Source organism: Polynucleobacter sp. AP-Sving-400A-A2 (assembly GCF_018688155.1).
Lineage (GTDB): Bacteria > Pseudomonadota > Gammaproteobacteria > Burkholderiales > Burkholderiaceae > Polynucleobacter.
Genome location: NZ_CP061312.1, coordinates 227,890 through 284,173, shown reverse-complemented (window position 1 = coordinate 284,173; position 56,284 = coordinate 227,890). Strand labels below are relative to the sequence as shown.

Annotated in this window: 65 protein-coding genes (2 of these 65 running past the window's edge); 25 read left to right on the top strand and 40 right to left on the bottom strand. The window is 44.8% G+C overall.

Annotated elements, in window-relative coordinates:
• The 6 genes from C2758_RS01535 to C2758_RS01510 all read right to left on the bottom strand — a co-directional run.
• A protein-coding gene (locus tag C2758_RS01535) for an amino acid adenylation domain-containing protein (RefSeq protein ID WP_215328838.1) crosses the window boundary here: on the bottom strand, positions 1-1,441 show its 5' portion. 80 nt of this gene lie to the left of the window's left edge; the window shows 1,441 of its 1,521 coding nt (coding positions 1-1,441); the start codon lies at positions 1,439-1,441; its stop codon lies off the left edge, out of view.
• A 71-nt stretch (positions 1,442-1,512) separates the two neighbouring features.
• Positions 1,513-2,511: a GDP-L-fucose synthase gene (locus C2758_RS01530; RefSeq protein WP_215328837.1), complete on the bottom strand. Its 999-nt coding sequence runs from the start codon at positions 2,509-2,511 to the stop codon at positions 1,513-1,515.
• An 18-nt stretch (positions 2,512-2,529) separates the two neighbouring features.
• Positions 2,530-3,660, bottom strand: a complete 1,131-nt coding sequence (gene gmd, locus C2758_RS01525; RefSeq protein WP_215328836.1) for a GDP-mannose 4,6-dehydratase — start codon at positions 3,658-3,660, stop codon at positions 2,530-2,532.
• Positions 3,661-3,692: 32 nt separating this feature from the next.
• Positions 3,693-4,667 (bottom strand): GDP-mannose 4,6-dehydratase, encoded by a 975-nt coding sequence (locus C2758_RS01520; RefSeq protein ID WP_215328835.1) that lies wholly within the window; start codon positions 4,665-4,667, stop codon positions 3,693-3,695.
• Positions 4,667-6,205 (bottom strand): mannose-1-phosphate guanylyltransferase/mannose-6-phosphate isomerase, encoded by a 1,539-nt coding sequence (locus C2758_RS01515; protein WP_215328834.1) that lies wholly within the window; start codon positions 6,203-6,205, stop codon positions 4,667-4,669. Before C2758_RS01515 ends, C2758_RS01520 begins: the two co-directional genes overlap by 1 nt.
• A 74-nt stretch (positions 6,206-6,279) precedes the next feature.
• Positions 6,280-6,642 (bottom strand): HPP family protein, encoded by a 363-nt coding sequence (locus C2758_RS01510; protein ID WP_215328833.1) that lies wholly within the window; start codon positions 6,640-6,642, stop codon positions 6,280-6,282.
• A 310-nt stretch (positions 6,643-6,952) separates the two neighbouring features.
• Between C2758_RS01510 and C2758_RS01505 the strand changes: the two genes are divergently transcribed.
• Complete coding sequence (locus tag C2758_RS01505) at positions 6,953-8,863, top strand: acyltransferase family protein (RefSeq protein ID WP_215328832.1); 1,911 nt, start codon at positions 6,953-6,955, stop codon at positions 8,861-8,863.
• A 60-nt stretch (positions 8,864-8,923) separates the two neighbouring features.
• Here the strand turns inward: C2758_RS01505 and C2758_RS01500 are convergent, their stop codons facing one another.
• The 7 genes from C2758_RS01500 to C2758_RS01470 form a co-directional block, all read right to left on the bottom strand.
• On the bottom strand, positions 8,924-9,232 hold the full coding sequence (locus C2758_RS01500; RefSeq protein ID WP_215328831.1) for a high-potential iron-sulfur protein: 309 nt from the start codon (positions 9,230-9,232) through the stop codon (positions 8,924-8,926).
• A 135-nt stretch (positions 9,233-9,367) separates the two neighbouring features.
• Positions 9,368-9,556: a hypothetical protein gene (locus C2758_RS01495; RefSeq protein WP_215328830.1), complete on the bottom strand. Its 189-nt coding sequence runs from the start codon at positions 9,554-9,556 to the stop codon at positions 9,368-9,370.
• Between the two features lie 83 nt (positions 9,557-9,639).
• Positions 9,640-10,329, bottom strand: coding sequence for a GTP cyclohydrolase I (gene folE, locus C2758_RS01490; RefSeq protein WP_251369274.1), 690 nt, complete (start codon positions 10,327-10,329; stop codon positions 9,640-9,642).
• 183 nt (positions 10,330-10,512) lie between these two features.
• The gene (locus C2758_RS01485) at positions 10,513-10,884 is read right to left on the bottom strand and encodes an MAPEG family protein (RefSeq protein WP_215328828.1); all 372 of its coding nucleotides are present in this window, start codon (positions 10,882-10,884) and stop codon (positions 10,513-10,515) included.
• Positions 10,881-11,516 (bottom strand): glycerol-3-phosphate 1-O-acyltransferase PlsY, encoded by a 636-nt coding sequence (gene plsY / locus C2758_RS01480; protein ID WP_215328827.1) that lies wholly within the window; start codon positions 11,514-11,516, stop codon positions 10,881-10,883. The genes C2758_RS01485 and plsY overlap by 4 nt, the downstream gene beginning before the upstream one ends.
• A gap of 79 nt (positions 11,517-11,595) precedes the next feature.
• A complete protein-coding gene (xerD, locus tag C2758_RS01475; protein ID WP_215328826.1) occupies positions 11,596-12,519 on the bottom strand; it encodes a site-specific tyrosine recombinase XerD in 924 nt (307 codons plus the stop codon).
• A complete protein-coding gene (locus C2758_RS01470) occupies positions 12,512-12,997 on the bottom strand; it encodes a YajQ family cyclic di-GMP-binding protein (RefSeq protein WP_215328825.1) in 486 nt (161 codons plus the stop codon). The genes xerD and C2758_RS01470 overlap by 8 nt, the downstream gene beginning before the upstream one ends.
• 117 nt (positions 12,998-13,114) lie before the next feature.
• Here C2758_RS01470 and murB point away from each other — a divergent pair, with 117 nt between their 5' ends.
• On the top strand, positions 13,115-14,155 hold the full coding sequence (gene murB / locus C2758_RS01465) for a UDP-N-acetylmuramate dehydrogenase (RefSeq protein WP_215328824.1): 1,041 nt from the start codon (positions 13,115-13,117) through the stop codon (positions 14,153-14,155).
• A gap of 2 nt (positions 14,156-14,157) precedes the next feature.
• On the opposite strand, the gene xseA is transcribed toward murB, so the two are convergent.
• Positions 14,158-15,372, bottom strand: coding sequence for an exodeoxyribonuclease VII large subunit (gene xseA, locus C2758_RS01460; RefSeq protein ID WP_215328823.1), 1,215 nt, complete (start codon positions 15,370-15,372; stop codon positions 14,158-14,160).
• A 314-nt stretch (positions 15,373-15,686) separates the two neighbouring features.
• Here xseA and C2758_RS01455 point away from each other — a divergent pair, with 314 nt between their 5' ends.
• The 6 genes from C2758_RS01455 to adk all read left to right on the top strand — a co-directional run bounded on the left by C2758_RS01455 (position 15,687) and on the right by adk (position 19,648).
• Positions 15,687-16,313: a MotA/TolQ/ExbB proton channel family protein gene (locus tag C2758_RS01455; protein ID WP_215328822.1), complete on the top strand. Its 627-nt coding sequence runs from the start codon at positions 15,687-15,689 to the stop codon at positions 16,311-16,313.
• On the top strand, positions 16,310-16,756 hold the full coding sequence (locus C2758_RS01450) for a biopolymer transporter ExbD (RefSeq protein ID WP_215328821.1): 447 nt from the start codon (positions 16,310-16,312) through the stop codon (positions 16,754-16,756). The genes C2758_RS01455 and C2758_RS01450 overlap by 4 nt, the downstream gene beginning before the upstream one ends.
• A 41-nt stretch (positions 16,757-16,797) precedes the next feature.
• Positions 16,798-17,889, top strand: coding sequence for a tetraacyldisaccharide 4'-kinase (lpxK, locus tag C2758_RS01445; RefSeq protein WP_215328820.1), 1,092 nt, complete (start codon positions 16,798-16,800; stop codon positions 17,887-17,889).
• Between the two features lie 19 nt (positions 17,890-17,908).
• On the top strand, positions 17,909-18,088 hold the full coding sequence (locus C2758_RS01440) for a Trm112 family protein (RefSeq protein WP_215328819.1): 180 nt from the start codon (positions 17,909-17,911) through the stop codon (positions 18,086-18,088).
• A gap of 25 nt (positions 18,089-18,113) precedes the next feature.
• The gene (gene kdsB / locus C2758_RS01435; RefSeq protein ID WP_215328818.1) at positions 18,114-18,878 is read left to right on the top strand and encodes a 3-deoxy-manno-octulosonate cytidylyltransferase; all 765 of its coding nucleotides are present in this window, start codon (positions 18,114-18,116) and stop codon (positions 18,876-18,878) included.
• Positions 18,879-18,982: 104 nt separating this feature from the next.
• Entirely contained in the window at positions 18,983-19,648 is a 666-nt protein-coding gene (adk, locus tag C2758_RS01430) for an adenylate kinase (RefSeq protein WP_215328817.1), read from the top strand.
• Between the two features lie 79 nt (positions 19,649-19,727).
• Here the strand turns inward: adk and nrdR are convergent, their stop codons facing one another.
• Both nrdR and glyA read right to left on the bottom strand, forming a co-directional pair.
• Entirely contained in the window at positions 19,728-20,174 is a 447-nt protein-coding gene (gene nrdR / locus C2758_RS01425; RefSeq protein ID WP_215328816.1) for a transcriptional regulator NrdR, read from the bottom strand.
• A 41-nt stretch (positions 20,175-20,215) separates the two neighbouring features.
• The gene (glyA, locus tag C2758_RS01420) at positions 20,216-21,460 is read right to left on the bottom strand and encodes a serine hydroxymethyltransferase (protein WP_215328815.1); all 1,245 of its coding nucleotides are present in this window, start codon (positions 21,458-21,460) and stop codon (positions 20,216-20,218) included.
• A 77-nt stretch (positions 21,461-21,537) separates the two neighbouring features.
• On the opposite strand from glyA, the gene tolQ reads away from it, so the two are divergent.
• The 7 genes from tolQ (at position 21,538) to queC (ending at position 26,897) form a co-directional block, all read left to right on the top strand.
• Positions 21,538-22,194: a protein TolQ gene (tolQ, locus tag C2758_RS01415; RefSeq protein ID WP_215328814.1), complete on the top strand. Its 657-nt coding sequence runs from the start codon at positions 21,538-21,540 to the stop codon at positions 22,192-22,194.
• A gap of 2 nt (positions 22,195-22,196) precedes the next feature.
• Positions 22,197-22,616, top strand: coding sequence for a protein TolR (gene tolR / locus C2758_RS01410; protein ID WP_215328813.1), 420 nt, complete (start codon positions 22,197-22,199; stop codon positions 22,614-22,616).
• Between the two features lie 121 nt (positions 22,617-22,737).
• The gene (gene tolA / locus C2758_RS01405; protein WP_251369223.1) at positions 22,738-23,460 is read left to right on the top strand and encodes a cell envelope integrity protein TolA; all 723 of its coding nucleotides are present in this window, start codon (positions 22,738-22,740) and stop codon (positions 23,458-23,460) included.
• Positions 23,461-23,463: 3 nt separating this feature from the next.
• On the top strand, positions 23,464-24,771 hold the full coding sequence (gene tolB / locus C2758_RS01400) for a Tol-Pal system beta propeller repeat protein TolB (protein WP_215328811.1): 1,308 nt from the start codon (positions 23,464-23,466) through the stop codon (positions 24,769-24,771).
• A gap of 124 nt (positions 24,772-24,895) precedes the next feature.
• On the top strand, positions 24,896-25,399 hold the full coding sequence (gene pal / locus C2758_RS01395) for a peptidoglycan-associated lipoprotein Pal (RefSeq protein WP_215328810.1): 504 nt from the start codon (positions 24,896-24,898) through the stop codon (positions 25,397-25,399).
• On the top strand, positions 25,399-26,130 hold the full coding sequence (gene ybgF, locus C2758_RS01390) for a tol-pal system protein YbgF (RefSeq protein ID WP_215328809.1): 732 nt from the start codon (positions 25,399-25,401) through the stop codon (positions 26,128-26,130). Before pal ends, ybgF begins: the two co-directional genes overlap by 1 nt.
• A gap of 26 nt (positions 26,131-26,156) precedes the next feature.
• Positions 26,157-26,897, top strand: a complete 741-nt coding sequence (gene queC / locus C2758_RS01385) for a 7-cyano-7-deazaguanine synthase QueC (RefSeq protein ID WP_215328808.1) — start codon at positions 26,157-26,159, stop codon at positions 26,895-26,897.
• 12 nt (positions 26,898-26,909) lie between these two features.
• Here queC and C2758_RS01380 read toward each other — a convergent pair whose 3' ends face one another.
• Genes C2758_RS01380 through C2758_RS01355 form a run of 6 tightly spaced genes read right to left on the bottom strand, consistent with a single transcriptional unit; the run spans position 26,910 to position 30,417 of the window.
• Positions 26,910-27,527: a riboflavin synthase gene (locus C2758_RS01380; RefSeq protein WP_215328807.1), complete on the bottom strand. Its 618-nt coding sequence runs from the start codon at positions 27,525-27,527 to the stop codon at positions 26,910-26,912.
• Positions 27,528-27,568: 41 nt separating this feature from the next.
• A complete protein-coding gene (gene ribD, locus C2758_RS01375) occupies positions 27,569-28,684 on the bottom strand; it encodes a bifunctional diaminohydroxyphosphoribosylaminopyrimidine deaminase/5-amino-6-(5-phosphoribosylamino)uracil reductase RibD (RefSeq protein WP_215328806.1) in 1,116 nt (371 codons plus the stop codon).
• Positions 28,685-28,731: 47 nt separating this feature from the next.
• On the bottom strand, positions 28,732-29,280 hold the full coding sequence (locus C2758_RS01370; RefSeq protein ID WP_251369222.1) for a GspH/FimT family protein: 549 nt from the start codon (positions 29,278-29,280) through the stop codon (positions 28,732-28,734).
• Positions 29,273-29,602, bottom strand: a complete 330-nt coding sequence (locus C2758_RS01365) for a hypothetical protein (protein WP_215328805.1) — start codon at positions 29,600-29,602, stop codon at positions 29,273-29,275. The genes C2758_RS01370 and C2758_RS01365 overlap by 8 nt, the downstream gene beginning before the upstream one ends.
• A 7-nt stretch (positions 29,603-29,609) precedes the next feature.
• Positions 29,610-30,236: a hypothetical protein gene (locus C2758_RS01360; RefSeq protein WP_215328804.1), complete on the bottom strand. Its 627-nt coding sequence runs from the start codon at positions 30,234-30,236 to the stop codon at positions 29,610-29,612.
• Complete coding sequence (locus tag C2758_RS01355; protein WP_215328803.1) at positions 30,166-30,417, bottom strand: hypothetical protein; 252 nt, start codon at positions 30,415-30,417, stop codon at positions 30,166-30,168. The genes C2758_RS01360 and C2758_RS01355 overlap by 71 nt, the downstream gene beginning before the upstream one ends.
• A 229-nt stretch (positions 30,418-30,646) precedes the next feature.
• On the opposite strand from C2758_RS01355, the gene ribBA reads away from it, so the two are divergent.
• The 3 genes from ribBA to nusB are packed head-to-tail and all read left to right on the top strand — an operon-like array spanning position 30,647 to position 32,838.
• Positions 30,647-31,786: a bifunctional 3,4-dihydroxy-2-butanone-4-phosphate synthase/GTP cyclohydrolase II gene (ribBA, locus tag C2758_RS01350; RefSeq protein WP_215328802.1), complete on the top strand. Its 1,140-nt coding sequence runs from the start codon at positions 30,647-30,649 to the stop codon at positions 31,784-31,786.
• A gap of 18 nt (positions 31,787-31,804) precedes the next feature.
• The gene (gene ribH / locus C2758_RS01345) at positions 31,805-32,320 is read left to right on the top strand and encodes a 6,7-dimethyl-8-ribityllumazine synthase (RefSeq protein WP_215328801.1); all 516 of its coding nucleotides are present in this window, start codon (positions 31,805-31,807) and stop codon (positions 32,318-32,320) included.
• Positions 32,321-32,328: 8 nt separating this feature from the next.
• Positions 32,329-32,838: a transcription antitermination factor NusB gene (gene nusB / locus C2758_RS01340; RefSeq protein WP_215328800.1), complete on the top strand. Its 510-nt coding sequence runs from the start codon at positions 32,329-32,331 to the stop codon at positions 32,836-32,838.
• Positions 32,839-32,873: 35 nt separating this feature from the next.
• Here the strand turns inward: nusB and trmB are convergent, their stop codons facing one another.
• The 3 genes from trmB to C2758_RS01325 are packed head-to-tail and all read right to left on the bottom strand — an operon-like array spanning position 32,874 to position 35,040.
• A complete protein-coding gene (gene trmB / locus C2758_RS01335; RefSeq protein ID WP_251369221.1) occupies positions 32,874-33,671 on the bottom strand; it encodes a tRNA (guanosine(46)-N7)-methyltransferase TrmB in 798 nt (265 codons plus the stop codon).
• Positions 33,672-33,693: 22 nt separating this feature from the next.
• Entirely contained in the window at positions 33,694-34,152 is a 459-nt protein-coding gene (locus tag C2758_RS01330) for a DUF2721 domain-containing protein (protein WP_215328798.1), read from the bottom strand.
• A 42-nt stretch (positions 34,153-34,194) separates the two neighbouring features.
• Positions 34,195-35,040 (bottom strand): undecaprenyl-diphosphate phosphatase, encoded by an 846-nt coding sequence (locus tag C2758_RS01325; RefSeq protein ID WP_215328797.1) that lies wholly within the window; start codon positions 35,038-35,040, stop codon positions 34,195-34,197.
• Positions 35,041-35,159: 119 nt separating this feature from the next.
• Here C2758_RS01325 and C2758_RS01320 point away from each other — a divergent pair, with 119 nt between their 5' ends.
• Positions 35,160-36,779, top strand: a complete 1,620-nt coding sequence (locus C2758_RS01320; protein WP_215328796.1) for a TolC family protein — start codon at positions 35,160-35,162, stop codon at positions 36,777-36,779.
• 21 nt (positions 36,780-36,800) lie between these two features.
• Here C2758_RS01320 and waaC read toward each other — a convergent pair whose 3' ends face one another.
• The 5 genes from waaC to rfbB are packed head-to-tail and all read right to left on the bottom strand — an operon-like array spanning position 36,801 to position 41,429.
• Positions 36,801-37,832, bottom strand: coding sequence for a lipopolysaccharide heptosyltransferase I (gene waaC / locus C2758_RS01315; RefSeq protein WP_215328795.1), 1,032 nt, complete (start codon positions 37,830-37,832; stop codon positions 36,801-36,803).
• Positions 37,833-37,873: 41 nt separating this feature from the next.
• On the bottom strand, positions 37,874-38,440 hold the full coding sequence (gene rfbC, locus C2758_RS01310; RefSeq protein ID WP_215328794.1) for a dTDP-4-dehydrorhamnose 3,5-epimerase: 567 nt from the start codon (positions 38,438-38,440) through the stop codon (positions 37,874-37,876).
• Complete coding sequence (rfbA, locus tag C2758_RS01305; RefSeq protein WP_215330010.1) at positions 38,437-39,360, bottom strand: glucose-1-phosphate thymidylyltransferase RfbA; 924 nt, start codon at positions 39,358-39,360, stop codon at positions 38,437-38,439. The genes rfbC and rfbA overlap by 4 nt, the downstream gene beginning before the upstream one ends.
• Before the next feature lie 25 nt (positions 39,361-39,385).
• Positions 39,386-40,354 carry a dTDP-4-dehydrorhamnose reductase gene (rfbD, locus tag C2758_RS01300; protein ID WP_215328793.1) on the bottom strand — a complete coding sequence of 323 codons (969 nt, stop codon included), beginning with the start codon at positions 40,352-40,354 and terminating at the stop codon, positions 39,386-39,388.
• A gap of 16 nt (positions 40,355-40,370) precedes the next feature.
• Positions 40,371-41,429, bottom strand: coding sequence for a dTDP-glucose 4,6-dehydratase (gene rfbB, locus C2758_RS01295; protein ID WP_215328792.1), 1,059 nt, complete (start codon positions 41,427-41,429; stop codon positions 40,371-40,373).
• Positions 41,430-41,567: 138 nt separating this feature from the next.
• Here rfbB and C2758_RS01290 point away from each other — a divergent pair, with 138 nt between their 5' ends.
• Positions 41,568-42,392, top strand: coding sequence for a glycosyltransferase family 2 protein (locus C2758_RS01290; RefSeq protein ID WP_215328790.1), 825 nt, complete (start codon positions 41,568-41,570; stop codon positions 42,390-42,392).
• Here the strand turns inward: C2758_RS01290 and C2758_RS01285 are convergent, their stop codons facing one another.
• Both C2758_RS01285 and C2758_RS01280 read right to left on the bottom strand, forming a co-directional pair.
• Positions 42,393-43,496 (bottom strand): glycosyltransferase family 4 protein, encoded by a 1,104-nt coding sequence (locus C2758_RS01285; protein ID WP_215328784.1) that lies wholly within the window; start codon positions 43,494-43,496, stop codon positions 42,393-42,395.
• A gap of 14 nt (positions 43,497-43,510) precedes the next feature.
• The gene (locus tag C2758_RS01280; RefSeq protein WP_215328782.1) at positions 43,511-44,815 is read right to left on the bottom strand and encodes an O-antigen ligase; all 1,305 of its coding nucleotides are present in this window, start codon (positions 44,813-44,815) and stop codon (positions 43,511-43,513) included.
• Positions 44,816-44,971: 156 nt separating this feature from the next.
• Here C2758_RS01280 and galE point away from each other — a divergent pair, with 156 nt between their 5' ends.
• Positions 44,972-45,985, top strand: coding sequence for a UDP-glucose 4-epimerase GalE (gene galE, locus C2758_RS01275; RefSeq protein ID WP_215328777.1), 1,014 nt, complete (start codon positions 44,972-44,974; stop codon positions 45,983-45,985).
• 31 nt (positions 45,986-46,016) lie between these two features.
• Complete coding sequence (locus C2758_RS01270) at positions 46,017-46,991, top strand: hypothetical protein (RefSeq protein WP_215328775.1); 975 nt, start codon at positions 46,017-46,019, stop codon at positions 46,989-46,991.
• An 8-nt stretch (positions 46,992-46,999) separates the two neighbouring features.
• On the opposite strand, the gene C2758_RS01265 is transcribed toward C2758_RS01270, so the two are convergent.
• Positions 47,000-47,995, bottom strand: coding sequence for a hypothetical protein (locus tag C2758_RS01265; RefSeq protein WP_215328773.1), 996 nt, complete (start codon positions 47,993-47,995; stop codon positions 47,000-47,002).
• 5 nt (positions 47,996-48,000) lie between these two features.
• Positions 48,001-48,582, bottom strand: coding sequence for a methyltransferase domain-containing protein (locus C2758_RS01260; protein ID WP_215328771.1), 582 nt, complete (start codon positions 48,580-48,582; stop codon positions 48,001-48,003).
• A 132-nt stretch (positions 48,583-48,714) separates the two neighbouring features.
• On the opposite strand from C2758_RS01260, the gene C2758_RS01255 reads away from it, so the two are divergent.
• The gene (locus C2758_RS01255; RefSeq protein ID WP_215328765.1) at positions 48,715-49,779 is read left to right on the top strand and encodes a glycosyltransferase; all 1,065 of its coding nucleotides are present in this window, start codon (positions 48,715-48,717) and stop codon (positions 49,777-49,779) included.
• A 27-nt stretch (positions 49,780-49,806) separates the two neighbouring features.
• Here C2758_RS01255 and C2758_RS01250 read toward each other — a convergent pair whose 3' ends face one another.
• From C2758_RS01250 to C2758_RS01235, 4 genes are read right to left on the bottom strand one after another with little or no spacing between them, the layout of a single operon-like run.
• Positions 49,807-50,799: an aspartate carbamoyltransferase catalytic subunit gene (locus C2758_RS01250; RefSeq protein ID WP_251369220.1), complete on the bottom strand. Its 993-nt coding sequence runs from the start codon at positions 50,797-50,799 to the stop codon at positions 49,807-49,809.
• Positions 50,796-51,302, bottom strand: a complete 507-nt coding sequence (gene pyrR, locus C2758_RS01245; protein WP_215330006.1) for a bifunctional pyr operon transcriptional regulator/uracil phosphoribosyltransferase PyrR — start codon at positions 51,300-51,302, stop codon at positions 50,796-50,798. Before pyrR ends, C2758_RS01250 begins: the two co-directional genes overlap by 4 nt.
• A 1-nt stretch (position 51,303) precedes the next feature.
• The gene (gene ruvX / locus C2758_RS01240; RefSeq protein WP_215328763.1) at positions 51,304-51,729 is read right to left on the bottom strand and encodes a Holliday junction resolvase RuvX; all 426 of its coding nucleotides are present in this window, start codon (positions 51,727-51,729) and stop codon (positions 51,304-51,306) included.
• Positions 51,722-52,306 (bottom strand): YqgE/AlgH family protein, encoded by a 585-nt coding sequence (locus tag C2758_RS01235; protein WP_215330004.1) that lies wholly within the window; start codon positions 52,304-52,306, stop codon positions 51,722-51,724. The genes ruvX and C2758_RS01235 overlap by 8 nt, the downstream gene beginning before the upstream one ends.
• Positions 52,307-52,448: 142 nt before the next feature.
• On the opposite strand from C2758_RS01235, the gene C2758_RS01230 reads away from it, so the two are divergent.
• Complete coding sequence (locus C2758_RS01230; RefSeq protein ID WP_215328761.1) at positions 52,449-53,939, top strand: deoxyribodipyrimidine photo-lyase; 1,491 nt, start codon at positions 52,449-52,451, stop codon at positions 53,937-53,939.
• A 40-nt stretch (positions 53,940-53,979) separates the two neighbouring features.
• Positions 53,980-54,819 (top strand): symmetrical bis(5'-nucleosyl)-tetraphosphatase, encoded by an 840-nt coding sequence (locus C2758_RS01225; RefSeq protein ID WP_215328753.1) that lies wholly within the window; start codon positions 53,980-53,982, stop codon positions 54,817-54,819.
• Positions 54,820-54,835: 16 nt separating this feature from the next.
• Here the strand turns inward: C2758_RS01225 and hemL are convergent, their stop codons facing one another.
• Complete coding sequence (gene hemL / locus C2758_RS01220) at positions 54,836-56,128, bottom strand: glutamate-1-semialdehyde 2,1-aminomutase (RefSeq protein WP_215328751.1); 1,293 nt, start codon at positions 56,126-56,128, stop codon at positions 54,836-54,838.
• 56 nt (positions 56,129-56,184) lie between these two features.
• Positions 56,185-56,284, bottom strand: the 3' portion of a protein-coding gene (locus tag C2758_RS01215; RefSeq protein ID WP_011902084.1) for a rubredoxin. It continues 71 nt past the right edge of the window; only the last 100 of its 171 coding nucleotides appear in the window; the start codon falls outside the window, past its right edge — the gene reads right to left on this strand; it ends in the stop codon at positions 56,185-56,187.

The window sequence follows — 56,284 nt, the reverse complement described above, 5'->3', positions numbered from 1 at the left end:
AAATATGGGGGACCATATATCTAGGAAGCACTCGCGCTAAAGCAGTCCTGAGAACCTTATCTTCAAGCTCAACATCAGACTCATAGATCAACACAATCCTTTTCTCACTCTCCCTGTATAGCGCACAACAGTTAAGCACTATTTTTAGCACATTTACGCAAACATGCTCTATCTCTCCCAATTCAATCCTGTATCCTAAGTGCTTAATTAGGGTATCTTTCCTACCCTTATAGACAATTTCACCAAAGCCGTTTAGCGTAACTAAATCACCGGTTCTGTAAATTAACTCCGGATAGCTTTTGTTTAATGGATTTTGTACGAACGCACTTTTAGTGCCCTCGGGATTGTTGTAATAGCCCATAGCCAGAGAGGTTCCACGAACACATAACTCCCCTTCTTCATTTGCCGATTTCACCTGTCGATTAAATTCATTCAAAATAATTACATCGGTATTTTGACAAGCGATCCCAATTGGAATCGGCTCATCATCCTCGATTTCTCTATTCACAATAAAATAGGTGCAATCCAATGTAATTTCAATCGGGCCATACATATTTACAAAGGTAGTTGTTGGGAGCTTTCCTCGCCAATAATTAAACTGCTTTGTAGGGAAAACCTCTCCCGCAAACCAAACTACATCCAATTTCAAGCGCCTCTCACCCAGCAAGTCAAAATTTGCAATATTCACCATGATTGTTGGCACCCAAAAAATGAAGTTAATACCCTCATCCTCAAGATAGTTGATAATTTTTACCGGGAATGTGGAGTATTCCTCTGGAATCAAATATAAGGTAACCCCTTTAGCGCACATTAAACATATTTCGTAGGTGTATATGTCAAAAATGCATGGGGATAAAGATCCTATTTTGATGCCCTCATCAAATTTAAATTTTTCCACAGACCATTCTATAAAATCTATAAAGCTTTTGTGATTCAACACTACAGATTTCGGAGTGCCGGTTGATCCGGAAGTATTGATGATGCAGTAAGGGTCTTGATCAATTATGAAATCGACTACATTTTTCTCAAGAACCTCAACCCCTTCATTGAAATTCATATCATCAATATTCAACACCAGTTCGTTGGAATACAATTTTTTTGCTCTGTGATAATTTGCATTATCAGTTATCAGGAGTGCTGGTTGTATGTGATGAAGAATTGCACTTAATCGCTCATCAGGAGCTCTTACATCTAAATTCATATAAGCATTGCCACTATAAGTGATGCCTAAATCTCCCAATACAGACGAGACTGATTTTGGCAAAAAGACGGCTATGGGTTTGTTTATTTCACAAGTTCTCTCAAGTATTTTTCTTGCGATAGATTTTGATCTCACCCCTAATTCATAAAAGGTAATTAAGACATCTCCCTGCTGAACCGCAATCTTTTGAGGGTGCCTCTTAATTGAATTTTCAAGATATTGAATAATATTGATGAGCATAATAATCTCTTGAGTTAACTAAATCAGCAATCTGATGAATTTTTTGCAAGTAAATTAAGCTTAAGTACCTGCTATAGAGCTTCAACGAAGCCACAATATGGAGAATTTTTTAAAAAAGCGGCGTAAGTAATTGGCACTCCAATATCTAAAGGTATTTTCGGCTCCCACCCCCAGGCGGCCAACTTCGAACTATCCATCCACTTTCGTGGTGCGCCATCAGGCTTTTCTGGATCAAATTGAATCTCCCCCTTAAAACCTACAGCTTTAGAAATAGCCTCAGCTAACTCCGCAATGGTGATATCAGAACCAGAGCCAACATTAATATGACTTTGCATTGGTTCAGTATGTTGGTCATATACCGACTTATCCAACTCCATCACAAATACAGATGCTGCAGCCATATCATCAACGTATAAAAACTCACGCCTTGGGGACCCAGTTCCCCAAATTACAACTTCCGGAAATTTATTTACTTTAGCTTCATGAAACCGCCTAATAAGAGCAGGAATAACGTGGCTATTTTCAGGGTGATAGTTATCACCGGGGCCATATAAATTTGTTGGCATTACCGATCGGTAGTCAATGTTGTGCGAAATTCCAAACTGACGGTTGTAGCTTTCACACATCTTAATTCCTGCAATCTTTGCAATGGCATAAGGCTCATTCGTAGGCTCCAACTTACCTGTGAGTAAGGCAGCCTCATTCATTGGTTGTGGTGCCAACTTAGGGTAGATGCAGCTCGAACCTAAAAATAATAGCTTTTTGACGCCACTCATAAAAGATTGATGAATCACATTACTCTGAACCATCAAATTCTCATAGATAAATTCGGCTGGGAAGGTATTGTTAGCGTGGATCCCGCCCACCCTTGCGGCAGCTAAGTAAACTTGATCAGGCTTTTCTTGCTTAAAGAAATTTTCTACCATTAGCTGATTTGTTAAATCCAACTCAGCATGTGTTCTTGTCAGGATATTAAGATAGCCCTTAGCTTGTAAATTTCTGACAATGGCTGATCCAACCATGCCTCGATGACCGGCCACGTAAATCTTTTGGTGTAAGTTGGATGTCATATATTTAACTTAGGGCAATCAGTTTTCTTTACCGACAGATACTGAATATCCATGCTTGTTAAGTAAGGCATGTTGTCTAGCCTTATCCAAATCATTTTCGATCATCTCTTGAATCATCTCATCCAGAGTAATCTCAGGAATCCATCCAAGCTTTTCTTTTGCCTTTGATGGATCTCCCAAAAGTGTCTCGACCTCGGTCGGGCGATAGTAGCGAGGATCAATTTGCACAATCACATCCCCAACCTTCAAAGCGGGTGCTTTATTTCCATCGATTTGAACAACCACCGCCTTCTCTTGCTCGGCAACCCCCTCAAACCTTAGGGTAATACCGAGCAACTTTGCACTGCGAACAATAAACTCCCTAACGGTAAACTGAATACCCGTGGCAATGACAAAATCTTCAGGCTTTTCTTGTTGCAACATCAACCATTGCATACGGACATAATCCTTTGCATGCCCCCAATCCCGAAGAGCATCAATATTGCCCATATAAAGACATTTTTCTAACCCTTGAGCAATGTTGGCTAGTCCACGCGTTACCTTTCGCGTTACAAAAGTTTCACCACGTCGCTTCGACTCATGATTAAAGAGGATGCCGTTACACGCATACATGCCGTATGCCTCACGATAATTGACCGTAATCCAGTACGCATAAAGCTTGGCTACTGCATACGGGCTCCTAGGGTAGAAGGGGGTACTCTCCTTTTGGGGGGTTTCTTGTACCAAACCATACAGCTCGGAGGTAGAAGCTTGATAGAACCGAGTTTTCTTTTCCAAACCCAAGATCCGGATAGCCTCCAGCATACGAAGTGGACCCATTGCATCGACATCAGCCGTGTACTCCGGCGATTCAAAAGAAACTGCCACATGGCTCTGAGCGCCTAAGTTATAAATTTCATCAGGCTGAGTTTGCTGAATAATGCTCACTAAATTACTGGTGTCAGTTAAATCACCATAATGCAATATCAAATCTGGGTGGTTAACGTGGGGATCTTGATACAGATGATCAATGCGATCGGTGTTAAAAGATGAAGCGCGACGCTTGATACCATGAACAACGTATCCCTTTTCCAATAAAAACTCAGCCAAATAGGAGCCGTCTTGGCCAGTAATTCCAGTCACAAGGGCGGTCTTTTGTTTGTTTTTCATATCATCATCTTTATATCGAAAATTTTTGTAACTTAAACTAGTGCTTGGAACATTTTTCTAGCGACATCGACACCGCTTATAGATGCACGCCACCCCAGTTTTTGCAAAGCACTTGCGGGATCGGCACGACCTACACCCAAATCTGTTGGGCGAAATAAATTAGGATCCTGGAGAACATGGTCCCTCCAATCCAAACCAGCCTGCTCAAAGGCTACAGCCACAAACTCTTCCAAGGTAATAGTAGAGCCAGTAGCTATGACAAAATCTTGTGGTTTATCTTGCTGCAACATCAACCACATTGCCTCGACATACTCTGGTGCCCAACCCCAGTCTCTTGCAATATCTAGACGTCCTAGTCTTAATTTTTCACGACTGCCTTCTGCAATACGTTTTACTGAACGCACAATCTTTTGAGTAACAAAACGCTCGGGGCGCAAAGGCGACTCGTGATTAAACAAAACTCCAGTGCAAGCGAACAAATTATAGGCATCCCTATAATTATTCACCAACCAATATGCGGAGGACTTGGCAACTGCATATGGACTCATCGGATGGAACGGGGTTGACTCATTAGCAGGAATGCCGCCAGTATCGCCAAAACATTCACCAGATCCAGCATGGTAAAGCCTAATGTCATGATCTAACATTCTGCAACCCTCCAGAATGTTCAACATACCCAAGGTAATGCTTTGAATTGTTTCCGCAGGCTGATCAAAGGAGAGGCCAACTGAAGATTGGCCAGCAAGATAATAAATTTCATCAGGATTGCTTTTCCTCAATGCTACCAAAACACTTCTAAAGTCTTCCGGCACCATGGATAGGCACTCAATATCGGACCTTAATCTAAGCGTATGTAAATTTGAAAAAGACGAGCCTTGAGCATCTCTGGAGGTGCCGAAAACTTTGTATCCCTTTTTTAAGAGTAATTCTGCTAAGTAGCTACCGTCTTGACCACTTACACCGCAAATTAAGGCTGTACGAGAGCCAAAGTTTTCAGTACTAGTCATTATTTCGACCGCCCATATATATCCTCAAATCGCACAATATCATCTTCACCTAAATAAGCGCCCGATTGCACCTCAATAATTTCTAAGGGATCTTTACCTGGATTAGCTAAGCGATGGGTTTGCCCTTTGGGAATGTAAGTACTTTGATTTTCAGTCAATGTCATTACCTGATCGCCATTGGTAATCTCAGCTACACCCTTAACAACCACCCAATGTTCAGCCCGATGCTCATGCATCTGTAAGGAAAGACTTGCTCCAGGCTTTACCTGGATTCGCTTTACTTTGAAGCGATCACCCTGATCAATACTGTCATACCAGCCCCATGGTCTTGAGACTTTTCTGTGTAAATTTTTCTCTTCTCGCTGCTGGGACTGAAGAAGCTCAACAACCGACTTTACAGCCTGACTACTTCTTCTATTAGCAACTAGAACTGCATCTGCAGTCTCCACAATAATCAGATCATCAACTCCAACAGCACTAACCAACCTACTGCTGGAATAAATCAAAGAATTTTTTACATCATCCACAATGACATCACCGGTAATGACATTAGCATTCTCATCCTGATTGCCAACTTGCCATACAGCGTTCCATGCACCCAAGTCATTCCAGCCGGCATCCAACTCCACCATCTTGACGGAAAAATGATTCAGTTCATTTGAGCTCGCACACCTCTCAATTACCGCGTAGTCAATTGACTCACTAGGAACTGTCTTAAAAATTTCAGCACCTGGCCTAATAAAAGCAACGTCACCAGCCTGATCAATCGCCCTCGCACCCCAAGCACTCTCAGTGGCGATATAAATATCAGGCCTGAATTCTTGTAATGCAGCAAGCCAGGTGCTAGCACGCAATACAAACATGCCGCTATTCCAAAGATAGTCACCTTCTTTTAAATAAGCCTCAGCAGTACTGACATCGGGCTTCTCAATAAATCTCTCCACATCAAACTCGCCATGAATACCAGCATCGCCTTGACGTTTGATGTATCCATAGCCTGTTTCGGGGGCGCATGGCGTGACACCTAAGATGGCAATTGTTTTTTTTGATTGGTCAGCCTCAACGGTTGCAATGCAATTCTGTAAGGACTTAATAAAGCTTGGTTGATTGCGAATGGTCTGATCGGCAGGCGTAATCACTAAAATTGGATCACCCTTCTGAGGGCTAGCATTTGCCGCAAAGTCTTGTGCCTGAAAGGCTGCCAATGTAAGCGCCGGCGCCGTGTTGCGCCCCATAGGCTCAAGCAGTAAATTTGCCTGAACCCCCTTTAGTTCTCGTAGTTGATCGAGAGCCAAAAAACGATGTTCTTCGTTGGTAACAATTAGAGTGGGGCCGAGCTCAAAATCATTGGCAGACCCGATTGCATTAATTCTTTCAATTGCTTGCTGAAATAAGCTCTTGCCCGAATCATCGCCAGACAATACTAAAAACTGCTTTGGAAAGCCCGATCTCGATAAGGGCCAGAGGCGAGTACCCGAGCCACCACACAATATGATAGGTAAGACTGAAGTCGAGGTAGATGACTGGGAAGTCGTCATGGGCGCCTAATTTAAACCTTTATGTTTTTTGTAAATAAGCCTTGATTTTATAGGCTTTATATCCACGATCAGGCTTAATTTGGCCTATTTGGGTAAGGCTTTCCAGTTAAATTACTATAGATAGTCCCAGCCAATATTAATAGAATGGAATCCACCATCACTGGGAAAAAAGCATATTGATAATGGTTAATCTGGCTCAAAACACCCATTAGGGCTACTGTGACGGCGAGCGGGTGCAAACAACGCAATGCAAGCATCCCCAGGATGGATAGGCTGGCCGCCAAAGGCATTGCTAACAGAGGCTCATTTACAAAGCGGAATATCGAGATGCCAACCAATGCCGATAGGGTATTCCCAGCAATAACAGCCCACGGCTGAGCCATTGAACTCTGAGGTAAGGCAAATACTAGCAGTGCACTTGCGCCCAGAGACTCCATTAGCCATTCGTCAATACCACCATGCTCATAAAGGGGCTAATCGATAGTGATCACTAACAAAAGTCCTAAAAATTCCCCAAATACAGAGCGTATCCACTCCAACTAAGAGACAAAAGGCTGATCACCGCCAAGATAAAAGGCAAGATTTTTTATGAGTTGCTTACGGGATAGTCGCATCACTAAGTTAATTAATTGCCAGCACTTAAAGAAGATAAGGGATCAAGGGTAATCAATAGGGTTTTCTTTTCAATCATAAGCGCATGCAGATAGATGGCCAATAAAGTGGTTTGGTCTACCTTAAAATCAACAGATGACTAGCCAAGCCACTAATCAACTGGACTTACATCACCGAAAAGAAATTGACGGGCTTAGAGCGCTAGCGGTATCGGCGGTAATCGTATTTCACTTCTTCCCAAGTGCCCTGCCATCTGGATATCTTGGTGTTGACTTGTTTTTTGTCATTTCCGGATACCTCATTACTCTTTTAATTGGTAGGCAAGCAGCAAAGAAAGAATTCCGATTTTCCTCGTTCTATCTAAAGAGGATTAGAAGGATTTTGCCAGCGATGCTAGCCATGCTTATTGCTAGCTCAATTGCCGCCACTTTTATATTGCTTGCCCCAGATCTAGAGAGGTATGCAAAGAGTCAAATTGCAACACTGAGTTTTATTGCCAATATTTATTTTTGGAGAACGGGTGGATATTTCTCAACCAGCGATGAATTAAAGCCTTTGCTTCACATGTGGTCCCTAGGTGTGGAAGAGCAATTTTATCTACTCTTCCCAGCAATATTAATCATCATCATTAGATTTGTTAGACCCCAATCACTAAAAATATTGGCACTGCTATTAATAGCCATATCTTCATATGGCGCTAATATTTATCTCACGCATATTGGTGGCTCAAACCCAGCATTCTTTTTACTCCCAACGCGCATTTGGCAATTTGCAATCGGTGGTTGTTTTGCACTACTACCAACTATTCGACCGGAAAATTCGACACGCCTGAACTTTTTGTTCATGGCGGGACTAGCGCTTATTGCTATTAATTTCATAAACCCGCTATCTCCAATTCCGAGTGCAACTCTATTGACTCTAGGCACGGGCCTCATTCTTTGGAACAAATTAAGTGGTAACTCGCTACTTCTTCGTTATCTAATTACAAAACCAGTGCGACTAGTGGGGCTATGCTCTTTTTCGCTCTACCTATGGCATTGGCCAATTTTAGTCTTTCTAAAGTACATCTATGTAGATAGCGTGCCTTTATATATATTGATGAGCGCATTGCTAGCAACTATCCTCATATCGTATTTGAGCTGGAAATATATTGAAAATCCATTTAGGAGTTCAATCCCCACCAGAACTACATTGCTTGCAATTCTCTCTATCTACTGCCTACTAGTTGCGTATGCGTCAACCATACTGGCATTAAAAGGCCTGCCAAGTAGAGATGCTGATCTTGCAAATTCATTTGCCAATGCCATTGACTCAAACTACCGGTGCCCCCCAAGCAACTACCGACTTTATGGCGCATCTCGTAGCTGCTTAATTGGCGATATAAAAGAGTCTCCCTCATTGGCGCTTCTTGGCAACTCACATGCCCAGATGTATGCACCAGCAATTATTGAGTCTCTCAACACACATCATCAGGCTGGCCTAATTATTCCACTCAATGGCTGCCTGCCAACAATCGATCTGAATATTTCTACAGAATGCCTAAAGATGGCTGAGATAAATATTCAAGCCATAAAAAAGGATAGAAATCTAAAAACTGTCATCATTGCGATGACTTGGTATTCAAATGACTTAGTTGATAAATCAGGGGAATTAATTTCAGACCCCAATTTCACCTATAGAGAAAAATCAATCATGATGCTGATGGATAATTTAGCGAAGACAGGAAAAACCATCTACTTGGTTGGTCCAATCGCTATTCCTAATTTTGACTTTGCATCAGTGGCGAGCAGAAATATTAAGTTCGGGAATGCTATTGAAAACTCTTCCGTCACGAGAGCCTCATTTGATAGTCAATTCAAGGCCCTGATAAGCTCTTTGTCACGCCAACTACAAGACAGACTGATCTTGCCCCACGAGGTACTGTGCGATCAAGAGCATTGCAACTTCGCAGATGAGCAGGGAAGCTACTTTTCAGACAGTAATCATCTATCCATATACGGAACACAGAAAGTTCGAAAAATGTTTAACCCCATTTTTGAGAGGTAATGCCATTAAAAAGGCCGCTTAAACAAGCGGCCTTTTTGAAGTCTTATAAATCAATGGCCATTAAGCCTTCTTAGCGTAAGCAGAGCACCAGCCTTTGCCGGCAACTTGCTTAGCGCCAAACAAAGAGCAGCCACCAGCAGCTGAATCAGCTTTACCTTGGTACAAAGCACAATTACTGCAAACCTGACCAGCGGCGTACTTTGGATACTTGGCTTTATCTACAGTAGTAGCGTTTGCTTTATAACCCAATGCAGCAGCTTGTGGATCCGTTTCAGCAACTATGGCTTGAGCTTGAACTTTACCGTTCAAGGCTAAAGTGCAGGCACCGGCAGCGGACAAAATCATAAATTGGCGACGGCTATTTTTCATATGGACTCCAGAGGGTGAGATAGAACAAAGATTGCATCTAAGTTCATCTTAGAGTAGATCAAATTACTCGACCATAGGCAGTGTAAGCTTATGATTTAATTGATTATTTTGTTGAGAACTGTTCTCAGTGGCGCATCAGCGCCAACCCTTGAGATTCATACAGCCAATTCTCTGTTTGATGTGTGCGCCTGAGTCAACAACGGGATACGCTGTTGCACAATCAATTGCATCCTGCTTGAAAGTAGCCCGATTGTTCTTTGAGGGATCGACATTCGCATCTGGATAGATCATTGATCCACAGCCAAAGATAGAAGTGATAACCAAGCAAATACTCAAAAATCGCATCTTAGGCTGGGACAAGAGATACCTTTTCATTTAGCGGTAGATCGTTGGGCTTAGATTAATCCCTATCTCTTTTCTAAAAGAGATAAAAACTCTCTACGCAAATTAGAGTCTTTTAAGAACGCTCCACGCATCACACTATTGACCATCTTCGAATCGCGATCCTTAACACCGCGCCATTGCATACAAAAGTGATCCGCATCCATCACGATAGCAACGCCGACAGGCTTGATTTTTTTCTCGAGCATATCCGCCAATTCCACAACTGCCTCCTCCTGAATTTGTGGGCGACACATTACCCATTCAGTTAGGCGCGAGTATTTCGACAAGCCAATCAGTGCAGATTCTTTGCTTGGCAAGACACCAATCCAGATGCGACCCATGATCGGGCACAGATGGTGTGAGCACGCACTACGAACCGTTATTGGGCCAATGATCATCAACTCATTTAGTCGGCTGACATTAGGAAATTTCGTGAGTGTTGGTTGCTCAATATAGCGACCATTAAATACTTCTTTAACAAACATCTTGGCAACACGTTGGCTGGTGTTTTTAGTATTGTGATCACTCTCTGTATCGATCACCAAACTTTCTAATACTGCCTGCATTTTTTCTGCAACCTCATCCACCAAGCCCTCTAACTCACCCGGCTTAATAAATGCAGAAATATTGTCATTCGCATGAAAGCGTGCCCTCTGAGCCTCGATGCGACGACGGATCACCACAGACAATGGTGTGCCTGCAGCATCACTCATCTTGGCAGCCACCTTCTTTGCTGGGGTCTTAGTAGCAGTACTCTGCACCACCTTCTTAACTACTTTTGTTGCTGCCTTGCTTGCAGGCTTAGTGTTGGTAGAATTTTTGGTAAGGTTTTTAGTGCTTATCTTTTTAATTGCCATTAATGTTTGTCTCGTGATTTCTAAATTATTTTGCTGCGATTAGATTTGTAAGAAGATCGCTACTATGCAAGCTAAGCCAGCAAGCCAAACGATAGATCTGCTTGTAGGCCAATCAGCAAGATAGCAAACTAAGTAAGTGATTCTGGCAATAACGAAACCCAGTGCCAGTAGATCCACTCTATGTTGAGGCGTATCTGCTATGACTGCAATGATGACTGCGGCAAAAAATAGCGGGAGAGACTCAAAGAGGTTTGCTTGGGCTGCATTAGCGCGCGCCCGATATCCAGTTTGTTTTGCTAACCATTGGCGAGGGGCGGCATTGTCATAGCCCTCAAATCCTTTTTTTGCAATGCCGGCGGCAACGATGGGAAGTAAACCCATAAAGAGAACACACCAATAAGCAATGGTCATGATTGGACTTTCTTCTTTGAGCCAATGCGCGACTCAGTGCCATTCATCAGGTTTTTGATATTGCTGCGGTGACGCCAAATCAAGAGCAAGCAAACTACTAATAGGGCAATACCCATCGGTTGAAAACCAAACAAAAACACAAAATAGATGGGGCCAAATACTGCTGCAGCTAAAGCAGCTAAAGATGAGTAGCGCATGAATGTCGCCACAATAATCCAAGTACCCAATGTAGCTAAGCCAAGAATCCAATTAATACCAAACAAAATGCCACAAGCAGTAGCAACACCCTTGCCACCCTTAAAGCCATGAAACGCCGGGAACAAATGTCCCAAGAAAACCGCCAGCACTACGCCGCATAACAACCAAGAACTTAAGGTAGAGGTCAACGACTCATCACCCAGAAGGATTCTGGCAAGCATCACAGCAAAAAAACCTTTTAGCGCATCTCCAATCAAAGTCAAAACAGCAGCAAGCTTATTACCAGTTCTCAGAACATTGGTGGCGCCTGGATTGCCAGACCCATAAGAATGGGGGTCGGGCAAACGCATGCACTTACTCACCACCACCGCAAACGAAATCGATCCGATGAAATAGGCAATTGGAATAAGTAAAAGATCTAAAGTGAAATTCATACTGATATCTTAAACACTTATCGTAGATATTATTTTTTGAGCACCTGAGCTGATCATCCAAACAACCAAACCAATCTTCTCAAGCACCTCTAGGATGATGTTGCTGATGAATCGATTTGAGGCGCTCTCTGGCTACATGGGTATAGATCTGGGTAGTAGATATGTCAGCATGCCCCAAAAGTAGTTGTACTACCCTTAAATCGGCCCCGTGATTTAGCAAATGGGTAGCAAAAGCATGGCGCAAGGTATGTGGAGATAAGGCTACTGGGATATTGGCAATCGTGGCATAGCGCTTAATCAGAGCCCAAAATGCTTGGCGAGTTAAACCTGTGCCGGTATGACGTCCCACAAATACCGCATCAGTGGTTTTGCCCTCAAGCAATGGTGTTCTGGAATCGGCAAGATAGCGACGTAACCACTGCCCCGCCTCACCACCAAAAGGTACTAAACGCTCCTTACCACCCTTGCCATTAACAACCCGAATGACACCTTCATTTAAACTCAAGGCAACGGTCTTTAAAGAAACAATCTCAGAAACGCGCAGGCCACTGGCATACATCAACTCAAGCATGGTGCGATCACGCAGCCCCAAGGCAGTTTCGACATCGGGGGCCTTGAGTAACGAAGTCACCTGATCCTCACTGAGTGTGTTAGGAAAACGCAATGCTTGCTTAGCTGCCCGCAAACCAATGCAAGGATCACTTTTTACTAAATTCATGCGCAAAGCATGACGATAAAAACGCTTGAATACTGTAAGCCTTCGATTTGCAGTAGTAGCTTTGTCGGCACGGCGATGCGCAATGTAGGCAGTGAGATCTTTCTCGGTTACTACATACAAATCCGCGCCCGAGTCTTTTTGAAGCCACTGCGCCAGGAGTAATAGATCTCGCTGATACGCATACAAGCTATTTTTCGCCAGCCCATCCTCAAGCCAACAAGCATCGCAGAAGCGCTCTATAGCTTCCTGGCTTGCTGGCGCAATCTGAAGCACATCTTTAGTCACGGAAGTTGTTAAAGCCCAATGGCGCTTCAGTTACTTCTTTCTTTAGCATAGCCATGGTTTCTTGCAAATCATCGCGCTTAGTACCCGTTACGCGTACAGCGTCACCCTGAATACTCGCCTGCACTTTGATCTTGCTATCTTTAATGATGCGCACTACTTTTTTAGCTAACTCTGCAGTAATGCCTTTTTGGATCTTCATGGTTTGCTTGCGCTTATCGCTACCAATCGTCTCTTTTTTGTCGTCTTTGAGGTAGCGCACATCCACATTGCGTTTAGCCATCTTGCCGTAAAGCACATCGCGAACTTGACCTAACTTAAAGTCGTCATCACCGAACAAGATCAAAATCTCATCTTTTTGTTCAACTCGGCTATCAGAGCCCTTGAAGTCAAAACGATTGGTAATCTCTTTATTGGATTGCTCGATCGCGTTTTTCAACTCAATCATGTCTGGCTCACACACTACGTCAAATGAGGGCATCTCAAACTCCTTAAATAATCTGGGTAATCAATTCTGCAAATTCAATCATTGCATTGTTACTTTTCAAGTTTTTCCATAAATTACGAACAGAAACTCGAACACGAATAAGATTGTGGCATGAACTCCGCGAAAAATGCGTCCAATCCAGCAAAATTGACCCCCAATCTGGGGCTCAAGCACCGGAATAGCTTTGGTCTAGATTCCACGGCGGAATTGGCCTACGAGATCACATCCGCGGACCAGTTACCAGCCTTAATTCAAGAGCTCGAGGATAAAAAACTAGCCTGGCGTGTATTGGGTGGTGGCAGCAATGTCATTCTTCCAGAGTCCTTGCCTGGAGCAACTCTACTCATCAATATTTCTGGTCAAGAGCTTGTTAAATCGGATGACGCCTACTCATGGCTTGAGGTGGGTGCCGGCGTTAATTGGCATGAATTAGTTTCCTGGACTCTAGAGCGCAATCTCCCAGGATTTGAGAATCTTGCACTGATACCAGGTACCGTTGGCGCCGCGCCCATTCAAAATATTGGAGCCTACGGCGTTGAAGTCGGGGAATATATCGACAGCATCGAAGCATTTGATTCTGCGGCCCATGCCTTTGTCACCCTCCCGCAAGAGGCATGTCAGTTTGCCTATCGCGATAGCTACTTCAAGCAAAATCCCAATCGATTTATCGTGACAAAGGTTGTTTTTAAAATCCCTAAGGCTTGGCAGGCACGATTACAGTACGCCGATCTAGCAAGGCAATTTACTGAGTCAAACTACAACCCAAGTGCAAAGCAAATTTTTGATGCCGTGTGCACTATCCGGTCTAAGAAATTGCCGAACCCTGCACTAATTGGCAATGCCGGCAGCTTCTTTCAGAATCCGATTGTTGGTAACCAACAATATGAGCAATTAATTAAAGAATTCCCGAATCTCGTGTCTTACCCCGATGCCTCCGGAACACGAAAGTTGGCAGCTGGATGGCTAATTGATCAATGCGGCTTTAAAGGCAAGCGGATTGGCCGTGTAGGTGTTTATGAAAAACAAGCACTAGTCTTAGTCAATCATGGCGGCGGGACATCAACAGATATCCTGGGTTTAGCAAAAAATATTCAAGAAGAGGTGTTGGGTAAATTCGGAGTACAGCTAGAGATTGAGCCAAATATTCTGTAGCTTTACTTCTCTGCTTCAACCCTTGCAAACTCAACCTCTACTTGGCCTTGGGCTAAGCGCACCTGAAACGCATTCTCAGTATTGAGCTCACTCGGATTGCGAACTGCATGCATTGCTTGCTCTTCCTTGCTTAATATCACCGCGTAACCACGCTCTAAAGTTCTTTGCGGGTTGAGCATTTCTAATTGAGAATGGAAATGGCCTTGATCACGTTTCCAATTCTCAACCCTGACTAACCAAGCTTGGTTGAGTCGCTTCTGCCAACCACTAATTTGCTCTCGCATGCGGTCTGGGTTGGGTAAGGCATGACTCAGACGTAAGGCCAATTGATCTAGGGTTTGCGCTTCACGCTCTACTCGCTGACTCACTCTTTGCAGCAGTGCTTGCATGATGGCGTCTAACTCTTGTAGCATTTGATCACGTCGTGGCGCTGCCAATTCTGCCGCGCCCGTAGGAGTTGGTGCTCGCAAGTCAGCGACAAAGTCTGCAATCGTGACATCCGTCTCATGCCCAACCCCACTCACGATTGGAATGGGTGACTGCGCAATTGCGTAAGCCAACTTCTCATCATTAAATGCCCAGAGGTCTTCAATGCTGCCACCACCACGCACCAACAAAATCACATCAACAGCATTTTCTTTTTCGGCAGCCTTCAGTGCAGAAATAATTCCGGCAGGTGCATCTGGTCCTTGGACCAAGGTTGGGTAAATCACAACCGGTATATGCGGAGCTCTTCTAGCAAGCGTACTTAAGACATCTTTTAGAGCTGCTGCCTGCGGTGAGGTAACAATGCCAATTGCTCTCGGATGAGTTGGAATAGGACGCTTATTCTCAAGATCAAATAAGCCTTCTTTGGCGAGCTTGGCTTTGAGCTTTAAAAATGCTTCATAAAGACCGCCCATGCCAGCACGGCGCATGCTTTGCACCGTCAGCTGAATGTCCCCACGCGGAACATAAAATCCCAGATTAGCAGCAACTTCCACCAAATCTCCCGATTGAGGCATAAATCCGACCTGCCCATTACGTCCTCGGAACATCACGCAACGAATCTGACCCTCTTCATCTTTTAGGGAAAAGTACCAATGCCCGCTGTCATAGGCCTTAAAATTGGAGATCTCCCCGCTCACCCAAACGGTATCGAAGCGCTCCTCCAGAGAGCTAGCAATGGCGCGGTTAAGATCGCCAACACTCAGAATTTCCCTTGATATTTCAGACATTTTTTCTCTTTTTCTACATGACTACTGGGCTTATGGGTCAATAAATATCCACAGAAGCTAATACGCCCTGAGCCTAATACTTAAAAGTAAGTAATTACTGACCCAAAACGTCTCATAAATCCAACAAAACAAACGCAAGCTATTGATTTATATAAATAATTCTTCAAGCCAATTTTAATAGGTTTCTCTTAATATTTGCTACTTTGACCATTAATCAAGGACTTACAACACATTTGCTAAAAAGTTTTGCACAGAGTTATCCACAGGCTAGCTTTGTGAAAACGGGTTATTGATTCAGCTAAAGTACTGTGCTTATGTACTCAATCTTACTGTCTGCAGGCTGGCCGATCTGGCCTCTTCTAATCATCTCCATTGTCGGTTTGGCTATTGTCATTGAGCGTACTTGGTATTTGCGCCAAATTCACCTTTTTCCTAAGGGCAGCTTAGCAACGGCATTTGGACTGGCAAATGCCATTTTCCAGCAAAAAACAGTCTCAGAATCTGAAATTAGTGCTGTCGGCCAACTTTCCCCCGTTGGTAGCCTCTTTGCCTGCATCCTTCGTGAAAAAGCCTCTGGAAACTCTGCAGACTCCGCCTTGGAAGAATTACAAGCCAGCGCTCAGTCCACTTGGTTAAGGCTAGAGCGCTATCTTGGTGTCTTGGCCACTATCGCAACCATTGCCCCCCTCTTGGGACTCTTTGGAACCGTTGTCGGCATGATTGAAATCTTTGGCAGTCAGGGCGTTGGCAGCCCTCAACAACTAGCGCACGGCATCTCTATTGCTCTGTACAACACCGCTTTTGGATTGTTGATTGCGATTCCTGCTCTAGCTGCATGGCGGGGTCTGCGTGCAATGGCAAATCAACGTCAACATGAATGCGAAGAATTTACCCGTCAATTATTTAAAAAACTCTATCCATATTCTGCGGATACAAAATGAGTTGGTTAGAAAATAAGCTTCAGCATCGAGGTCAATTTTCACTAGGGGTAAGGACAGCTCCGGTAGAGCCTGAGATTAACCTCATTCCTTTTATTGATGTGTTGTTAGTAGTGCTGATCTTTCTGATGATCTCCACTACATTTACCCGCTACCAAGAGTTAGCCATCATCCTACCTACTGCGAATGGCGCAGCAAGTCAGTCGGAGGTGAAACAAATTCATATTGCAGTCAGTCGTGATGGGCGCTTTACAATCAACGGCAAGGTGACTGATCGTAGTCAACTGAGCAATAGCCTCAATGTACTCAACGAAGACAATGCCATCCAAGTCAATATCGATGCCGATGCTAAAGCCCCCCACCAAGCAGTCATGAGCGCCTTAGAAGCAGCGCGTGATGCCAACCTAGCTAATATCGTATTTAGCAGTCAAACTACCAAGAAATAATCAATCACACCCGAAACATTGAACTCAATAAATTGCCTTTAATGTCATCCCCAAAAAAAACTTCTTTCTTTAATAAGGCTCCTCGGTTTTGGGAAAGCCGCGGGCCAATCAGCCTTGTGCTTTGGCCTTTATCTAAGGTTTATGGTTGGGTAAATCAAGCTTTAGATTCAGTGGATGAGCTGAACTTAGGAAGACGCAAAACAGTGCCGGTTCCGATCATTATTGTTGGCAACATCCGAGTTGGCGGCACAGGTAAAACGCCCATCGTGATTGCATTAGCAGAACGAGTCGCACGCATGGGTTGGAAGCCTGGGATTATTAGTAGAGGTTATGGTGCATCTGCATTAAGCGCACCCCGCCAAGTAACAAGTGATTCCAATCCTGCAGATGTTGGCGATGAACCTGTCTTAATTGCTCAGCGCACAAACAATCAGTTTCCGATTTGGGTTCATCCCAAACGAACTCTCAGCATTCAGTCTTTACTAAAGCAGGATCCTTCGGTGAACGTCATTATCAGCGATGATGGCTTGCAGCATCGAAGTCTGCTGCGCTGGCCTGCTCGCGAAGGGGGTCGTGATATTGAATTTGTAGTGCGCGATCAACGTGGTGAAGGTAATGGCTTCTTGCTACCTGCCGGTCCTTTACGTGAGCCTGCATCACGCGAGCGAGATGCCACTTTAATGACTGGAGCTATGACACCATCCAATCATATTGATGAATATTTTTTAGGGCGACGTGCTTTTACATTGAGCAGCCAACTGGGTGCACCCTATCAACTGAATCATCCAAGCAATACACAATCTTTATTCTCAATTGCTGATACCTATATTCCAAATAAGATTACCGCTGTCGCTGCAATTGGCAATCCACAACGCTTTTTTAATGACTTACTGAAACAGGGGATTGCAGGCAAATGTATTGGTTTGCCTGATCATGCCAAATACACCCCAGAATTTTTCTCTGCAATTAATGCTGAGTGCATCCTCATTACTGAAAAGGATGCCGTAAAATGCACCTCAGTACAAGATGAACGCATTTGGGTAGTTCCAATGAGTTTAGAGATTCCAAATACATTAGCAGATTGGTTGCAGTCGATTTTGCAAAGACCCGATCCAAATCAATACACTTTATAAAAGATAGCAAAGATCAAATATGGACAAGCGCTTATTAGAGATTTTGGTCTGCCCCTTGTGCAAAAGTACTTTGCATTTAGATGCAGAAAAACACGAGCTCATCTGCAAAGCGGATCGCTTAGCCTACCCTATTCGTAATGACATCCCTGTCATGCTGGTTGATGAAGCCCGTAGCCTTTCTGCTGATGAAATCAACTAAACACTGACCCAGCACAAGCAATCTAATGAGTAATAACACCTCCAAGCCTCCTGAGTTTTTGGTTGTTATTCCTGCAAGACTTGGGTCTACTCGGCTGCCTAGAAAGCCCCTAGCTGATATTGGTGGCAAGCCCATGGTAATTCGTGTGGCTCAACGTGCGCAACAATCCAATGCCCAAAGCGTCGTAGTAGCAACCGACTCAACAGAAATTCAGGCAGTGTGTGATCAATATCGTATTGAGTGTTTATTGACCAGTGCAGATCACCCTACTGGCACAGACCGCATTGCAGAAGTAGCTCAACTACTAAAACTACCAGCAGATACTTTAATTGTGAACGTGCAAGGCGATGAACCCCTTATTCCGCCAGAGTTGATTAATCAAGTTGCTCAAACTTTGGCCGACAATGTTACGTGTGCGATTTCAACTGTGGCAGTCCCGATTGTTGATACCGCGGAAATTAATAACCCTAACGTAGTCAAAGTAGTCCTCAACCGCTCTAATGAGGCGCTCTACTTCTCTAGATCCACCATTCCTTTTGTGCGGGATCCAAACTCTGAGCAAGCCGTCACCCATTTACGTCATTTAGGTATCTACGCCTACCGGGCCGACTTTCTGCAGGCTTACACCCGCCTTGAACCGGCGCCACCTGAGCAAGCTGAAGCTCTAGAACAGCTCCGCGCCCTCTGGAATGGCTACCGTATCGCCGTTCATACCGCCAGCGAAGCCCCGCCGGCTGGGGTTGATACAGCTGAAGACCTCGAGCGGGTACGCCGTATCTTGGTCAGCTAGCCCGGAATCAGATCATTCAGGGGTTCTCGGGGATAATCCTAGGAATTGACAACAAAAGATCCCGAAAAAATACGGGACAATGAGGGTCTTCTAAGGGGAAAACAATGCGCTTAATTCTGCTCGGTGCACCAGGTGCTGGCAAAGGAACACAAGCTCAGTTCATTTGCGAAAAATTTGCCATTCCACAAATCTCGACTGGAGACATGCTGCGCGCAGCCGTTAAAGCTGGAACTGAACTTGGTATTGCTGCCAAAAAAATTATGGATGCTGGCGGCCTCGTTTCGGATGACATCATCATTGGCTTGGTAAAAGATCGCTTAACTCAACCCGATTGCAGCAAAGGCTACTTGTTTGACGGTTTTCCAAGAACGATTCCCCAAGCACAAGCCATGAAAGATGCTGGCGTACCAATTGATTACGTTTTAGAAATCGATGTGCCATTTGAGGCCATCATTGATCGCATGAGTGGTCGTCGCGTTCATCCAGCCTCAGGACGTACTTATCACGTTACCTTCAACCCACCAAAAGTGGAAGGTAAAGACGATGCGACTGGTGAAGCCTTGATTCAGCGTGATGATGACAAAGAAGAAACCGTCCGCAAGCGCTTGCAGGTTTATAACGACCAGACTCGTCCACTAGTGGAGTACTACTCTACTTGGGCAACACAAAGTAATGCAGCTGACAAAGTAAAGGCTCCAGCCTATCGCAAAGTCAGTGGTACAGGTAACGTTGATGACATTACTGCTTCTATTTTTGCAGAACTGCAATAATTTTTACCTGTAAAAGCAAAAAGGACTGCAATGCAGTCCTTTTTTGTTTAATGAATTCTCTACTTCTTTAAAGCCATTCTTATTTCAGTTCTTTCAGCGCACTCTCAAAAGATTCAATATCTGCAAAACTTCTGTATACAGATGCAAAGCGGATGTAGGCTACCTTATCTAGACGCTTGAGTTCGCGCATCACTAGTTCACCAACACGCTCACTGGGGATTTCTTTTTCGCCGAGGCTGAGTAACTTCTCTTCAATACGAGCAATCGCTTCATCTACAGAATCAGATGAGACGGGTCGTTTGCGTAATGCTAGCTTGACTGAGCTAACCAACTTCTCATGACTGTATTCAACACGACTTCCGTTCTTCTTGACGATTGCTGGTAGTACTAGCTCTACACGCTCGTAAGTCGTAAATCGTTTATCGCACTTTGCACAACGGCGACGACGGCGAATGGTATCGCCTTCGTCCGATACCCGGGTATCTAGTACCTGAGTATCGTCGTTATGGCAGAAAGGGCAGCGCAATGTAGTTCTTCTTTATGTTTTAGTTTGGCTAGTTATTTGTATTAGCCGTAAACAGGGAAACGCTTAGTCAACTCAGCAACTTGCGCACGAACCTTAGCGATATTGTCAGCATCATTTGGATTATCCAAAACGTCTGCAATGAAATTCCCCACTTGACGTGCTTCCGCCTCTTTAAAGCCGCGCGTAGTCATTGCAGGAGAACCTAAACGAATACCACTTGTGACCATTGGCTTTTCTGGGTCATTCGGAATGCCGTTCTTATTGCAAGTTATGTGCGCCTCACCCAATACACGCTCAGCTTCTTTACCAGTCATCTTCTTAGCGCGCAAATCCACTAACATCACATGAGAATCTGTCCCACCAGAAACAATTCGCAGGCCACGTGAAATCAAAGTCTCAGCCAATGCTTTTGCGTTTGCAATCACTTGTTTTTGATACTCAATAAAACTAGGCTCTTGCGCTTCTTTAAAGGCTGTCGCCTTAGCTGCGATCACGTGCATTAATGGACCGCCTTGTAAACCTGGAAATACTGCAGAGTTAATTGCTTTCTCGTGCTCAGCTTTCATCAAGATGATGCCGCCACGAGGGCCGCGCAAACTCTTGTGTGTTGTGGAGGTAACGATGTCCGCATGCGGTACTGGATTTGGATACACACCAGCAGCAATCAAACCAGAGTAATGCGCCATGTCCACCATAAAAATGGCGCCGACTTCTTTAGCCAACTTACCAATGCGCTCCCAATCGATCACGAGAGAGTAAGCAGATGCACCAGCAATAATCAATTTAGGTTTGTGCTCACGAGCTAAACGCTCCATTTGTTCGTAATCGATCGCTTCGTTTTTATCAAGACCATAAGAAATAGGGTTAAACCACTTACCACTCATATTCAAGGCCATACCATGGGTCAAGTGACCGCCTTCAGCCAAACTCATTCCCATGAAGGTATCGCCAGGTTTTAGGAAAGCCAAAAATACCGCTTGGTTTGCGGATGCGCCGCAATGCGGCTGAACGTTCGCCGCCTCAGCACCATACAAAGCCTTCACTCGATCAATCGCCAACTTCTCAGCCACATCTACAAACTCACAACCGCCGTAATAACGCTTACCTGGGTAGCCTTCAGCGTACTTATTAGTGAGCTGAGAGCCCTGCGCCTGCATCACTGCTGGTGAGGCATAGTTCTCAGAAGCAATCAATTCGATATGGTCTTCTTGACGCTTATTTTCATTCTGAATCGATGCCCACAATTCTGGATCGGTTTTGGCTAGGGTATTTTGGCGGTCAAACATGGTCATAATCCTGATGAAGTTGTATTGCTGAGTGAATTAACTAAGTAAAATCAACCTACATCATACAAAAATCCACCATGACACCTACTCAAGACCTCTCATTTCTCTCTCTTGTCCTAAATGCCAGCCTATTAGTCCAGTTGGTAATGATGTTATTACTAAGCATGTCTGTAGCTTCTTGGACCATCATTTTTAAGAAAACTGCCATTTTGCGTGGCGTCAGACAAGATACCGAGCGTTTTGAGCGGGACTTTTGGTCTGGGGGTGACCTGAATACCCTCTTGGAGGCGGCCCAGCGCAATACCCGCAGCGATGCCGTTTTAGAGCATATCTTTGAAGCAGGTATGCAGGAGTTCATGAAAGTTCGTGAAATCGATGCCGCCCGCCGCGCCATGAAAGCCACCTACCAGCGCGAAATGGACATGCTAGAAGCCAATCTACCGTTCTTAGCCTCCGTGGGCTCAGTCTCACCTTATATCGGCCTCTTTGGCACCGTTTGGGGCATCATGCATGCCTTCCGTGGCCTGGCTAACGTACAAAACGCGACCTTGGCGGCAGTTGCCCCAGGCATTGCTGAAGCACTGGTGGCTACTGCTATTGGCCTCTTTGCTGCTATCCCTGCGGTGGTTGCTTATAACCGCGCAGCAACGGATGTGGATCGCTTAGCAATTCGTTTTGAAACTTTCATTGAAGAATTCACCAACATCTTGCAACGTCAAGCTTCGGGCAAATAAACATGGCCGGTTCACTGAGAAGATCCTCCAAACGTCGGGCAATGTCCGACATTAATGTGGTTCCCTATATTGATGTGATGTTGGTATTGCTGGTCATCTTTATGGTGACTGCACCAATGGTCAATCCTGGCGTCGTTAATTTACCAACAGTAGGTGGTGCAAAAGTGCAATCATTGCCACCCGTCTTTTTAACCATCGATGCCAATGAAAATGTCATTGTTCGTAAAGATGGTGATCCAGTTCAAACCTTAAATAAATTTGAACTTGGTGCATTTGCAAGATCACAAGCAGAAAAATCTGCCGAGCAACCTGTTGTTCTTGCTGCAGATAAATCCATTAAGTATGAAGTGGTAATGGAGGTGATGTCCAAGCTTAAAGAGAATGGTGTGAAACGTGTCGGTCTTGCCGTGAAGAGCCAATAAGCTTCTTTGTATTGAATACATGAATAGCGCGCAAACATTTCGTTCAAGCCCATTAAACTTTAAACGAGGCCGCCCCACTAAAAACGAAAGCACTAAACTTGCTTTTAGTTTTTCGCTAGCTGTGCACTTAGGCTTGCTTGCTTTCTTAGTCATCGGTATTAGCTGGAATAACTCAACTCCTTCAGGAGTGGAAGTTGAACTTTGGGATGCAAGCCAGCAGGTAGAAACGCCTGTCGTTCCTGAAATCAAAACCGAGATGAAGGAAGAGGCGGCGGACATCGCCATTAAGAAAAAGAAGGTTGAACCAGAGCCCCCTAAAAAAGAAGTGGTGAAAGAAACGCCCAAACCAGTTACTCCAACTAAGCCTCCTCCACCTAAGGAGAAGGAAAAAGAAAAAGAGAAGACTAAAAAGACTGAAGCACCGAAAGCTGCTGCACCTGCAGAAACCAAAGCCAATGCTGCCGCTGAAAAAGTGCGCGCAGATCAGTTGGCACGCTTACGCGCAGCAGCTGGCGCTGAAGGCGGTAGTGGTGGTACTAGTGGCAGCGGAGTTGGTGGTGGCGGTAATGCGCCTCCTGGCTGGACGGATAAAGTAGTTAAGAAAGTCAAACCGCTCATCGTATTTAATCCAGAATCTATCAGCGGCAACCCTGCGGCAGTTGTTAAAGTGAATCTGGCACCAGATGGTGCAATCTTAAGTACAGATCTCGTGAGCTCCAGTGGTAATGCAGGATGGGATCGCGCCGTTCTCCTCGCGCTGACTCGCGCAGAAAGTCTGCCAAAAGATGACAATGGCAAAATTCCTCAAAGAGAAGTTAAGCTGACCTTTAAACCCAAGGACTAAAGCATGTTGCAAGTTGCTAAAAAGTATTTTTCATCAGTAGTGTCAGTAACCCTAGCGGTGCTATCAATGGCCGGACTGAGTTCTTCAGCGCTAGCGCAAATGAATATTGAAATCACCGGCGTAGGCCAGTCCCTCTATCCCATCGCCGTGATGCGCTTTAAGGATGAGAGCAAACTACCAACCAGCGTGACTAACATCATTCGCAAAGACTTAGCACGCAGTGGCTACTTTAAAAATACCGAAAACGGTAATGCCAGCGAAAGTGATGAGGGCACACCAAACTATAAATCTTGGGCGGCTCGTGGTGCAGACGCCTTGGTTGTGGGCTCTGTGGTTCAGACTAGCGCAGGTCAATTTGAAATTCGCTATAAGCTTTTTGATGTTCGTAAATCCGAAAGTCTTGGCGGCTTAAATATTAATTCCAGCGCAGATAATTTGCGTGCTGCAGCTCACAAAATTGCCGATGACATCATCCTCAAGCTATTGGGTGAGCGCGGTATTTTCTCAACCCGCCTCTCTTACGTTATTAAAGAAGGTAAACGCTATCGTTTAGTGATCTCCGATGCGGATGGTCAAAATATTCGTAATGCCATGAATAGCGGCGAGCCAATCATCTCCCCATCATGGTCTCCTGATGGCAAGAAGGTAGCCTACGTTTCTTTTGAAGATCGTAAGCCAGTCATCTATGTTCACGAACTCGCTACCGGCCGCCGCATTGCCCTCTCAAACCAAAAAGGAAATAACAGTGCGCCAGCTTGGGCACCCGATGGCAAAAAGTTAGCAATCTCCCTCTCAAAAGACGGTAACACGCAGATCTACAGCATCAATGCTGATGGAACGAGCTTGCAACGCCTTACCCGTGGCTACACCATTGACACCGAACCTCAATATTCAGCTGATGGTCGTTACATTTACTTCACAAGTGATCGGGGCGGCAATCCACAGATTTATCGCATGAGCGCTGAAGGCGAACAGGTTGAAGGCGCCAAACGTATTACTTTCAAACAGGGTTTTGTAACTTCGCCACGCATTTCACCAGATGGCAAGTATCTTGCTTACATCGCCAATATTGGTGGCGCATTCCGTCTTTACATCCTTAATCTGGCAACAGGCGATGCCCAAGCATTAACCGATGGGACTAGCGATGAGTCCCCATCGTTTGCAGCTAATGGTCGTTATGTACTGTATTCCACGAAAGTGGGTGGTAAGCGGGTTTTGGCTGCGGTATCGGTAGATGGAAACTCTAAGCAAGTACTCAGCATTCCTGGGTCTGATGTTCGCCAGCCCTCTTGGGGACCATTTATGGACTAAGCCTAACTAGGCACTAGTTCGGCAGCCAGATCTTTCTGGCGAAATAGCCAATATTGAGCTCTTAGGAGCATAATATTGGCTATTAGCTTATTTAGTTACTCAGTTTGTAGGAAAAGGACAGATCATGAAGATTTCTATCGCACGCCGTGCCGCAACCCTCGCCTTTGTTGGTGTAACAGCACTATTTTTTTTGGCGGCTTGCTCTAGCGTCAAACTAGATGATGTCGATGGTGCTAACGGTGGCGGTAGCGGAAACTTTGGCTCGCAGCCATGGAATGATCCAAGCAGCCCACTCTTCCAGCGTAGCGTGTACTTTGATTTAAATGAGTACACCGTTCAAACTAAATATCAAAAACAACTTTCTGCTCATGCTAGCTTCTTAAAAGCCAATCCTAAGCAAAAGATCATCATTCAAGGCAATACCGATGAGCGTGGCACTGCAGAGTACAACTTGGCTTTAGGTCAACGTCGTTCAGATGCTGTGCGTAAGTCACTCAACTTGATGGGTGTTTCTGAAAATCAAATGGAAGCAGTGAGCTTTGGTAAAGAAAAACCAAAAGCTGAAGGTGATAACGAAGCAGCTTGGGCAGAAAATCGCCGTGCCGACATTGTTTACATTACAAACTAATGCCTAATCGCTCACACTCTTTTATAAAAACGCTCTCACGAGCGTTTTGTTTAAGTGCAGCGGCTCTTTTTTTAAGCGCCTCGAACAATGCGTGGGCGCTATTTGCCGATGATGATGCACGTAAGGCCATCTTAGAATTACGTAAATCATTTGCGACTGCGCAAATGGATTTACAAAATCAGATTGAGAAACTCAAATCCGACAATGCAGAGCTTCGCGGGAAGATTGAAAACTTGGAGAAACAAGGCGAAGATATCAATACAAGTCAGAAGACTTACTATCAAGATCTTGATACACGCTTAGGTAATTTTGAGCCCCGTACAGAAACTATTGAAGGCATCAGTGGCACAGTTCAACCTGGCGAGAAAAAGGCCTACGATGATGCTTTAAAAGCCTTTCAAGCAGGCAGCCTCAGGAAGGCGGATGAGGGCTTCTCAGCCTTTGTGAACCGCTACCCTAAAAGTCCATACGTACCTCTAGCACTCTTTTGGAGCGGTAATAGCAAGTACGCAAATAAGGATTACACCGGTGCAATTGCTCAGCTACAAAGCCTTATTAAGCGCTACCCAACACATCCCCGCATTCCATCGGCTATGCTGACACTCGGAAATGCTCAACTAGAAAGTGGTAATAAGGCGGCTGCCAAGAAAACTTTTACTGAGATTATCAGCAAGCATCCTGATACTGAAGCAGCTAAAGACGCGCAAAAACTTCTCGCTGCAATAAAGTAAGTAGCCAATAGGGATATATTCGTACTATGTCTAAGCTGTCTACTGCATTTCAGAATATCGCTCCACGCAAACCTAATGCGCCAGCTGTCATCTTGTTTTCTGGTGGATTGGATTCGAGCACGATTCTGGCTCTGGCAAAAGACCTCGGTTACGCGCCCTATGTTTTGTCAGTGAGTTACGGTCAACGGCACTCTTCTGAGTTGGCAGCAGCAAAACATATCGCTAAGAAGATGGGTGTCATTCGTCACGAGATAGTCAATTTAGATCTCACGCGTTTTGGTGGCTCGGCCCTGACTGACTCATCCATCGATATCCCCATTACCCCAGGCAAAGATCTCGAAATACCCGTCACTTATGTTCCTGCTCGTAATACGATTTTGCTATCACTTGCTTTAGGCTGGGCTGAGTCATTAGGCGGTCTAGATATTTTTTATGGTGCTAATGCCGTTGACTACTCAGGCTATCCTGACTGCCGCCCTGAGTATGTTGCCTCATTTGAGACGATGGCGAACCTGGCGACTAAGGCCGGAGTTGAGGCGCTCAATAATGAGAATCGCTTTCGGGTTCATGCGCCGATCATCAGCATGAGCAAATCAGAAATCATTCAACTGGGCACCACATTAGGCGTCGACTACTCACAAACCGTTTCTTGCTATCAAGCAAATGATTTGGGTGAAGCGTGTGGTGAGTGTGAATCTTGCCGCCTAAGACAGGTAGGCTTTAAGCAAGCTAGCTTAAGTGATCCAACGCGCTATCAAAAGAAGTAAAACTCTACAAGCTTACTGAGCTTGCGTTTCCATCATGCGCGCAACATAACGCGCAATTAAATCTACCTCTAGATTCACAACATCATCCTGCTTTAGCTTACCCAAGGTCGTGTTCTCGAGTGTATGGGGAATGATGTTGATATCTACTAAGCAAGCGTCTTGACGATCTTGCGTTTTATTGACCGTTAAGGAAACGCCATTAACAACAATTGATCCCTTGTACGCTAAGAATGGGGCCAACGTCTTCGGGGCTTCAATTTGCAGAAGCCAAGAACCATAAGCATCCTCAGCAACAGTTGCAAAGTGCAACACTTTGCCAACACCATCCACATGCCCGCTCACCAAATGACCACCTAGGCGATCATTTAATCGCAAGGCTTTTTCCAAGTTCACTGGCCCCACTTTATCCAAGCCAATCGTCTTGTTCAAAGACTCACGCGAGATATCTAAAGCGAAAGTAGTGTCAGTCAATTCAGTGGCTGTCATACAAGCACCCTGAATCGCAATACTGTCACCCAATGCAACATCATCGAGATACCCAGAAGGCACTTCAATGACTAATTGCAGACCATCGCCCTTAGCCTGAGCGCTTTTGATTTGGCCAACTGCCGTAATAATTCCAGTAAACATAGTGAGATCTTAAATAGGAGTTTTGTAATTTTCTTGAAATGCTATTTCTTGTTTAGACGCAAACGAAGATCGGAGCCAAACAGAGTTTGATCGATGATTTGCCAATCTTGACCTTGGTCTAAATTTGTTAATGAGGAGATATTGGCCATTCCAATGCCCTCACCCATGAAGAAGGGAGCGTAATAGAGCAAGAGCTCATCAACACAAGCTTCTCTCAGCAAGGATCCATTGAGCTTAAATCCAGCCTCGACATGGATTTCATTCATGTGGCGCTCTTTTGCTAAATACGCAAAGAGTTTTGGCAAATCTACCTTGCCATTAGCGTTAGCCATCGCAAGGACTTCAACACCCAGAGCCTTAAATTCTTTTGCCTTAGCTTGACTCTCCTGAGAATCTAATGAAGCGCAAACCAAAATGACACCGGATGCTTGGGGCTTACTCAGCACCTTCGCATTCAGAGGCGTCTCGAGCTTGGAGTCCACAATAATTCTCCAAGGCTGGCGTTCGGTTTTGACATCCCGTACATCAAGACTTGGATCATCTTCTTTGACAGTACCTACCCCAGTCAATATGGCGCAGGCTTGAGCACGCCAATGATGGCCATCTGCCCGAGCTAAAGGACCGGTAATCCATTGGCTTTGGCCATTTGGTAAAGCCGTCTTACCGTCTAAGCTGGCAGCAATCTTCATACGAACCCAAGGCAAACCTTGAGTCATCCTAGAAATAAATCCCTGATTCAATGCTTGGGCTTCAGACTCCAATAAACCACAACGCACATCAATGCCCGCAGCCTTTAATCGCTCAAGTCCTTTGCCACTAACCAAGGGGTTGGGATCTGACATTGCCATAATCACCAAAGTTGGCTTGGCTGCAATTAAGGCATCGACACAAGGCGGCGTTCTACCAATGTGGTTACAGGGCTCTAAGGTGACATAAATCGTTGATCCAGCAGCATCAAAACCATTGGCCTTTACATCAGCCAACGCCTGAACTTCCGCATGAGGTCCGCCCACTCTTTGGGTGTGTCCACGCCCAATCACAATCCCATCTTTCACGATGACGCACCCAACCCGTGGGTTGGGGTTAGATAAATAAAGGGCGTTTTGAGCCTCGGCTAAGGCCTGGCTCATAAATTGATGGTCGACTGCGGTGTACATGGGTCTATTAAAACCGATTGTGGGCAAAAGCGGCAAATTTACCCGCCCTACTTACAGGCTTTGGGGTCCTGAGTCGGATTACAAATTCTCCAGCGACCCCCGCTGCCAAGTATGAGATGCCTCTCGAGCCCAGAATCTCGGTTGTGACCCAATATCAGACGATTTGCTACAAACCCACCTTGGGCTGTTTTGGCAGCACCGGCAGCATTAAACAAAATACCCCTCTTGGTTGTGTGAGGATCGATAAACTGCTGACCCCCACCTTTGAAATATACCTGCCCAAGATTACCTTGAGAAATCCAGTGCTTCTCAGTGCAAGTTGATTTTGGCTGGCGCTCATCACAAACATTTTTAACCACCCAGCCCTCTTCCCACAGACCTCCATTTAACGGAGTGATACGTACAGGCACGCCCAATACAAATGCTTGAGCTCTTGCAAATTGTGCATGCGCAATAAAACGTCTGGCAATGATGTCAATTTCTCGAGCGGCCATTTGCTCATGTAATAGAGGTAATGTCGATATTGCAATGATGGCAATGATCAACACAACAGCCATCAACTCTAACAAGCTATAACCATATTCCTGCTTATTCAAAGTTCTGTCGCCAATTTAATCGTGTAGCGATATTGGTTTTTTCATCCAAAAATATGAGGGTCTCTAATTTAGGATTTGATTTACTAGATATCAACCAAAGATTTTTTCCGACTGACTCTATATGACAATTAGGATTTGCTAAGACGGTGATATTAGAAAGATGTTGCTCACATTCAAGAAGAGCTTTTTCTGCAGCGATAAATCTCTTCTGAGCTTCTAAATAAGTATTGATACTCATGACTTCAAGTGCGGCTGAGCGCTCCAACTGCATGACCAGTATAGAGAGTAGCGTGAGTAGTGATAAGACCCAAGCAATCATCATAGTAGATTCACAGTAGATTACGAGTGGTAAATATTCGCTCAAACCTTTGGTGAATGGAGGTGCCATCAGTCATCTCCAGCTTGATCTTGAAGGCCTTGCCGATACTAGCCGGAAGCTCTTCAAAGGAAAGATGATGAATGCCATTCATTAAGGTTGTGTTTTGGATGCGCCCCTGACGATCGAGTGATTGGCAGATCAGAGAACCGCCATTGACCTTTACTCCTTTCGGTGCAGATGCTTGTCGATCCACTAAAAATCCTTGCTGCGCTAGATTTTTTTTAGTGCGCTCTTTTGACAAGGCATTACCAATGCAATCAAAGTCAATCCCTTGAGAAATCTCCTGTTTCACCACTAGTGAATCGGAACCTCGATATCCATTGTTTTTCTGAATTTGAAGGTAATCGATCGAAGCAGTATTTTTTCTTATAGATGCAATTGCTGAATGAGCATTTTGATAACCAGCTATCCGAATAGCGCGCCCGATTAATTCCAGTGCACGATCTGCTTCTGCAGTCAGAGACTGTGATTTTTCATACTGAATTTGTTTGGTGATGAACTCACCGCTATTTTTTATGAGTGGCGCGACCAAGACTAGGGATAGGGCGAGGCCGACGAGACACTCCAATAGATTCATCCGCTAACTTTCGTGAAATTTGGTTTGAGTTATTTAATTGCGCAGCAGTCAATATCGCGAGCTCATGCCTGTCCATCTCTTTTCTGAGCTCTGCCCTTTTCTCCTGAAGCTGACCTAAGCGCAAAATCATCCCTTGGTAGGTATTGCTCAAGCTAATCCAACTACTTGCAACTAGACTCATAGCTACCAGAACCTCCAATAAGATGAATCCATTAGATGCTCGATTTAAATCAAAATGGCTTGGGGATTTTTGAATTCGATAGTGCACATACCATTTTCTCGAGATGAAGGTTGTAAAAATAGGCCTTTCATGGGTACCCACTGTCAGAAAAACTGGATATTGCTCCAATATTGGCCAAACAATCCCAGCTGAAGCCCGAAACCCCCTCCTCAGCTTAAAATAGAAGGCTATGCAAAATAACCTCGCCACCACAGAAGAAATCGTTGCTGAGCTCAAAGCCGGCAAGATGGTCATTCTGGTCGATGAAGAAGATCGCGAGAATGAAGGTGATTTAGTGCTTGCTGCCGACCACGTCACTCCAGAGGCGGTGAATTTCATGGCCAAACATGGTCGTGGCTTAATTTGCCTGACTTTAACGCGTGAGCGCTGCCAACAAATTAACCTACCCTTGATGGTGAGAGACAACGGTACCTCGATGGGCACCAATTTCACTGTTTCGATTGAGGCAGCCAATGGTGTTACTACTGGTATTTCAGCAGCAGATCGTGCCCACACGATTAAGACCGCAGTTGCCGCAAATGCGAAGCCTAATGATCTAGTTCAGCCAGGCCATATATTTCCATTGATGGCGCAACCCGGTGGCGTATTAATTCGCTCTGGTCATACTGAGGCTGGATGTGATTTAGCTGCATTAGCTGGTTGCTCTCCTACTGCCGTTATTTGCGAGATCATGAAAGATGATGGCAGTATGGCGCGACTACCAGACTTGCTCGAGTTTGCAAAAGAACATCAATTAAAGATTGGCAGTATTGCCGACCTAATTCAATACCGTAGCCAACACGAGAGTATTGTGGTGCGCGAGGGTGAACGTGAATTCACTACTCCTTGGGGTAAGTTTCAGGGAATCATTTATCGCGATACGCCAAGTTCGTGCATTCACTTGGCACTAGTTCATGGCAAACCCTCAGAGACCGAAGAGACCTTAGTCCGCGTTCATGAGCCAGTCACCGTATTGGATTTCTTGGACTCGAACGTCAGCACGCACTCTTGGCCTTTGGCCCAGGCTTTGCAAAAGATAGCAGCGGCACCCTCTGGCGTGGCAGTTTTACTTAATGCTTCTGGCATTGCAGCCCCTAATGATGGAGACTGGTTGGCTCAATTTCATAAATTGAATGGCACCCATGCTGAAGCTGCAGTAAAGCCACTCGCTCGCAAAACTGATTTTCGTAGCTATGGTATTGGCGCACAAATCCTCAAAGATATCGGCGTTGGCAAAATGCGTTTACTCGCCAACCCTATTCCAGTGCCCAGCCTTTCCGGATATAAGCTTGAAGTAACTGGCTACACCCCATTTGAATCCAATCAATAAGTAATTTCAGAAAATAATATGAATACAAGCAATGACGAATCAGCAGTGGGCGTTCTAGCCTCCGATCTGAATGGCCAAGACCTGCGCATAGGTATTGTGCAAGCGCGTTTTAATGAAGAGCATTGTGTTGCGCTGACTACCGCTTGCATTGAAGAGTTAATCAAGCTGGGCGTCTCCCAAAGCGATATCAAACTAGTCACCGTACCAGGCGCACTTGAAATCCCCTTTGCGCTGCAAAAGCTAGCTGAAACAGGCGAGTTCGACGGCTTGGTTGCTCTAGGCGCCATCATCCGTGGTGAAACGTATCACTTTGAACTCGTATCAAATGAATCTGGTGCTGGTATTACCCGTGTTTGCCTTGAGTCTGGGTTACCGATCGCCAATGGTGTTCTCACCTGTGAGACGGATGAGCAAGCCCAGGTTCGCGTTCAAATAAAGGGTGCCGATTGCGCAAGAGCAGTTGTTGAAATGGCCAATCTAGCTTTAGCACTTACTCCCGACATTGATTTTGAAATCAATCCTTCAGAAGAGTAATTCCCAAGATGAATAAAAACGTATCTAGCCCACAGGCAGCATCAGGCGCACCCAGTGTGCCAAGCGCACCTAAGCGCTCACTCACCCCACGTCGTCGTGCCCGTGAGTATGCTTTACAAGGTGTTTACCAAAGCCTGGTCATGCGCCGTGCAGGTAGCCTTCCGAATGCTGCGGCAATCGCCAAACAGTTAGCCGAAGATCCTGGCTTTCGCCGTTGTCAACACGATTTGTTTCAGGGTATTTTTAATGGCGTACTAGAACGCACTGACGAACTTGAGGGCATCATTACCCCAGCCCTCGATCGACCTATTAATGAACTATCCCCTGTAGAGCATGCCGCCCTTCTGATTGGCACATACGAACTGGCTATTGATTTGGCCGTTCCCTACAAAGTGGCTATTAATGAAGCGGTTGAATTAGCGAAAACTTTTGGTGGCACTGATGGCCATAAATACGTCAATGGCGTATTAGATCTCCTAGCCCAACAGTTGCGTAGTACTGAAATTCAGGCTGGTTAAGCAAATAGCTGAGGTCTCGCTCTTAGTGATTGGTTTTAATTCTTTCTATAAACCAAGTCCCACACTCCGTGACCTAACTTAATCCCGCGGTTTTCGAACTTAGTGATCGGCCTATACGCAGGCCTCTCTACATATCCAGAATGTTTGGCATCAAGCTGTTCGAGGGTGGGCTTGAATTCCTTAAAGGATTCTTTAGCAAGCTCAATCTCACTGGCAACATCAGTCTTTGCAAAAGTTTCAACACTGATCTTCTCGTTGGAAGTATTTTCTAAGTCAGGCTGTGCATTTAAGACCAACAACATTTGCTCCGCATAATTATGCCAATCTGTTGCCAGGTGCAAATAGGCTCCGGGCTTTAAACGAGAAACCAATAGCTTGACGAACTCCGCTTGAATTAACCTGCGCTTGTGATGGCGCTTCTTATGCCAAGGATCTGCAAAATAAATGTGGATGCCATCTAAAGAATTAGAGGCAAGCATTTTTTCTAGAACCTCAACGGCATCATGACGAATCAAACGCAAATTAGTCAGATGATTCTCACCAATCAATTTCAGCAAAGCACCTACGCCGGGAGGATGCACCTCAATTGCCAAGAAATCATCGTAGGAACGCAAGGCAGCAATTTTGGCAGTGGTCTCACCCATACCAAAACCAATCTCTAAAATCTTGGGATGTGATGATCCATTAAATGCTTGTGGCAAATCTAAAACAGATTCCTGAAACGGAATCAAAAATTGGGGCCCCAGCTCATCAATAGCACGTTGCTGTCCACCGGTAGTTCGGCCCGCACGCAGGACAAAGGAGCGAATACGATCTGTTCTTGTGATATTCACGAAATACTTATCTTTAAAAGATTTATTTTGGGAAAGGCGTATTCCAACCAGCCGAACGATAGGCATAAACCACCTCAGCCAATACAATTGAGAGCGAAGTCATAAAGGAGACAAGGCCAAGTACAAAAGTCCAAATAACGTAAGTTGCTTGCAATGATCGAACTGCGCCCGCCTGAAAGAAGAATAGCTCTAGTACGGTAAGTGAAATAAATACGCCACTTAATACGTCAAAGAAAATGGCGGCAGTACAAAGACGACCCCGAACCTTTGCTTCATTAGCCTCTTTCATCATGTGGGCCAGCATGACTTGATCCTGAATGCTGCCCTCCTGAATACGGTGCTGAATAGCGCGCATACGATCGACTGAACGCGCTAAACGAGCAGAGATCGCATTAATCAAAGTAGCAACTGCAGTCAATAAAAATACTGGGGCGAGAGCCAATTGAATATTGTTCGTAATTGCATCTATTGATACATCCATTAGTTTTCCAGTCGACCTTTATTAATATTGATAAGAGCTATCTTAATGTGACCAAGCAACTAATCCGGTGTATGCGCTCAGTAACACCAGTACACCAAAAATGATTCGATACCAAGCAAAAGGAATAAAGTTGTGTCCAGCCACATAGCGAATCAGCCAACGTACGCATATGAAAGCAGATACAAAAGCAGCGATAAAGCCAACAACAATTGCCCAAGTAAAGTCCCCAGATAAAGAGATGGGGCTCTTCCAAAGCTTCAGCAACTCATAGGCAGTAGCCCCGCCAATAACCGGAATAGCCAAGAAGAATGAAAACTCCGTAGCAACTGCGCGTGGTAAACCAAATAACATCCCGCCAATAATGGTTGCTCCGGAGCGGGAGGTGCCTGGTATTAAAGCAGCGCACTGCGCTAGGCCCACCTTCAATGCATCTAAAGGGGTGAGCTCATCTACCGACTGAATGGGGTTTTTACTCGCGGCGACTGTTTTCTGACGTTTCTCAGCCCAAAAGATTACGAGTGCCCCTACGATAAAAGCGCTAGCAACCGGAATGGGGGCAAACAACACAGCCTTAATATACTTACCAAATAGGAAGGCTAAGCCCATCGCCGGAATCGAGGCAATGAGTAGGTTCATTACAAAACGGCGAGAGATCGAACTTGTTTTGATAGTGGAGGCCACCTTCCAGAGCTTTTCTCGGAACTCCCAGCACACCGCCAAAATGGCACCAAACTGAATAATGACCTCGAAGGCCTTCCCACGCTCATCATTGAAGTCGAGCAAATCACCAACCAAAATTAGATGCCCAGTACTAGAAATTGGCAAAAACTCCGTTAAGCCCTCGACAACCCCCAGTATTACTGCTTTACCTAGCAAAATTAGATCCATAGTCCTGATTTTATAGATAGATGAAGCCTTACAGAGGATTTGGCAAAATGAGGTTCAATTAAGGCGTTTTACTGAAATAAGCCTTAAACTTCATGGCACATAAAAAGTAATTAAATTAGATGACCCCAGCCCGTTTTCGTCTCTCGCAACCCAACATCCTAGGTTTAATCTTGTGCCAAGCACTCGGACTCAGTGCGGCGTCGACCAACACCTTTGCGCAGGCTGCAAATGGGGCAAAGCCATCTCTACCTACCCCAATGAGCTCTCAAGCCTTCATTGGGCTAGATATGCCCCCACAAATGGTGCTTACCCCTAAGCAGGCTATAACTACTTCTGATGCACCCTCAAACCTCAATAGAAATGGTGCAGCCAACCCCGCCGGGCAGGCTTCAGACCTCATTCGTCTATATCAGGAAGCTGCATTTAGCGATCCGGTCCTCAACGCAGCACGTTTTAACTACCAGGCAAGTAAAGAGCTCTATTGGCAAGGCTTATCTCTTTTGTTGCCTCAAGCAAGCGCAGCACCCATTGGAACTAGATACTACCAACATGCAACCAATGGATCAGCCTTAACAAGCTACTCGGCTAACTCTCGCGTTTTTGATCAGAAGGGTTATACCGTAACCCTCACACAACCCGTTTTTAATGTGGCGGCATTTGAGGCCTCTAAGCAAGGTGACCTCAATACGAAAATTGCAGACATGCGTTTTTATTTGGCACAACAAGATCTGATCTTGAGAGTCTCACAAGCGTACTTTGATGCACTCACCAGTCAAGACAACGTAGAACTTTTTCGTAATAAGAAAAGCCTCATCAAGCAACAGCTTGAGATCGCACAAGCTAAATTTGATGCCGGTCTAGCCACCATCGTTGATGTCAATACGGCACAGGCAGCATTGGATCTTGCCAACTCCCAAGAGATTGGTGCTCAAGCTGATTTAGTAGTTAAACGTGGCGTATTGGAACAGCTCACTGGGCGCCCAGTAGGATCTCTACGCCCATTGATTAAAGAAGCTAAGATTGATGGCGTTTTAAAAGATCCTCGCTCAAAAAATAAAGATGGTAGCGGCATTCCAATTGCGGAAAGTGTTAACCCACAACTACCAAAAGGCCAAACTCTGGATGATTGGATCCAGCAAGCAGAGACTGCAAACTTTAATGTTTTGGCAGGCCAACTATCTATCAGTCTTGCTGAGAGTACTTACCGAGGCTCACAAGCACTCAATTACCCTTCTGTAAATTTTGTTGGAACAGCTGGCTACAACACCGCAAATGGAAGCGCTAATAGCTACACTCCTACAAACACCAATATTTACAATAATACTGTTGCCTTGCAAATGACAATCCCGCTAGTTTCGGGAGGATTTAATAGCTCCGTTATTCGTCAGAATGCAGCCTTACTCGATGCAGCCAAAGCTAACTACGATAATGCTCGGCGCACTGCGGCCCAAAATACGAGGACTGCCTTTACTGGATTTTATGGGGGCCTAGCTAGTGTCAAAGCCTATGAAGCAGCAGAGCGATCGTCCAATTCCGCACTAGAGTCCAGCAAGTTAGGATTTCAAGTAGGGACGTTGATTAATATTGATGTGCTCATTGCATTAGACACCCTCATTACTACCCGCTCACAACTACAGCAGGCGCGTTACAACACCATTCTCAATGCGATGAGGCTTAAAGCCCATGCAGCCGCACTATCAGATGAGGATCTGATTTCTATTAATGCCTTACTGCGCTGATAATTAAAAATAACTAGAGATTTAATCTTGCCGCAGAAGCCTCAGAGAGGCATCAAGAACTTCTTGAACTCTTGGTGGATGCTGAATATCACCCTCATTCGCAATTCGCTCAGACCAATAGCCTTCAGTTTTCCAGCGCGGTGAGTCGCAATAGATTTCTACTGTAGGCTTATCGAGCACTGCCGCCAAATGGGTCAAGCCAGTATCCACGCCTACCGTTAACGCAGCACCTGCAATTACGGAGAATGCATCCTCAATGGAAAACGCCTGCGGCACAAAAGCGTTGGCTATCTGCGCAGCAAGCAATTCACTGACAGTTTTTTCTGAAGCGCTACCCCATGGAAAAACGACCTGATACCCAAGAGCAGAAAGTGCATTGCCAAATTCAATCCAATGACTATTAGACCAACGCTTAGATTCTCTAGCGGTCGAATGAAAGCATAAGACATAAGGAGTCCTAAAGCCTGGGATGGCATTCTTTGAAATACCTGCAATATATTCTGAGGGATAAAACTCAGGCGCATTAGCTCGCTCTTTCAAAGGCCAATCGAAGGCAGAGCAAGTAAGCCAACGTGAGCGGTCCACCGCATGACAGAGTGTTGGTACTTGAACTGACTGGCTATAAAACGCTCTTGCAAGAGGCTCGTAGCCTGAAAACTCAGTAGCATTAGCAAGGCCAGCAACTACTGATCCTGAAGTCTTCTTAGCCAAGGCGCACACGATGGCAGACTTTAGTAAGCCCTGGGTTTCAATTAATACATCGTAGGAAGTAGATTGAAGTGTTTCTCTAAAAGAGAAAAATTCTTTCCAAGAAGACAATTTGAAAAGATTCTTCTTCCAGCGACGAAGTCCACAAGGAATAATGCGATCGATTCCTCTAAAACTATCACGCGATAATAAGGGCTCTAGGAGATGAACATATCCCTCTTCCACAACCCAATCAATTTGGGCATCAGGTAGACGCGCGCGCAGATCCCAGACAATCGGCAAATTATGCAGTATATCCCCTAGGGATGAGAGTTTTACCAAAAGGATTTTAGGGGTGGTGCTCATACGAGCATTATCTTATCTTTTGAAAATGCACCTAAATTCAATTAGAACTTGGGGGCAGCATCCCACGATAAGCCAGCTGAATCTTTAGCATTCATATTGGGTGCTACTTCCTGGGGTATCGGCCACTGAATGCCAACACTAGGATCATTCCATGCCAAGCAGACTTCACTTTGGGGATGATAGTAATCAGTAGTTTTGTATTGAAACTCAGCAGTCTCAGATAACACCAAAAAACCGTGTGCTAAGCCAGATGGAATCCACATTTGCTTGTGGTTTTGAGCACTTAACTCAATGCCTACCCACTTACCGTAGCTTGGCGAATCTTTTCGGATATCAACAGCAACATCAAACACGCTACCAGCTACAACACGCACCAATTTACCTTGAGTCTGCTGTAGTTGATAGTGCAAACCACGCAGAGTCCATTGTCGAGAGAAGGAATGATTGTCTTGTACAAAATCGACGTTCAAACCTGTGGTCGCGGAGAAGTCTTGGGCATTAAAAGATTCAGTAAACCAACCACGTTCATCACCGAATACTTTAGGCTCAATAATCAGCACATCATGAATGGCTGTCGGCGTAACCAATAGATTTGAAGTTGCGCTCATCCAATCATCTTCTTGTGAGATAAAGCAATGGGTTGAGCGGAGGTATTGAGCTCATTCACAATCTTACTAAGGTATTGACCGTAGCTATTCTTGCTCAATTGAGCGGCAACTTTAAGAACATCTTCGACGCTAATCCAACCTTGACGATAAGCAATCTCTTCAGGACATGCCACCATGAGGCCTTGGCGCTTTTGTAGTGTGGCAATAAAACCAGCAGCGTCCAATAATGAATCATGCGTTCCGGTATCTAGCCATGCAAAACCACGGCCCATGATTTCTACGCTCAATTCATTTTTTTCAAGATAGGCACGATTAACATCCGTAATCTCTAACTCACCCCGGGCACTAGGCTTAATTGAAGCAGCTATGTCGCACACTTGATTATCGTAAAAATAGAGCCCCGTTACTGCGTAGCTACTTCTCGGCTTTAATGGCTTCTCTTCAATAGAGAGTGCTTTGTAATCTTTGTCAAACTCCACCACACCATAACGCTCTGGATCAGTGACATGATAGGCAAAGACAGTTGCGCCATCATGACGAGCATTAGCGCTATCAAGCTGATCAACTAATTCATGACCGTAAAAAATATTGTCGCCAAGCACTAAAGCACTTGGGTTATTGCCAACAAAGTTTTTTCCTAAGGTAAATGCTTGTGCCAAACCATCTGGCGAAGGTTGTACGCAATATTCAATATTCAAACCCCATTGCGAGCCATCCCCAAGCAACTCCGCAAATCGCGGAGTGTCGTGGGGTGTAGAGATTAATAAGATATCTCGAATACCTGCAAGCATCAGGGTGGTTAATGGGTAATACACCATCGGCTTGTCATATACAGGCATCAACTGTTTAGAGACAGCTTGGGTTACTGGATACAAACGAGTACCAGAACCTCCTGCCAAAATAATGCCTTTGCGATTCATCTGATTTACTGCCATAGCGCTCTCTTTAGATAGATCCATCTTTAGCCAAATGGTGGACATAGGAACGAACGGCTCCATCCCAGGGCTGATTTAATAGTTCCAATTTTGACATATTGCCCTGACCCTCTAAGACCTTGCGGAGCTTATCTGTCGACATCCGTGAATTCATGGGCCGTGGGGCTGGCAAAGGGTACTCCACCGCAGGAATTGGCTTAATAGCGTGGGGAGGCGTCTTCAACGACACCCCAGCATCTAAAGCGGCTTGAACAGCCCAGCAGGCTAAACCATACCAGCTCGTCTCACCGGCTGGAACGGCGTGATAGATGCCGGACGGGAATGCTCTCAACTGTCCTTTTGCATCCATTGCCAAACCTAAACTCACTTGCGCGAGCCACTGAGCACTGGTGGGAACGCCATATTGATCTTCAATCACCTTCAGCTCATCTCGGTCTTTTGCCAAACGCAAAATCGTACGAATGAAATTACCGCCATCTCCATACACCCAGCTCGTTCTAAAAATCGCGTATTGACCCGCGCTTCCCGAGGGACTAGTTGCAAATGCTTTAGTAATGGCTTCTTCCCCAGCTGCCTTACTCTTGCCATAAACACCGAGAGGATTGCGCATGTCATCCTCTAGATAAAAGCCATATTTCTCGCCATCAAAAACATAATCTGTGGAGTAATGTAAAAAAGTAGCTCCATGCTGCACCGCATATTGAGCCATCAACTCAGGAGCTGTTGCATTCACTGCAAATGCTAATTCCGGTTCAATCTCCGCCTTATCAACAGCGGTATACGCTGAGGCATTAATAATTAACTGAGGATGAAATTGATTTAAGTGGAAATTTAATTGAGCAGCATCCGATAAATTACATTCAGCGCGTCCAACGTATTGAACATGAGGCTTCTCCGCCAAAGTGGGTATTAGCGAATCTAATAAAACTTGAAACGCTTTACCTAACTGCCCATCTTTACCAAATATGAGGATATTCATTGGAGACTTGTGCAGTTCAGCTGTACTGCTTCTGTAACCAGTCACGATAGCTACCGCTAACAACACCTTCTACCCAGGCTGGATTGTTCAAATACCACTGTACTGTCTTACGAATCCCTGTATCAAATGTCTCTGCAGGCCGCCAGCCTAACTCGCGCTCTACCTTGCTGGCATCAATCGCATAGCGACGATCATGGCCAGGGCGGTCTGTAACAAACGTAATTTGCTCTGCATAGGACTTGTTATCGGCACGTGGCTTTAGTTCATCCAAAATCGTACAGATCGTTTTTACGACATCAATATTGGCTTTTTCATTCCAGCCACCAATGTTGTAGGTCTCACCCAATACGCCTTGAGCCAACACCTCACGAATGGCGGAGCAATGATCTCCAACATAAAGCCAATCCCGAATCTGCTGACCATCGCCATAAATTGGCAGGGGCTTGCTGTTCAAGGCATTGAGAATTACCAGCGGAATCAACTTCTCTGGGAAGTGATATGGGCCATAGTTATTGGAGCAATTAGTAGTAACAACCGGAAAACCATAGGTATGGAACCAAGCGCGCACTAAATGATCTGATGCTGCCTTAGATGCAGAATAAGGGCTATTGGGTTCGTAAGCATTCTTTTCAGTAAAAGCCGGATCAGTAGAGGATAAAGACCCGTAGACTTCATCAGTAGAGACATGGTGAAAGCGAAATGCCTTCTTAGCAGACTCATCCAAGCCACTCCAATATGCTCTTGCGCACTCCAGTAAGTTGAAGGTACCCAGAATATTGGTTTGCACAAACTCTGCAGGGCCATGAATAGATCGATCTACATGACTCTCAGCAGCAAAATTGACAATGGCACGGGGCTGATACTCTTTTAACAAGCTGGCGACCAACTCTTTATCGCCAATATCCCCATGAACAAAAATATGGCGGGGATCGTCCTTCAGGGTCGCTAAATTGGCTAGGTTGCCGGCATAGGTCAGCTTATCGAGATTAATGAGCCCTTCAGCCTGTGGATCAGCAAGCCAATCTAAGGCAAAGTTGCTACCAATAAAACCTGCACCGCCCGTTATTAAAATCATGATTAACCAATAAATGAAGTGCGAAATGTAATACGATAAGGATAGCTGAAGGTATTCTTTAGTTCAGATTAAACCCCCCTGCAACCCTGAATTTCAGCTTATAAGCACATTTTAACAAAACATTACCACCATCAAATCGTGAATCCTAATAAATATAGCCTGACATTTGCCTGCTACAACTCCGTTGAATACACAAAAATGTGCATTGATAGCATGGTGAAGCATGGCACCCCATTAGATCGACTCGTAGTGGTGGATAACTACTCGACTGACGGAACGCGCGACTATCTCTCGACACTGCCTTTGGGTGGAAGAATCTTCAACTCCACTAACTTGGGATGTGGGACGGCTTGGAATCAAGGGGCGCTCGCACTCCAAAGCGAATGGAGCATCATCATGAACAATGATGTTCTCGTATCACCCCTGTGGATTGAGAACCTCATTCACGCTGCAGAATCTAATCATCTCAAAGTCATTAGCCCAGCATTAATTGAAGGGCCACTGGACTATGACTTTGAAGCGTTCAATCTAAAAGCTGCAGCAGAAATGAAGGATGTACATCGTTTTGGTAGTAAGCATGCGGTGTGCCTTGCTATTCATAACTCGGTGTGGATGGATGTGGGTTATTTTCAACCTATCCCCAAACTCCTCGGCTATGAAGATACCTTGTTCTTCAATGAGCTCAAGAAGTCGAATATTCAAACCGCGATTACTGGTGCATCTTGGTTGCATCACTTTGGCTCGATTACCCAAACTGCCATGAAACAAGAAAGAGGGCTCGCAGAAAAAGATGGTTTAGCGAATCGCTACAACTACAAACTGCTAAATCAGAGCTGGATGCAAAGAAAGTTAGCCAAGATTCAAGCTAAAAAGCACCAAGCAGAAGCGAGCCGAAATGAAGTCAAAGAGCATGGCATGTCCATACATGGACTCAGAAAAAATAATGCCTTTGAGTGGATTTAATTAAGCTTTTTCAAACAAGCTAATCAGGCTTTTGGTATTTGAATTAAGAGAGAATTTCTCCACAACCATCTTTTTTCCTGCTTTTGCCATCTGCTTTGCATGGTCAGTATTCGATAGCATCCAGATGATGGCCTTAGCCCACTGCTCAACATTGCCAGCCTCAATCATCAGGCCAGTCTCTTGATTTAGCATCGTTTCTGGAATGCCACCCACCTTACTTGCAATAGTCGGCACCTCTAAATATTGCGCTTCAATCTGAAACATTCCCAGAGGCTCAACTAAAGAAGGAAAAACAGCTAAATCACTCTTCCCGAGTAATGGCGCGATCTTTTTTAATATCCCCGTTAACAATACATTTTCATCTAGACCAAGCGCTGCAATCTCGGCTTCCAATAGCGGCTTATCTTGCCCCTCTCCCGCGATTAAATAGCGCACATCTGGGATCGTCTTTTTAACCTCAACGAGAGCCTTCAAAATCGTGCTGTGCCCTTTTTCACTCCTCAGAATTGCTCCGTGCGATATCACTGGGCCCGGGTGAGTATCTAGCCAATTCAAAACATAATCTGGCAGCTGATCAGTCGAGCAATCCAGCGCTGAAAAATCAATGCCCGGATAAACAACCTTTAGCTTCTGAGGGTTGATAGCAGGATTAGCCAAAAACCGTGAGCGCAGGTACTTACTAGGAATTACCGTTCCAGAGAAAAGATAGTTATAGGCAAACGATAGCGGGTAACCATGCTGAAAAGTTTTTACTCGAAAAATAGGAATACGCTTACGACCAAGCAGCACTTGCACCATACCTACTAGCGCAGAAATTAATGCGTCATGGCTGCCATGACAAAACATCGCGATGGGCTTTTTCTCCTTGGCCAAGCGGAATAGCTGCAGCAAACTCGGAATATGAAAGGCATTCCGAAAGCGAATCTCAATTACATCCAAGCCTTCACTTTTGGCACGAGCAGATATTGCACTCATAGGTTTACATAGCAAAATTGTTTGAAACCCCAATGCATTGAGCGAGCGCATTTGCTGCAACGCTTGCAACTCTTGACCACCAATATTGATAGACGAGTCAGAAAATAAAATGACTTTTGCATCAGCCATAGATCAAAACCATATTAATTGAATCGCCCTGCTGAAGGCTTATGCAGCACCTGCGCCAATAACACAGCAATCATCAGCCCATAAAAAGTACACAAGTACTTGAGGGACAACTGCTCATTTGATAGCCCAGCAATAAATATGCCAGTGATATAAAAAAGACCAATTCTGGCAGCTTGCTTTACGTTGAAATCCTGTGAATTGCGCTGCTTCCAGAAGATAGAAAATGGCACGAGTAAGAGGCTTAGATAAGCGCCCAATCCAAAGAGGCCTGCAGATAAGAGCTTGCTCAGAATATCGCTGTGGGGGCCAGTTAATGCCATAGTATTGATGGCAGTTTCGTTAGCGGCGATGTTGAGCGGACTATCTTTCAAAACCTGCATCATATTCTTCTCTTCACCATAACCAAAGAGCAAACTCTCATTAGCAAACTGAAAGCTAAACTTCCACATACTTAATCTAGTGCCAGCAGATGTATCTAGATTAACACCGCTAAACCAATGGAGAATTTCAAAATAACCACTAATAATTCGAGTGGATAGCTTTTCTGAAAAATAAAATCCCATTAAAAATACAAGTAAGATAGCAATACAAACCGCAATGGTCTGTAGCCACATTTTTTGCTTTTGAGATTGGCCAGCATGAGAAATATCACCAAACCTTAACAATAAAATAAGCAAAAGAATAAATGGTGCAGTGAGCCAGCCCCCGCGCGATCCAGAGTCAATAGAAATATATAAGCCCAGCAAGCCGCCAAGCACTTGCAAGGCAATTAATAAGGTGGATTTTTTTTCACTCCAACCAATCATCAGGAGAGATAGGAGGCCAAGAATGAAGGTTTGAGATCCCAAGGTATTCGGATCAACAAAATACATGGAGTATCTACCCATCCAATGTGGATCAAGGGGGCTCAAAATAATCACAGTAAAAATACATATAAGTGCAATTGGGATCGCCATACCCAATATTTTTATGTAAGGAATATTTAGACTCTTAAGCAATAAAAAGACTACTCCCGCAAATAAAATTCGGGATGGTCCATCAAATGCTGCAGGATGAATGGCCCCACGAAATATTTGGGAAAATAAAACTGAAAGCAGCAAACCCGAAAAAATGAACAGGATGAAAAAGTCCCGTGGGTAATCAAGCTGAATATTTTTTACACCAACATGCCAGAACTGATAAGCAGCAATCAGGAGCAAAGCAAATAATGAGACATGCACGCCATGACGAACAGTTAAAAATGTCACCGGGAACATAAAAACACACAAAATTACAAGCCAGTCTAGCTTTGTATACGTGTGATTTATATTGAGTTTCATGGGTATTTTATAAATTTACTGCAATCATCAGTTGCAGGGGATTATTATTTATGGAAATAATGCCTAATTAGTGTATTTTCAAATCCCCAGACGCATTCCCTAGAGAGAATACCATTAGGAACCTAGCGTCCCTTTACTTTTAATATCAAGAGAAATATGAAGACAATTTTGGTCACTGGTGGAGCGGGATACATAGGCTCACATACTGTAGTAGCCCTGCAAGAGAGTGGTCACAGAGTCGTCATATTGGATAACCTGTGCAATAGCAAAGCAATTACCCTTAACAGTATTGAAAAAATTAGCGCCCAAGCTCCTACTTTTTACCAAGGCGACATTCGAGATCGCGCTTTACTGAGGAATATCTTTGCAAATCACCCTATTGATGGGGTGATTCATTTTGCAGGATTAAAAGCAGTTGGCGAGTCCCAAAATGAACCACTCAAGTACTACGACAATAATGTGACCGGCAGCATCACACTCCTAGAAGAGATGATTCAAGCCAAGGTAGATACCTTTGTATTTTCTTCATCTGCAACCGTATATGGAGAGCCAGGAACTACTCAATACCAAGAGGGGATGCCTACCGCCCCTATTAATGTCTATGGCCGCACAAAACTCATGGTCGAGGAAATTCTCAGGGATAGCGCAAAAGCCAATCCTGGCCTCAGAGTCGCCTGCTTACGCTACTTTAACCCCGTAGGAGCCCATCTATCAGGCTTGATTGGCGAGAACCCTGTTGGGACACCGAATAACTTAATGCCCTATATTGGTCAGATTGCTTTAGGCATCCTCCCAAAATTGAAAGTATTTGGAAATGATTACCCAACACCAGATGGCACCGGCCTCCGAGACTATATCCACGTAGATGATTTAGCCCAAGGTCATTTACTTGCCTTGCAATATCTAGAGGATCACCCTGGCGCCCTTACAGTCAACCTGGGAACTGGAAAGCCCTACAGTGTTCTTGAAATGATTGCCACCTTTGAAAAAGTCAGTGGCAAGAAAATTCCATACGATTTAGTAGAGCGAAGATCTGGAGATTTGGCAGAGTATTATGCAAATTCAGACCCAGCTAAAACAGTCTTGGGCTGGGAAGCAAAATATGGAATTGAGCGAATGTGCGAGGATACTTGGCGCTTCTATAAGCAATTAGATTCAGCACAGTCTTAAATATCACTTACTGAGATTCAAATACTTTTAGATGCATAACTACAAAAAGATATTGGTTGTTTGCCCAGCTGGTGCAGTTACTGGCGGCCCCGAAGCGCTGCACCAACTAACAGCGCATATGAATAGCCTAGGTTTACCGGCCTACATGTGCTACCTCCCTTTCTCAGAATCCGCAAAGCCGCCCGCACCTTATGAGCGCTACCAAACTCAGTCAGCAGCCTATGAGGATGCGCCAGACAACCTGATCATTTTCCCCGAAGTAGATCCCATGCTTGCACTTAAGGTCAAGCATGCGAAAGCGGCTCTTTGGTGGTTATCCCTAGAAAACTTCTTGGAGCGTCGACATATTTGGCCCCTCCATGATCGCGTACGTTACTTCAAGCGAGTTCTTCAAGGGCGGAGGCCCTGGGGCGGAGCAAAGAATCTCAAAAGTCTCTTGCACTTTTCGCAAACCGAGCACTCCACTCAATACCTCAAATCTTGTGGCATTGATCCAATTCCATTGATTGACTCCATCAATGAAGATTTCCTCACGGATAAATATCTAGACAAGATTGATCACAAGCAAAATATTATTTTGTACAACCCAACCAAGGGTTGGAAAGTTACACAACAACTGATTGCGCGCTATCCTCAATGGCAATTTCTGCCCCTCAAGGGTTTAAACCGAGACCAGCTCTCAGAAAAACTCTACAGCGCAAAGTTATATATTGATTTTGGGCACCATCCTGGTAGGGACCGTATGCCACGCGAGGCGGCAATGCATGGATGCTGCTTGATCACAGGAAAATTGGGTTCAGCCGGAAATACAGTTGATCTACCAATACCATCGCAATACAAATTTGATAGTAGCGCCCCAAACTTTGTGGAAGCCTTCGGTGAACTCGCTAACGATGTGATGGAAAACTTTCCAAAACACTATGCGGACTTTGGCACTTATAGGAAGTGGTTACAAGATGAGCCGAGAATATTCAAACAACAAATCGCCGATTACTTTTGCAAGTAATTCGAAATTTACTTAAATTTCCTAAAAAAATATTTAAGTAAATTGCGCTGATTCGGCTTTGTATTTTCACCCATCCTCAATGCGCAAGATTGAATTTTTTGAATATAGGTCCTTATTAGACCTTGCCGCGCTAAACGGTCATTGGCTTTAAATTGAGCTGACATGGAAAATGCAAAACGCTGCAACTCTTCATCAGAAAAAGTATTTCTACTTGTCTTAATAAAGGTGGCCTCATAAGGGTGAGCACTTCTCCCAAAATAAGAGCCCTGAAACCCACTATCCCCTTCTCTTGAGCTGGGATTTATATCTACCAAGGCTTCTCGATAATCTACTTGGTTGTATTCAGGAAGCATGCATTGAAAATTCAAACCCATATCCGAAATGAGCTGAGAGAGCCGAATTTCATAGTCTCGCACCGTTTCATCCTTACTAAGATCATCAACCCTATCATAAAAACCGCTATCAATAAGCTGGTTGAGAACATGACGACTCAATACATAACAGGTAGTTTGAACATGGCCTAAGAACTGATCATTTCGGTCAAGAATTCCGTACTTTTGATAGTACATCTTTGCAATCGAATGCTCATGGGGAGTGATACTGATAACAGATCCGACGATTCCAACATCATCCGAAAACTTCTCAATAAATAGGTCAGTCCATTTTTGATTACAGTAGCCTAAAAGAAAAGGGCCGCGCACAGATGAGTTAACAAAGAAATAAAAATCATATCTTTGCCATAAAGCTAGATTTTTTATGGCCGCACAATATCCGCCATAGTCAAAATTTTTATTTTCAGTAAAAAGATACTCAATATTATCCAAAACTGGTAGTTCAATTGAGTATTCGCCAGCAACAATAATCAAATAATTTAAGCTTGAGTCATACCCATATCTCAAAAAGTGGACAAAGTTATCAACGTATGACTGGTCTTTTTCAAAGTAATGGTAGAGCACCAATACTTTATTGGCCCCTACCCTAGATTCGATTGCAGCGTCTCTCACCAAGCTCAAACTTTTCTCAGCACACTGATCAAATGGGTCGAATGGCGAACTTGACCCTCTATCTTGAAGGCGCCATTGAATCCATACATCCTCCCCCACTGACGCTGATCATCAAAATATTGAGAGAACGTTTCGCTCGTTATTGGATTGATATGGGTTGGATCTGTGAAGCATGCGGAAAAGGGGTACACAGGGGTTTGAGCCAGAAAGAGTCCGCCAGGAGTAAGAACGCGATAAACCTCATTCATTAACTCTATGAAGGAGTAGCGAATTTGCGGCAAATAAACAACCCGAGGAACGTGCTCGATAAAATCAAATGCGGTGATGTAGTCCATAGAGGCATCCGCATGGGGAATTCCCCCTTGCGCAAGATCAGATTTAGCAATGTTGGGATTAGCGCTATCTCGGATATCAATCCCATAAAGAAGATCTGCCTTAAATGGATTCCTAGGAATACCCCCGCACCCCAGATCCAAAGTCTTCGAATTTGCATTGCTAGACGAGTTGGCCCGGAATTTAGAGTAGAAAGGCTCTAAATCTTCAACCTCTTCCATATCCACAATATGGCTAAGAGACCGAAACATCATTTTCAGGGTTTTAAAATACTTTACGAGCCTCATATAGCCTCTGGCAGTGATTAAAAGTTTCTCTCAGCAACAAAAGAAGTATTCAATGGCATTGTAAACTTACAAATCATTGCCACCAAGGCCTCACCCCTCATGACCCGCATCCTTATTGTTTATCAATCTAAGCCAGCTATCGTTCCAGGACTGGAAAAGGGGTTTGAAAATGTTGGGGTAGAAACAATTACCTTCCTGGCAAATGAACATCACCATTGGGTCGATAAATACGTATTCCACGCGATTAACAAGTGGGCCCACAACCTTCGGATTCTTAAAAAGGGAAAATTTCTTTTTTCAAGACATCCATTAACGCATTGGAACTATCTTAATACAGAGCTAGTAAAGTTTTACAAAAAAAATAATCCTGATTTCGTATTTTTTATACACGGTATTCATTATTCAGAATCAACACTCTCTCAAATTAACGCCCCTAAGGTTGCCTGGCTTGTGGACCCCGTTCAAGACCCCAAGAGACTGACCTTATTTGCCACGAATCTTGATTGGTATTTTTCTTACAGCAAGATTGCGATAAGCGTCTTGAATGGGCTGGGATTTGTAAATACAAGTTATTTGCCTCACGCAGTCGATCATCATGAATTCCGCTATATTCCCGGCACTAAAAAATCAATTGACATCTCCTTCGTTGGAAAACATAGCGTACACCGGGAGAAATTTATTCTAGCGGCATTAGAGGTAACCAATAAAGTTAGTCTCTATGGCTCAAGGTGGGTGGCACCTGCTTTATCTAAGCCTTCTTTACTTAAGGCAATTAAGGGTATTGAGTGCTACGGGGAAAAGTTAAATAAGCTCTACAACTCATCCAAAGTTGTTCTGAGTATTATTGCGAAGCCAGAAAATGTTCTGGAGACTCAAAGCGGAATCAACATGAGGCCTTATGAAATTTTGGCTTCAGGATCAATTCTTTGCTCTGATAATTACGATGAACTCCACCCAGAATTAATTAATAATCAGAACTTAATTCTCTTCAACAGCGTTGATGAGTTCAAGCAATCTCTTTCTCAACTACTGCATGACACGCAAAAAATAGAGGGGATTGCAGCATCAGGAAGAAAATTCATTGAAGGCCGCTTCTCTTATGATGAAATGGCAAATACTATTCTTGCTAAATTTAAAGAAATTAAAGACAGCACATCTTCATAGAATTACTGATGAGGCCATAAATTGCCTCTAATTCCCCGCAACAATCGACATCACCGCCATCCGCACCGCAATACCAAAGGTCACTTGATTCAAGATGACGGATTGCGGGCCATCTGCAACTGATGAATCTATCTCTACGCCACGATTCATTGGGCCCGGATGCATCACAATGGCATCGGGTTTGGCTAAGGCTAGGCGTGTGGGGGTTAAGCCATACTGCTTAAAGAAGGCATCGCCCTCAGGCACCTGACCAGCTTCCATGCGTTCTTTCTGAATACGTAGAGTCATCACTACATCAACGCCTTTAAGACCCTCTTCCATACTATGGAAGACCTTAACCCCAAGCATGTCCAAGTCACTTGGTAGCAGGCTCTCAGGGCCAATAGCTCTGATATCAGTACAACCCAAAGTTCTCAATGCGCAGATATTGGATTTAGCAACACGGCTATGCACGATATCGCCAACGATAGCGACCTTCAGCCCACTAAAGTCTTTCTTAAAGTGGCGCATCGTATACATATCAAGCAAGCCTTGCGTAGGATGCTGATGACTACCATCACCCGCGTTCACCACGTGCACATGTGGTGGAACATGTTGAGCAATCTCAATTGGCGCCCTAGAGACGCTGTGGCGCACAACAAAAATATCCGCCTGCATAGCCACCAAGTTATCAATGGTATCTAGAAGACTCTCGCCTTTAGCCGTAGAAGAAGTGGAGATATCCAGGTTGATCACATCGGCAGATAAACGTTTGGCAGCGATCTCAAAAGTGGTACGCGTACGGGTGGAGTTTTCAAAAAAGAGATTGAATACGCTTTTACCTCGCAATAGAGGTACTTTTTTTACCTCTCTAGCAGGATCTGTAATGCTCACAAACTGCTGAGCGGTATCCAAAATGTGCAGAATCTGCTCTTTAGGTAAACCCTCTAGAGTGAGAAGATGAGTTAACTCACCAGCACTATTAAATTGGTTTACAGGGCTGCTCAATGGAGCATTTACTGAAGTGGTATCTACGCTCATCCTGTACGCGCCTCTAATTGGAAGCTGAACTTGCCAGCATCATCTTTTTCTAAAACCAATATTTGATTGTCTAGAACACTCACTTGCTCCCCTACAAAATCTGCCGAGATTGGTAACTCACGATTCTCACGATCGGCCAATACCATCAACTGCACTTGTGCCGGCCGACCAAAATCAAATAACTCATTAAGGGCTGCTCGAACTGTACGGCCAGTCAATAAAACATCATCGATCAAGATAATGTTTGCGCCATTTACTTCAAAGGGAAGATTGGTGGACATGGTACTAGCAGTACTAAGCGCAGTCATCCCCTTCTCCGCATAATCATCCCGATGAAAAGCCACATTAATCACACCGTAGTGAGGCAAATTGAGATCGGCAGCCAAACGCTCCGCAATCCATGCGCCACCCATCGCAAGACCAGCCAACTCAAAGACCTCATTTGCATCTTTACGATGCTTGATTGCCTCTAATAGTTTCCGATACGACTGCTCTGCATTCATCTCAACTAATCCAATTCTTCTCAAGAAAATACTGCTCCAAAATCAAGGCCGCAGACTGCGCATCCAAATTGTCTCGCATATCAGGATCACCCTCTAAAACCGCAGAGGTATAGCGCTCATCTACCCAATCTACGGGCAACTGAAAGCGTCCGTGCAACTGATTGCCAAAGCGGCGAGCCTTGGCGCTCATTTCATGCTCTGTACCGTCAGGATGACATGGCATCCCCACCACCAACTGACTTGGCTGCCACTCTTTGATCAAGGTCTGAATAGCTCTAAATCGCACATCCTCAGATGGCTCCGCAATAATCTTCAAAGGCTGGCCAGCTTTGGTCAGAGTATTGCCAATGGCAACACCAATCCGTCGCGTCCCAAAGTCAAAAGCCATGACCGTCAACGCTGCGCCCTTCTTGATGCCCTCAAGCATGCCCTGCCTCGCCTGATAAATGAGAGGGGTCAAATCCTAGAAGACCCATGGTCCGTTCATAGCGCTGACTAGAGGGGGTATTGAAAATAATCTCAATCATTTGCTGCTGGGACAGGGGCACGTTTATCCAGCCATTAAGGGTAATCTCTTCCTCAAGTTGCCCAGCACTCCAACCCGCATAACCCAAGGTCATTAAGAATTTACTAGGTCCAGAACCTGTTGCAACAGCCTCAAGTACATCCTTAGATGTCGTCATGGTTAAGCCACCTGGAACGGCCAAGGAAGAGCTATAAGCTAGCTCTGCAGAGGGCTCATGCAAGACAAATCCACGTTCAATTTGCACTGGCCCACCAAAATAGACTGGTTGATCTGATACTGGCTCAGCCTCCAGCTTGACCTCAATTTTTTCAAATAAGGCGCCCATATCGAGTTCAGTCGGGCGATTGATCACCAAGCCCATCGCGCCTCGCTCGGTATGCTCAAAAAGATAGATAACTGAACCCGCAAAATTAGGGTCGACCATCCCAGGCATGGCAATGAGGAATTGGTTTGCTAGATGGTCAGCGGAAAAAGAAATGGATGACTCATGCGATAAGGCTGAATTCAAAGCCTGAGAGGCTTCTGTGGAGGCTTTCTTGGCCGTGGTCATATTAGCATTATTTTACAGAAAATCTAATGCAATCAAGCACTTTTCTTGAATAAGCCATAAGATGTTGCCTATGCAAAAAGCTCTCGTCTGGCTCCGTCGCGACCTGCGTCTTTACGACAACGCAGCACTTCACCACGCCCTGAAAAATAATGCCCAAGTTTGGCTAGCGTTCATCTTCGATACCAGTATTTTGGATCTGCTGAAAACGGAAGATCTAGATGCAAGCGGTCTCAAACAGGATCGGCGTGTAGACTTTATATGGCAGGGCCTGCAACAAATAGATGCACAATTGCGCAAACAAGGTGGCGGACTAATTGTTCAGTTTGGCAAACCCACTACGTGCATTCCAAAGATTGCGCATACTTTGGGTGTCAATACCGTTTACACCAATCATGACTATGAACCATCAGCAATTGCCCGCGATGACTCTGTAAAACAGTCGCTAGAAAAATTGGGTATTGAATTTGAGTCTTTTAAAGACCAAGTGATTTTTGAGAAGAAAGAAATTCTGACTAACTCAAATACAGTGTTCTCAATCTTTACACCCTATAAGAACAATTGGCTTAAGACACTACAAGAAAAAGATATCGCAGCATATGACTGCATGCCTAAAAAAGGGCAATTTGCAGCCATCCCAAATACTTTGGAATCCCCTATTCCATCTCTAGAATCTATGGGCTTTAGCCCAACCGGGATTGAAACTTATCTCCCGCCAGGATCTGAGGGTGGCCAGAGTTTCTTGGAAGACTTCCTCCATCGCATCGATCAGTATCAAATCGGTCGAGATTTCCCTGCCATTAAAGGTGTGAGCTATCTGTCGACATACTTACGCTTTGGCATGCTCTCGATTCGAGGCTTGGTACGCGATGCCCATCGCCGCATGCTCGCTGGCAGTATGGGTGCAACGATCTGGTTAAGTGAATTAATCTGGCGTGATTTTTATTTCATGATTCTGGCGAACCATCCACGTCTTGCTGAAGGTGCAGCCTTCAAACCAGACTATGACAATATCGAGTGGGAAAGTGGTGCCACTGCCAAGAAACTATTTAAAGCCTGGTGCGATGGCAAAACAGGCTACCCGCTAGTTGATGCAGCTATGTGCCAACTTAACCAAAGTGGATATATGCATAATCGCCTACGCATGGTGGTTGCCAGCTTCCTTACTAAGGATTTAGGAATTGATTGGCGCTGGGGTGAAATGTATTTTGCAAAACACCTCAATGATTTTGAGTTGTCTTCTAATAATGGTGGCTGGCAATGGGCTTCTTCTTCAGGATGCGATGCACAACCCTACTTCAGAATCTTTAACCCTATTACCCAATCTCAGAAGTTTGATCCTGAAGGCAAATTTATTCGTCGCTACCTGCCTCAGCTAGACAAGCTTTCCAAGAAATCCATTCATGCACCTTGGGAATCTGGTCATATTGAACTAGAAGCAGCCGGCGTTCTTCTAGGGCGTGACTACCCACTTCCGGTTGTAAATCATGATGAGGCACGCAAAAAGACCTTGGTACGCTATAGCGTGGTTAAAAAAGTTAGTCCAGAATCTACAGCCGACTAACTTACTCGCGACTTTGATGCTTTCCGCTTTAAGATAGGGCATGAGTAAGATCTATGCCATCGGCGATATTCAGGGCTGCGCGCCCTCCTTGAAGGCGCTCGTCAAGAAGCTCCCCAAGCAGTCTAAGATGATTTTCTTGGGCGATCTTGTTAATCGAGGGCCGGATTCCTTAGGCACATTGCGTCACCTCAAACAACTCCAAGAAGATCAACGGATAGAGTGCATTCTTGGCAATCATGATCTCCACTTACTTGCGATAGATGCAGGCATCCGCAAAACCAAGGGGCTAGATACCGTTCAACCCATCCTAGATGCACCCGATAGAGCAGAATTAATTCATTGGTTACGCCATCGGCCAATGGCCCTGAGTAATGGCAAGGTCTTAACGGTACATGCAGGTGTCCTGCCTCAATGGGATTTACAGCAAACGATTGAATGTGCACAAGAAGTAGAGAAAGCGCTGCGCAAAAAATCCTATAAAGATTTTTTAGCTAGCATGTACGGCAATACCCCAAACAAATGGAGTAACTCTCTCAAGGGCTATGAGCGATTGCGTGTCATCACCAACGCACTAACCCGTGTTCGTTTTTGCACTCCAACAGGCATGATGGAGTTTGAGAGCAAGGAAGGTTTTGAGGATGGTCCAAAGGGCTACATCCCTTGGTTTAAAGCACCCAAGAGGAAAACTCAAGATAGCCTGATTTACTTCGGGCACTGGTCCACTCTAGGACTACTCCGACATGACAATGTCATTGGCCTAGATACGGGCTGCGTCTGGGGTGGCAAGCTCACAGCCATGGAAATTCCGGAGTCAGGCAAACCGAGTAAGAAACTGGAAATCATTCAAGTAGATGGCTATGACCATCCACTCAGAATGTAATTCTGACTACAACCTCTTATAACTTCTTAAATGCAGTTTTCGCAGCAGTGATGATTTCCTCTAAAACTGCATTGTCATGAGCAATAGAAGTAAATCCAGCCTCATAAGCAGATGGAGCTAAGTACACTCCTTGATCTAACATCAAGTGGAAGAATTTCTTAAACGCTTCGATATCTGTTTTAGTAACAGCTTCAAAAGAAGTGGGGATTTCATTGGTAAAGTAAAAGCCGAACATGCCGCCAACGCTATCGACAGCAAACGGCACACCCGCTTCATCCGCAGCCAACTTTAAACCGGTCATCAGTTTTTCAGTTTGCCCAGTCAGGCAATCGAAGAAACCTTCTCGAGAAATAATTTCCAACGTCTTTAATCCCGCTGCTACGGCAACAGGATTACCAGACAAGGTACCCGCCTGGTAAACATTACCCAAGGGGGCAAGTTTGGACATGATTTCTTTTTTACCGCCAAAAGCAGCCATCGGCATACCGCCGCCCATCACCTTACCAAGACAAGTAAGATCAGGAGTAATCCCTTGTAAAGATTGCGCACCACCCAAAGCAACCCTAAAGCCGGTCATGACTTCGTCGTAAATGAGCACGCTGCCATGCTGGCTCGTCAACTGACGCAGTGTCGAGAGAAATTCTTTTGAAGGTTTAATGAGATTCATATTGCCAGAAAATGGCTCAATAATCACCGCGGCAACTTGATCACCCTGCTTATCAAATACCTCCTGTAGCGCCGCAACATCGTTATATGGCAGCACCAAGGTATGTTTAACTAAATCCTGTGGCACGCCGCCAGAGGAAGGTGCGTTTTGAGTTGAATCTGCAAAGGTCAAGAGGCCAGAGCCCGCCTTTACCAAAAGACTATCAGCATGACCGTGATAGCAACCTTCAAATTTAATAATAAGATCGCGCCCCGTATGGCCACGTGCAAGACGTAATGCACTCATAGTGGCTTCGGTTCCACTCGAGACCATTCGTACTTGCTCAATACTTGGCACCAATTGGCAGATGCGTTCTGCTAATTCAATTTCGCCTTCGGTAGGGGCGCCGTAGCTAAAGCTAGTTTCTGCAGCCCGCTTTACTGCTTCCACCACTTCTGGATTTGCATGGCCCGCAATCATAGGACCCCAAGACATAATTAAATCAATATAGCGCGTACCTTCAGCATCCCAGAAATAAGGGCCTTTTGCTTTGGCAACAAAACGCGGCGTTCCGCCTACCTGACGAAAAGCGCGTACTGGAGAATTCACACCCCCAGGAATTGTTTTTTGTGCGCGCTCAAATAAGATGTCATTTTTTCCCAAGATACTTTTCCCGATTTAGCTAATGAATTTAAATATGATCTAAGTAAATTGATCGATTAGATCGCCATCATTTCAAAGTCTTCTTTGCGTGCACCGCACTCAGGACAGGTCCAGTTCATGGGTACATCTTTCCAAAGCGTGCCCGGTGCAATACCC

Coding starts and splice junctions, on each gene's coding strand:
- gmd (WP_215328836.1), bottom strand. CDS start 3,660: ATGAAAAACAAACAAAAGACCGCCCTTGTGACTGGAATTACTGGCCAA.
- C2758_RS01330 (WP_215328798.1), bottom strand. CDS start 34,152: ATGGATGTATCAATAGATGCAATTACGAACAATATTCAATTGGCTCTC.
- C2758_RS01470 (WP_215328825.1), bottom strand. CDS start 12,997: ATGCCCTCATTTGACGTAGTGTGTGAGCCAGACATGATTGAGTTGAAA.
- tolQ (WP_215328814.1), top strand. CDS start 21,538: ATGACACCTACTCAAGACCTCTCATTTCTCTCTCTTGTCCTAAATGCC.
- C2758_RS01380 (WP_215328807.1), bottom strand. CDS start 27,527: ATGTTTACTGGAATTATTACGGCAGTTGGCCAAATCAAAAGCGCTCAG.
- C2758_RS01365 (WP_215328805.1), bottom strand. CDS start 29,602: ATGATGATTGCTTGGGTCTTATCACTACTCACGCTACTCTCTATACTG.
- C2758_RS01440 (WP_215328819.1), top strand. CDS start 17,909: ATGGACAAGCGCTTATTAGAGATTTTGGTCTGCCCCTTGTGCAAAAGT.
- folE (WP_251369274.1), bottom strand. CDS start 10,329: ATGAGTGATGCTGCAGGCACACCATTGTCTGTGGTGATCCGTCGTCGC.
- rfbD (WP_215328793.1), bottom strand. CDS start 40,354: ATGAATATCCTCATATTTGGTAAAGATGGGCAGTTAGGTAAAGCGTTT.
- C2758_RS01250 (WP_251369220.1), bottom strand. CDS start 50,799: ATGAGCGTAGATACCACTTCAGTAAATGCTCCATTGAGCAGCCCTGTA.
- pal (WP_215328810.1), top strand. CDS start 24,896: ATGAAGATTTCTATCGCACGCCGTGCCGCAACCCTCGCCTTTGTTGGT.
- C2758_RS01515 (WP_215328834.1), bottom strand. CDS start 6,205: ATGACGACTTCCCAGTCATCTACCTCGACTTCAGTCTTACCTATCATA.
- C2758_RS01325 (WP_215328797.1), bottom strand. CDS start 35,040: ATGGATCTAATTTTGCTAGGTAAAGCAGTAATACTGGGGGTTGTCGAG.
- C2758_RS01225 (WP_215328753.1), top strand. CDS start 53,980: ATGAGTAAGATCTATGCCATCGGCGATATTCAGGGCTGCGCGCCCTCC.
- ruvX (WP_215328763.1), bottom strand. CDS start 51,729: ATGCTTGAGGGCATCAAGAAGGGCGCAGCGTTGACGGTCATGGCTTTT.
- C2758_RS01355 (WP_215328803.1), bottom strand. CDS start 30,417: ATGAGTCTAGTTGCAAGTAGTTGGATTAGCTTGAGCAATACCTACCAA.
- nusB (WP_215328800.1), top strand. CDS start 32,329: ATGAATAAAAACGTATCTAGCCCACAGGCAGCATCAGGCGCACCCAGT.
- rfbC (WP_215328794.1), bottom strand. CDS start 38,440: ATGAGCGCAACTTCAAATCTATTGGTTACGCCGACAGCCATTCATGAT.
- galE (WP_215328777.1), top strand. CDS start 44,972: ATGAAGACAATTTTGGTCACTGGTGGAGCGGGATACATAGGCTCACAT.
- ybgF (WP_215328809.1), top strand. CDS start 25,399: ATGCCTAATCGCTCACACTCTTTTATAAAAACGCTCTCACGAGCGTTT.
- tolB (WP_215328811.1), top strand. CDS start 23,464: ATGTTGCAAGTTGCTAAAAAGTATTTTTCATCAGTAGTGTCAGTAACC.
- C2758_RS01285 (WP_215328784.1), bottom strand. CDS start 43,496: ATGGCTGATGCAAAAGTCATTTTATTTTCTGACTCGTCTATCAATATT.
- queC (WP_215328808.1), top strand. CDS start 26,157: ATGTCTAAGCTGTCTACTGCATTTCAGAATATCGCTCCACGCAAACCT.
- C2758_RS01450 (WP_215328821.1), top strand. CDS start 16,310: ATGAGTTGGTTAGAAAATAAGCTTCAGCATCGAGGTCAATTTTCACTA.
- pyrR (WP_215330006.1), bottom strand. CDS start 51,302: ATGAATGCAGAGCAGTCGTATCGGAAACTATTAGAGGCAATCAAGCAT.
- C2758_RS01505 (WP_215328832.1), top strand. CDS start 6,953: ATGACTAGCCAAGCCACTAATCAACTGGACTTACATCACCGAAAAGAA.
- tolR (WP_215328813.1), top strand. CDS start 22,197: ATGGCCGGTTCACTGAGAAGATCCTCCAAACGTCGGGCAATGTCCGAC.
- ribBA (WP_215328802.1), top strand. CDS start 30,647: ATGCAAAATAACCTCGCCACCACAGAAGAAATCGTTGCTGAGCTCAAA.
- lpxK (WP_215328820.1), top strand. CDS start 16,798: ATGTCATCCCCAAAAAAAACTTCTTTCTTTAATAAGGCTCCTCGGTTT.
- xseA (WP_215328823.1), bottom strand. CDS start 15,372: ATGTCTGAAATATCAAGGGAAATTCTGAGTGTTGGCGATCTTAACCGC.
- ribD (WP_215328806.1), bottom strand. CDS start 28,684: ATGTACACCGCAGTCGACCATCAATTTATGAGCCAGGCCTTAGCCGAG.
- C2758_RS01360 (WP_215328804.1), bottom strand. CDS start 30,236: ATGAATCTATTGGAGTGTCTCGTCGGCCTCGCCCTATCCCTAGTCTTG.
- C2758_RS01270 (WP_215328775.1), top strand. CDS start 46,017: ATGCATAACTACAAAAAGATATTGGTTGTTTGCCCAGCTGGTGCAGTT.
- plsY (WP_215328827.1), bottom strand. CDS start 11,516: ATGAATTTCACTTTAGATCTTTTACTTATTCCAATTGCCTATTTCATC.
- C2758_RS01255 (WP_215328765.1), top strand. CDS start 48,715: ATGACCCGCATCCTTATTGTTTATCAATCTAAGCCAGCTATCGTTCCA.
- C2758_RS01230 (WP_215328761.1), top strand. CDS start 52,449: ATGCAAAAAGCTCTCGTCTGGCTCCGTCGCGACCTGCGTCTTTACGAC.
- C2758_RS01260 (WP_215328771.1), bottom strand. CDS start 48,582: ATGATGTTTCGGTCTCTTAGCCATATTGTGGATATGGAAGAGGTTGAA.
- C2758_RS01280 (WP_215328782.1), bottom strand. CDS start 44,815: ATGAAACTCAATATAAATCACACGTATACAAAGCTAGACTGGCTTGTA.
- rfbA (WP_215330010.1), bottom strand. CDS start 39,360: ATGAATCGCAAAGGCATTATTTTGGCAGGAGGTTCTGGTACTCGTTTG.
- waaC (WP_215328795.1), bottom strand. CDS start 37,832: ATGAGCACCACCCCTAAAATCCTTTTGGTAAAACTCTCATCCCTAGGG.
- C2758_RS01485 (WP_215328828.1), bottom strand. CDS start 10,884: ATGACCATTGCTTATTGGTGTGTTCTCTTTATGGGTTTACTTCCCATC.
- kdsB (WP_215328818.1), top strand. CDS start 18,114: ATGAGTAATAACACCTCCAAGCCTCCTGAGTTTTTGGTTGTTATTCCT.
- adk (WP_215328817.1), top strand. CDS start 18,983: ATGCGCTTAATTCTGCTCGGTGCACCAGGTGCTGGCAAAGGAACACAA.
- C2758_RS01455 (WP_215328822.1), top strand. CDS start 15,687: ATGTACTCAATCTTACTGTCTGCAGGCTGGCCGATCTGGCCTCTTCTA.
- C2758_RS01500 (WP_215328831.1), bottom strand. CDS start 9,232: ATGAAAAATAGCCGTCGCCAATTTATGATTTTGTCCGCTGCCGGTGCC.
- rfbB (WP_215328792.1), bottom strand. CDS start 41,429: ATGATTTTAATAACGGGCGGTGCAGGTTTTATTGGTAGCAACTTTGCC.
- C2758_RS01320 (WP_215328796.1), top strand. CDS start 35,160: ATGACCCCAGCCCGTTTTCGTCTCTCGCAACCCAACATCCTAGGTTTA.
- glyA (WP_215328815.1), bottom strand. CDS start 21,460: ATGTTTGACCGCCAAAATACCCTAGCCAAAACCGATCCAGAATTGTGG.
- C2758_RS01510 (WP_215328833.1), bottom strand. CDS start 6,642: ATGGAGTCTCTGGGCGCAAGTGCACTGCTAGTATTTGCCTTACCTCAG.
- murB (WP_215328824.1), top strand. CDS start 13,115: ATGAACTCCGCGAAAAATGCGTCCAATCCAGCAAAATTGACCCCCAAT.
- C2758_RS01520 (WP_215328835.1), bottom strand. CDS start 4,667: ATGACTAGTACTGAAAACTTTGGCTCTCGTACAGCCTTAATTTGCGGT.
- ribH (WP_215328801.1), top strand. CDS start 31,805: ATGAATACAAGCAATGACGAATCAGCAGTGGGCGTTCTAGCCTCCGAT.
- C2758_RS01530 (WP_215328837.1), bottom strand. CDS start 2,511: ATGACATCCAACTTACACCAAAAGATTTACGTGGCCGGTCATCGAGGC.